Source organism: Blautia sp. St.27G3 (assembly GCF_059728505.1).
Window position 1 is genome coordinate 115,343 of the sequence record NZ_BAAGFO010000001.1, and the last position, 57,671, is coordinate 173,013.

53 protein-coding genes, 1 tRNA gene, 1 other RNA gene and 1 riboswitch (2 of these 56 running past the window's edge) are annotated in these 57,671 nt (G+C 47.2%); of the genes, 42 read left to right on the forward strand and 13 right to left on the reverse strand.

Going from position 1 to position 57,671, the window contains the following annotated elements; all coding sequences use genetic code 11:
* Together AC6I2O_RS00440 and AC6I2O_RS00445 are read left to right on the forward strand one after the other, a co-directional pair.
* A protein-coding gene (locus tag AC6I2O_RS00440) for a M23 family metallopeptidase (RefSeq protein WP_147412315.1) crosses the window boundary here: on the forward strand, nucleotides 1–216 show its final stretch. Its footprint begins 741 nt before the window's first position; 216 of the gene's 957 nt are visible here — the last part of the coding sequence; its start codon lies off the left edge, out of view; its stop codon occupies nucleotides 214–216.
* A 356-nt stretch (nucleotides 217–572) separates the two neighbouring features.
* Entirely contained in the window at nucleotides 573–821 is a 249-nt protein-coding gene (locus tag AC6I2O_RS00445; RefSeq protein ID WP_120393253.1) for a GIY-YIG nuclease family protein, read from the forward strand.
* 67 nt (nucleotides 822–888) lie between these two features.
* On the opposite strand, the gene AC6I2O_RS00450 is transcribed toward AC6I2O_RS00445, so the two are convergent.
* Nucleotides 889–1,866, reverse strand: a complete 978-nt coding sequence (locus AC6I2O_RS00450; RefSeq protein WP_497741502.1) for a helix-turn-helix domain-containing protein — start codon at nucleotides 1,864–1,866, stop codon at nucleotides 889–891.
* 124 nt (nucleotides 1,867–1,990) lie between these two features.
* Here AC6I2O_RS00450 and AC6I2O_RS00455 point away from each other — a divergent pair, with 124 nt between their 5' ends.
* Nucleotides 1,991–2,113 carry a hypothetical protein gene (locus AC6I2O_RS00455; RefSeq protein ID WP_497741503.1) on the forward strand — a complete coding sequence of 41 codons (123 nt, stop codon included), beginning with the start codon at nucleotides 1,991–1,993 and terminating at the stop codon, nucleotides 2,111–2,113.
* A gap of 118 nt (nucleotides 2,114–2,231) precedes the next feature.
* Here the strand turns inward: AC6I2O_RS00455 and AC6I2O_RS00460 are convergent, their stop codons facing one another.
* Nucleotides 2,232–2,774: an NADH peroxidase gene (locus tag AC6I2O_RS00460; protein WP_120393220.1), complete on the reverse strand. Its 543-nt coding sequence runs from the start codon at nucleotides 2,772–2,774 to the stop codon at nucleotides 2,232–2,234.
* A 143-nt stretch (nucleotides 2,775–2,917) separates the two neighbouring features.
* Nucleotides 2,918–3,328: a Fur family transcriptional regulator gene (locus AC6I2O_RS00465; protein ID WP_120393219.1), complete on the reverse strand. Its 411-nt coding sequence runs from the start codon at nucleotides 3,326–3,328 to the stop codon at nucleotides 2,918–2,920.
* A 127-nt stretch (nucleotides 3,329–3,455) separates the two neighbouring features.
* Here AC6I2O_RS00465 and trxB point away from each other — a divergent pair, with 127 nt between their 5' ends.
* From trxB to AC6I2O_RS00500, 7 genes are all read left to right on the forward strand, one after another.
* Complete coding sequence (gene trxB / locus AC6I2O_RS00470; RefSeq protein ID WP_120393218.1) at nucleotides 3,456–4,376, forward strand: thioredoxin-disulfide reductase; 921 nt, start codon at nucleotides 3,456–3,458, stop codon at nucleotides 4,374–4,376.
* A gap of 161 nt (nucleotides 4,377–4,537) precedes the next feature.
* Entirely contained in the window at nucleotides 4,538–6,145 is a 1,608-nt protein-coding gene (locus AC6I2O_RS00475; protein WP_120393217.1) for a C40 family peptidase, read from the forward strand.
* Between the two features lie 135 nt (nucleotides 6,146–6,280).
* Entirely contained in the window at nucleotides 6,281–7,705 is a 1,425-nt protein-coding gene (locus tag AC6I2O_RS00480; RefSeq protein WP_120393216.1) for a 5-bromo-4-chloroindolyl phosphate hydrolysis family protein, read from the forward strand.
* Nucleotides 7,698–8,864, forward strand: a complete 1,167-nt coding sequence (locus AC6I2O_RS00485) for a toxic anion resistance protein (RefSeq protein ID WP_497741504.1) — start codon at nucleotides 7,698–7,700, stop codon at nucleotides 8,862–8,864. Before AC6I2O_RS00480 ends, AC6I2O_RS00485 begins: the two co-directional genes overlap by 8 nt.
* Before the next feature lie 209 nt (nucleotides 8,865–9,073).
* Nucleotides 9,074–9,970, forward strand: a complete 897-nt coding sequence (locus AC6I2O_RS00490) for a putative ABC transporter permease (RefSeq protein WP_497741505.1) — start codon at nucleotides 9,074–9,076, stop codon at nucleotides 9,968–9,970.
* A gap of 42 nt (nucleotides 9,971–10,012) precedes the next feature.
* A complete protein-coding gene (locus tag AC6I2O_RS00495; protein WP_497741506.1) occupies nucleotides 10,013–10,180 on the forward strand; it encodes a ubiquinone biosynthesis protein UbiE in 168 nt (55 codons plus the stop codon).
* A complete protein-coding gene (locus AC6I2O_RS00500) occupies nucleotides 10,177–10,605 on the forward strand; it encodes a metallopeptidase family protein (protein ID WP_497741507.1) in 429 nt (142 codons plus the stop codon). Before AC6I2O_RS00495 ends, AC6I2O_RS00500 begins: the two co-directional genes overlap by 4 nt.
* 172 nt (nucleotides 10,606–10,777) lie before the next feature.
* Here AC6I2O_RS00500 and AC6I2O_RS00505 read toward each other — a convergent pair whose 3' ends face one another.
* Nucleotides 10,778–12,112, reverse strand: coding sequence for an IS110 family RNA-guided transposase (locus AC6I2O_RS00505; protein ID WP_120393879.1), 1,335 nt, complete (start codon nucleotides 12,110–12,112; stop codon nucleotides 10,778–10,780).
* A 371-nt stretch (nucleotides 12,113–12,483) separates the two neighbouring features.
* On the opposite strand from AC6I2O_RS00505, the gene AC6I2O_RS00510 reads away from it, so the two are divergent.
* The 18 genes from AC6I2O_RS00510 to AC6I2O_RS00595 all read left to right on the forward strand — a co-directional run bounded on the left by AC6I2O_RS00510 (nucleotide 12,484) and on the right by AC6I2O_RS00595 (nucleotide 33,866).
* A complete protein-coding gene (locus AC6I2O_RS00510; RefSeq protein WP_120393211.1) occupies nucleotides 12,484–13,767 on the forward strand; it encodes an aspartate aminotransferase type Ic in 1,284 nt (427 codons plus the stop codon).
* Between the two features lie 101 nt (nucleotides 13,768–13,868).
* Nucleotides 13,869–15,419: a hypothetical protein gene (locus tag AC6I2O_RS00515; protein WP_497741508.1), complete on the forward strand. Its 1,551-nt coding sequence runs from the start codon at nucleotides 13,869–13,871 to the stop codon at nucleotides 15,417–15,419.
* A gap of 237 nt (nucleotides 15,420–15,656) precedes the next feature.
* Complete coding sequence (locus AC6I2O_RS00520; RefSeq protein WP_497742483.1) at nucleotides 15,657–16,406, forward strand: amino acid ABC transporter substrate-binding protein; 750 nt, start codon at nucleotides 15,657–15,659, stop codon at nucleotides 16,404–16,406.
* Between the two features lie 139 nt (nucleotides 16,407–16,545).
* Complete coding sequence (locus tag AC6I2O_RS00525; RefSeq protein WP_120393208.1) at nucleotides 16,546–17,193, forward strand: amino acid ABC transporter permease; 648 nt, start codon at nucleotides 16,546–16,548, stop codon at nucleotides 17,191–17,193.
* 11 nt (nucleotides 17,194–17,204) lie between these two features.
* Nucleotides 17,205–17,960 carry an amino acid ABC transporter ATP-binding protein gene (locus tag AC6I2O_RS00530; protein ID WP_120393207.1) on the forward strand — a complete coding sequence of 252 codons (756 nt, stop codon included), beginning with the start codon at nucleotides 17,205–17,207 and terminating at the stop codon, nucleotides 17,958–17,960.
* Nucleotides 17,961–18,052: 92 nt separating this feature from the next.
* A complete protein-coding gene (locus tag AC6I2O_RS00535; protein ID WP_497741509.1) occupies nucleotides 18,053–18,238 on the forward strand; it encodes a hypothetical protein in 186 nt (61 codons plus the stop codon).
* Nucleotides 18,239–18,458: 220 nt separating this feature from the next.
* Nucleotides 18,459–19,814 (forward strand): alpha/beta hydrolase, encoded by a 1,356-nt coding sequence (locus AC6I2O_RS00540; protein ID WP_497741510.1) that lies wholly within the window; start codon nucleotides 18,459–18,461, stop codon nucleotides 19,812–19,814.
* Nucleotides 19,815–20,011: 197 nt separating this feature from the next.
* Entirely contained in the window at nucleotides 20,012–20,995 is a 984-nt protein-coding gene (locus AC6I2O_RS00545) for a sugar ABC transporter substrate-binding protein (RefSeq protein WP_497741511.1), read from the forward strand.
* Nucleotides 20,980–22,536 (forward strand): sensor histidine kinase, encoded by a 1,557-nt coding sequence (locus AC6I2O_RS00550; RefSeq protein ID WP_497741512.1) that lies wholly within the window; start codon nucleotides 20,980–20,982, stop codon nucleotides 22,534–22,536. Before AC6I2O_RS00545 ends, AC6I2O_RS00550 begins: the two co-directional genes overlap by 16 nt.
* On the forward strand, nucleotides 22,511–23,563 hold the full coding sequence (locus AC6I2O_RS00555; RefSeq protein ID WP_497741513.1) for a response regulator: 1,053 nt from the start codon (nucleotides 22,511–22,513) through the stop codon (nucleotides 23,561–23,563). Before AC6I2O_RS00550 ends, AC6I2O_RS00555 begins: the two co-directional genes overlap by 26 nt.
* The gene (locus AC6I2O_RS00560; protein ID WP_497741514.1) at nucleotides 23,508–24,047 is read left to right on the forward strand and encodes a helix-turn-helix transcriptional regulator; all 540 of its coding nucleotides are present in this window, start codon (nucleotides 23,508–23,510) and stop codon (nucleotides 24,045–24,047) included. Before AC6I2O_RS00555 ends, AC6I2O_RS00560 begins: the two co-directional genes overlap by 56 nt.
* A 352-nt stretch (nucleotides 24,048–24,399) precedes the next feature.
* Nucleotides 24,400–25,311: an AraC family transcriptional regulator gene (locus AC6I2O_RS00565; protein ID WP_497741515.1), complete on the forward strand. Its 912-nt coding sequence runs from the start codon at nucleotides 24,400–24,402 to the stop codon at nucleotides 25,309–25,311.
* Nucleotides 25,308–26,519: an MFS transporter gene (locus AC6I2O_RS00570; protein WP_497741516.1), complete on the forward strand. Its 1,212-nt coding sequence runs from the start codon at nucleotides 25,308–25,310 to the stop codon at nucleotides 26,517–26,519. The genes AC6I2O_RS00565 and AC6I2O_RS00570 overlap by 4 nt, the downstream gene beginning before the upstream one ends.
* A 75-nt stretch (nucleotides 26,520–26,594) precedes the next feature.
* A complete protein-coding gene (locus AC6I2O_RS00575) occupies nucleotides 26,595–27,950 on the forward strand; it encodes an MATE family efflux transporter (protein WP_120393199.1) in 1,356 nt (451 codons plus the stop codon).
* Nucleotides 27,951–28,201: 251 nt separating this feature from the next.
* Nucleotides 28,202–29,299, forward strand: a complete 1,098-nt coding sequence (locus AC6I2O_RS00580; protein WP_497741517.1) for a CobW family GTP-binding protein — start codon at nucleotides 28,202–28,204, stop codon at nucleotides 29,297–29,299.
* Between the two features lie 40 nt (nucleotides 29,300–29,339).
* Nucleotides 29,340–30,284, forward strand: coding sequence for a TIGR03943 family putative permease subunit (locus AC6I2O_RS00585; protein ID WP_497741518.1), 945 nt, complete (start codon nucleotides 29,340–29,342; stop codon nucleotides 30,282–30,284).
* Nucleotides 30,285–30,439: 155 nt separating this feature from the next.
* Nucleotides 30,440–32,890: an HD domain-containing phosphohydrolase gene (locus AC6I2O_RS00590; RefSeq protein ID WP_497741519.1), complete on the forward strand. Its 2,451-nt coding sequence runs from the start codon at nucleotides 30,440–30,442 to the stop codon at nucleotides 32,888–32,890.
* A gap of 88 nt (nucleotides 32,891–32,978) precedes the next feature.
* Nucleotides 32,979–33,866: an MBL fold metallo-hydrolase gene (locus tag AC6I2O_RS00595; RefSeq protein ID WP_120393195.1), complete on the forward strand. Its 888-nt coding sequence runs from the start codon at nucleotides 32,979–32,981 to the stop codon at nucleotides 33,864–33,866.
* Between the two features lie 96 nt (nucleotides 33,867–33,962).
* Here AC6I2O_RS00595 and rbr read toward each other — a convergent pair whose 3' ends face one another.
* The 5 genes from rbr to ffs form a co-directional block, all read right to left on the reverse strand.
* Nucleotides 33,963–34,511 (reverse strand): rubrerythrin, encoded by a 549-nt coding sequence (rbr, locus tag AC6I2O_RS00600; protein WP_120393194.1) that lies wholly within the window; start codon nucleotides 34,509–34,511, stop codon nucleotides 33,963–33,965.
* 16 nt (nucleotides 34,512–34,527) lie between these two features.
* On the reverse strand, nucleotides 34,528–34,902 hold the full coding sequence (locus tag AC6I2O_RS00605; RefSeq protein WP_497741520.1) for a Fur family transcriptional regulator: 375 nt from the start codon (nucleotides 34,900–34,902) through the stop codon (nucleotides 34,528–34,530).
* A gap of 197 nt (nucleotides 34,903–35,099) precedes the next feature.
* Nucleotides 35,100–35,188: transfer RNA gene (locus AC6I2O_RS00610), tRNA-Ser, on the reverse strand.
* A gap of 39 nt (nucleotides 35,189–35,227) precedes the next feature.
* Entirely contained in the window at nucleotides 35,228–35,728 is a 501-nt protein-coding gene (tadA, locus tag AC6I2O_RS00615; protein WP_120393252.1) for a tRNA adenosine(34) deaminase TadA, read from the reverse strand.
* A gap of 33 nt (nucleotides 35,729–35,761) precedes the next feature.
* Nucleotides 35,762–36,023: signal recognition particle sRNA large type (ffs, locus tag AC6I2O_RS00620), an RNA gene on the reverse strand.
* A 275-nt stretch (nucleotides 36,024–36,298) separates the two neighbouring features.
* Here ffs and AC6I2O_RS00625 point away from each other — a divergent pair.
* The 5 genes from AC6I2O_RS00625 (at nucleotide 36,299) to AC6I2O_RS00645 (ending at nucleotide 43,234) form a co-directional block, all read left to right on the forward strand.
* Nucleotides 36,299–36,757 carry a MarR family winged helix-turn-helix transcriptional regulator gene (locus AC6I2O_RS00625; RefSeq protein WP_120393192.1) on the forward strand — a complete coding sequence of 153 codons (459 nt, stop codon included), beginning with the start codon at nucleotides 36,299–36,301 and terminating at the stop codon, nucleotides 36,755–36,757.
* Between the two features lie 9 nt (nucleotides 36,758–36,766).
* The gene (locus AC6I2O_RS00630) at nucleotides 36,767–38,992 is read left to right on the forward strand and encodes an ABC transporter ATP-binding protein (RefSeq protein ID WP_497741521.1); all 2,226 of its coding nucleotides are present in this window, start codon (nucleotides 36,767–36,769) and stop codon (nucleotides 38,990–38,992) included.
* Nucleotides 38,989–40,839, forward strand: a complete 1,851-nt coding sequence (locus tag AC6I2O_RS00635) for an ABC transporter ATP-binding protein (protein ID WP_120393190.1) — start codon at nucleotides 38,989–38,991, stop codon at nucleotides 40,837–40,839. The genes AC6I2O_RS00630 and AC6I2O_RS00635 overlap by 4 nt, the downstream gene beginning before the upstream one ends.
* Before the next feature lie 20 nt (nucleotides 40,840–40,859).
* Nucleotides 40,860–41,465 (forward strand): cytidylate kinase-like family protein, encoded by a 606-nt coding sequence (locus tag AC6I2O_RS00640; RefSeq protein ID WP_497741522.1) that lies wholly within the window; start codon nucleotides 40,860–40,862, stop codon nucleotides 41,463–41,465.
* 101 nt (nucleotides 41,466–41,566) lie between these two features.
* Nucleotides 41,567–43,234: a hypothetical protein gene (locus tag AC6I2O_RS00645; protein WP_497741523.1), complete on the forward strand. Its 1,668-nt coding sequence runs from the start codon at nucleotides 41,567–41,569 to the stop codon at nucleotides 43,232–43,234.
* Nucleotides 43,235–43,428: 194 nt separating this feature from the next.
* On the opposite strand, the gene AC6I2O_RS00650 is transcribed toward AC6I2O_RS00645, so the two are convergent.
* A complete protein-coding gene (locus AC6I2O_RS00650; protein WP_120393187.1) occupies nucleotides 43,429–46,182 on the reverse strand; it encodes a transglycosylase domain-containing protein in 2,754 nt (917 codons plus the stop codon).
* 200 nt (nucleotides 46,183–46,382) lie between these two features.
* A complete protein-coding gene (gene deoC, locus AC6I2O_RS00655) occupies nucleotides 46,383–47,018 on the reverse strand; it encodes a deoxyribose-phosphate aldolase (RefSeq protein WP_120393185.1) in 636 nt (211 codons plus the stop codon).
* Between the two features lie 204 nt (nucleotides 47,019–47,222).
* On the opposite strand from deoC, the gene AC6I2O_RS00660 reads away from it, so the two are divergent.
* The 3 genes from AC6I2O_RS00660 to AC6I2O_RS00670 all read left to right on the forward strand — a co-directional run bounded on the left by AC6I2O_RS00660 (nucleotide 47,223) and on the right by AC6I2O_RS00670 (nucleotide 49,220).
* Entirely contained in the window at nucleotides 47,223–47,867 is a 645-nt protein-coding gene (locus AC6I2O_RS00660; RefSeq protein ID WP_120393184.1) for a YigZ family protein, read from the forward strand.
* A gap of 61 nt (nucleotides 47,868–47,928) precedes the next feature.
* Complete coding sequence (gene murI / locus AC6I2O_RS00665) at nucleotides 47,929–48,765, forward strand: glutamate racemase (protein WP_120393183.1); 837 nt, start codon at nucleotides 47,929–47,931, stop codon at nucleotides 48,763–48,765.
* A 5-nt stretch (nucleotides 48,766–48,770) separates the two neighbouring features.
* Entirely contained in the window at nucleotides 48,771–49,220 is a 450-nt protein-coding gene (locus AC6I2O_RS00670) for a YwiB family protein (protein ID WP_120393182.1), read from the forward strand.
* A gap of 79 nt (nucleotides 49,221–49,299) precedes the next feature.
* On the opposite strand, the gene AC6I2O_RS00675 is transcribed toward AC6I2O_RS00670, so the two are convergent.
* Nucleotides 49,300–49,752: a hypothetical protein gene (locus tag AC6I2O_RS00675; RefSeq protein WP_120393181.1), complete on the reverse strand. Its 453-nt coding sequence runs from the start codon at nucleotides 49,750–49,752 to the stop codon at nucleotides 49,300–49,302.
* 193 nt (nucleotides 49,753–49,945) lie between these two features.
* Here AC6I2O_RS00675 and tig point away from each other — a divergent pair, with 193 nt between their 5' ends.
* Together tig and AC6I2O_RS00685 are read left to right on the forward strand one after the other, a co-directional pair.
* Entirely contained in the window at nucleotides 49,946–51,292 is a 1,347-nt protein-coding gene (tig, locus tag AC6I2O_RS00680; RefSeq protein ID WP_497741524.1) for a trigger factor, read from the forward strand.
* 34 nt (nucleotides 51,293–51,326) lie between these two features.
* Nucleotides 51,327–52,217, forward strand: a complete 891-nt coding sequence (locus AC6I2O_RS00685; protein ID WP_120393179.1) for a patatin-like phospholipase family protein — start codon at nucleotides 51,327–51,329, stop codon at nucleotides 52,215–52,217.
* A gap of 138 nt (nucleotides 52,218–52,355) precedes the next feature.
* Here AC6I2O_RS00685 and AC6I2O_RS00690 read toward each other — a convergent pair whose 3' ends face one another.
* Nucleotides 52,356–53,732, reverse strand: a complete 1,377-nt coding sequence (locus AC6I2O_RS00690; RefSeq protein ID WP_120393178.1) for an MATE family efflux transporter — start codon at nucleotides 53,730–53,732, stop codon at nucleotides 52,356–52,358.
* Between the two features lie 279 nt (nucleotides 53,733–54,011).
* Nucleotides 54,012–54,118, forward strand: a riboswitch (TPP riboswitch).
* A 179-nt stretch (nucleotides 54,119–54,297) separates the two neighbouring features.
* On the opposite strand from AC6I2O_RS00690, the gene AC6I2O_RS00695 reads away from it, so the two are divergent.
* From AC6I2O_RS00695 to lon, 4 genes are all read left to right on the forward strand, one after another.
* Entirely contained in the window at nucleotides 54,298–55,074 is a 777-nt protein-coding gene (locus tag AC6I2O_RS00695; protein ID WP_497741525.1) for an ABC transporter permease, read from the forward strand.
* A 25-nt stretch (nucleotides 55,075–55,099) separates the two neighbouring features.
* Nucleotides 55,100–56,101 (forward strand): ABC transporter substrate-binding protein, encoded by a 1,002-nt coding sequence (locus tag AC6I2O_RS00700; protein ID WP_120393176.1) that lies wholly within the window; start codon nucleotides 55,100–55,102, stop codon nucleotides 56,099–56,101.
* 115 nt (nucleotides 56,102–56,216) lie between these two features.
* Nucleotides 56,217–56,945 carry an ABC transporter ATP-binding protein gene (locus tag AC6I2O_RS00705; protein WP_497741526.1) on the forward strand — a complete coding sequence of 243 codons (729 nt, stop codon included), beginning with the start codon at nucleotides 56,217–56,219 and terminating at the stop codon, nucleotides 56,943–56,945.
* Nucleotides 56,946–57,088: 143 nt separating this feature from the next.
* On the forward strand, nucleotides 57,089–57,671 hold the start of the coding sequence (gene lon, locus AC6I2O_RS00710) for an endopeptidase La (protein ID WP_120393174.1). The gene runs 1,712 nt beyond the window's last position; 583 of the gene's 2,295 nt are visible here — the first part of the coding sequence; its start codon is at nucleotides 57,089–57,091; its stop codon lies beyond the right edge, outside the window.

Consider the following 57,671-nt stretch of genomic DNA (forward strand, 5'->3'; position numbering starts at 1 on the left):
GGAAATACACTGGTTTTGAATATTGGAGGCGGATATAAGCTTACTTACGGTCAGCTGAAAGAGATGGCGGTCGCACAGGGAGATGTTGTGGCAGAGGGAGCTCTGCTTGGATATGTCAGCGAACCGACCAAGTACTACAGTCAGGAAGGAAGCAACCTCTATTTTGCAATGACACAGAACGATGTTCCGGTAGATCCGGTTTTATACCTGGAATAAGATACCGGACAGAAACAGGAATGCTTTCGGCTGCCAGAAGAAGGACAGCAAATCCGGAAAATTATCTGCACGGATTTGCGCGCAGGGAGTATAATATATTGTATAGAATCTGCAGCCGGATTTTTACAGGCAGTATTTTGCACCGGCGGTGGCCATTCTGGAAAGGATGTGGCGCCGCCGGTTTTGGGCGAGATACACCAGATGGTGCTGATGCCTGTTTCATTGAAACAGGGAAAAGTGACGATCAGCAGCGTTTTTGCATTGCGCCGGCTGCTTCAGATACAAGGGGTGGTTTGCGGTTGCTGTATGGCTTCTGCTGGCCATTCCGCTACATAGAGCAGGGGAAGGGACATGTTATGAATTATACATATGTAGTAAAATGTAGTGATGGGACGTATTATACGGGGTGGACAAACAATCTGGAAAAACGGATTCGGGTGCATAATGAGGGGAAGGGAGCGAAGTATACGAGGAGCAGAGGGCCTGTGGAGCTGGTTTATTATGAGGAGTTTGAATCAAAAGAGGAGGCGATGAGCCGGGAGGCGCGCATTAAGCGGCTTACGCGGAAGGAGAAGGAACAGCTGATAGGGAGATGTTTAATATAATAACAGGCAGCCGCATTTTTTATATGATACATGCAGCAGCCTGCTATTTTGTTACTTGGATGCTTTTTTAGTCCTCCTTTTTTAAGACAGCAGCTATGGCTGCATAAAGGAGGCCGCCTACGACCCAGACGATCCAGGTGGTGCGCCACTGGCGTTCGCGCAGTGTCCATACGAGATAGACGGCAGTGATGATTGGCCAGTAAAAACGGCTGAATATTTTAATACGGCGGTCTTTGGCACGCTCTTTTGGGGAGAATTTTCCTTCTTCAAGAAGCAGGTCATAGCTATCCTGTATGCAGCCGGAAACTGAAAAAATAAAAACAGCTGTTGCAATGAAAATCAGCAGAAGAATAACGGTAAAGCTGCCAGCTGCATCGGGCGCATCCACAAAGCCGGCAATCAGAATCGGAACAGCAGACATAACGCACAGGGAGATACCGATCACCTGCATGCGGGTATACGTTTCGCGAAAAGATTCCCTCTTTTCCTCTGCAATTCCGGCAACGCCGTATTCAAGCTCAAAATCAAAATTTTTGAGATAATGAAAACGTTTCATGCGGGATTCGTCAAAAACAGAAACTGCGATTCCGGCTGATACGAGCAAAAGAAGCAAAATGACACCAAGTCCTGCGCTGAGCTCATCCGATAAAGGAAAAGAAGGCAGTTCCGAAAATCCCATAAGGGCCAGAAGCGGAGACGGACAGAGAATGAAAAGGGCAGCAGCAAGGCCCATCGATTTTCCGCTTCTTTTTTTACAGGTAAAATATTCATTTGCTTCCTGCACGGAGACCCTGGGGCCGCGGGAAGTTTCATGGATTTCCGAATCCGGGGCGTACTGCATTTCCTCCATGTCATCTTTTAACAGGAAGTCAGTGGTTACATCAAAAATCTGTGCCAGCTCCAGGATTTTTCCGATATCCGGAATGCTGGCAGCGATCTCCCATTTCGAGACGGACTGCCTTGTTACATTTAATTTTTCAGCCAGTTCTTCCTGAGACCAGCCGTTCTTTTTTCGAAGGGTAAGTATTTTTTCTGATAAAATCATAAAAGCCTCCATAGTTATAATTGTTCAGACGTCTGTTTTCAGGGGTTATCATAGCACTTTTTGCGGTTGCGTGCTACCAATCAGAGCAGGAAAATGCGCAACTGACGGTTGCAAAGGGGGTAAAATGCGGCGTTTCATATTTGTCTGTCTTTTAAGCTGGGGCTACAGTGCTTATGCGATGGAGGAAGCGCCAAATCAGGCAGAGCGTGTGGAAGGCTTTCAGACCGGGCTTCGTTCGCATCCCTGACAGAGGGAGTTTGGATATTGAAAGTTTGCTTGCAACAGGAAAACATGCATGGTAAAAAGAAACGCCCAGGGAACAAGTTCCCCAGGCGTTATTTTTATGATTATGCATGGCCTGCAACTTAGCCGAAGTATCTCTCCAGAAGCCCCTTGAATGCTTTGCCATGACGAGCCTCGTCGCGTGCCATCTCATGAACGGTGTCATGGATTGCGTCCAGGTTTGCAGCTTTTGCACGCTTAGCCAGGTCGAATTTGCCAGCAGTAGCGCCGTTTTCTGCTTCTACACGCATTTCAAGGTTTTTCTTTGTGCTGTCTGTAACAACTTCACCGAGAAGCTCTGCAAATTTAGCAGCATGTTCTGCCTCTTCGTAAGCAGCTTTCTCCCAGTACAAACCGATTTCCGGATAACCTTCTCTGTGAGCAACTCTTGCCATAGCGAGGTACATACCAACTTCAGAACACTCGCCTTCAAAGTTTGCGCGAAGGTCAGCAAGGATATCATCTGATACGCCCTTAGCTACGCCAACAACATGTTCTGCTGCCCATGTCATATCACCTGTCATCTCAGTGAATTTCTCAGCCGGTGCCTTACATACCGGACACTGTGCCGGAGCTGCATCTCCTTCATAAACATAGCCACAAACATTACATACAAATTTTGCCATAATTGTGATCTCCTTTTCTTTATCATAACCCTATATTAAAATCAGTAATGATTACTGTTTTAATATAGCATTTGATTTTTAGATTGTCAAGTGTATTTTAATATTATTATTACAAAAAATTCCAGTTTCTATTCTTACATATTTTATGGATTGTGCTCCAAAGTAATAGGTTCTTTCTGGCATTCGTGGCATACCCCATAGAAATTAGCATGAAACGCTTCTATTTTACCGGGCACATTTTCAACGGCTTTGCCAAGAAGGGAATGGATCTCCGGAATCCGGACATCATATACCTTGTGACAATGCGAACAGATAAAATGCTGGTGGGGGTCCATGTTGCCGTCGTAATGTTCCGCACTGTCTCCGGTGGAAATCCTGGATATTTCCCCGAGCTGTTCTAAAAGTGAGAGATTGCGGTAAACGGTGCCAAGACTGATATTCGGATACGCCTCCCGCAGACAGGTATAAACGGTGTCTGCGGTCGGGTGGTCTGTACGATTTTTTAAAAATGTTTTGATTGCTTCGCGTTGCCTGCTGTATTTTAAAGTACTCATAATCCTCTCCAAAACAGTAATAGTTATCAATATTTAATATAGCAGAAAGAAAATACCGTGTCAATTCTTTTCAAGTGGAGTATTTTGGGGTATGATAGAGGAGGCAGTAAATAAAAGGAGGGCAAATATGATATATGATGTAATTATCATCGGCTCCGGTCCGGCCGGTCTGGCAGCGGCTATTTATGCACAGAGAGCCAGATTGTCTGCGGTTGTTCTGGAAAAGGAATATGTGAGTGGCGGACAGGTTTTGAATACGTATGAGGTGGACAACTATCCGGGACTTCCGGGTATTGGAGGTTATGAACTTGGGATGAAGCTGCGGGAGCACGCAGAGAAGCTTGGCGCGCAGTTTATTAATATAGAAGCAAAGCATATCGCTCTGGAAGATCAAGGAAAAATAAAGGCGGTATATACGGAGCAAGAAGAATTCCGTGCACGTACGATCGTTCTGGCAATGGGGGCCAGATACCGCCATCTGGAAGTGCCGGGCGAGCAGGAGCTGACAGGAATGGGTGTTTCTTACTGCGCGACTTGTGACGGTGCATTTTTTAAAGGCCGAACTGTTGCAGTTGTCGGCGGCGGCGATGTGGCTGTCGAGGATGCGTTGTTTTTGGCCAGGGGCTGTGAGAAGGTATATCTCATCCATCGGAGAAATGAACTGCGGGCTGCGGCGATGTTGCAGGAGCAGCTTGAAAAATGTAATAATATAGAATTTCTCTGGGACACGGAAGTCGTATCCATTCCGGGTGAAGATCACGTAGAGGGATTGAGAATACGCAATAAAAAAGATCAATCCGAACGTGTTTTGGAAGTTGACGGTGTGTTCATTGCCGTCGGAACCATACCAAATACCGGAATCATTACAAAATTATTACATCTTGATAATAACGGGTGTATCGTTGCCGCAGAAGATGGAAAGACGGAAATTCCCGGAATATTTGCGGCAGGCGACATCCGAACGAAACAATTACGTCAAATTGTGACGGCTGTAGCGGATGGAGCGAATGTAATTACGTCAGTTCAGGGCTATCTAAACACACTATAAATCCAATTATTACCATATTGTTACTTATTTCTTTTGAAAAAATTAAAAAAATATTTAAAATGCTTGACATAAGAGCGCGTGTTTGTTATGATAAGCGTGTAATAAATGTAATAAATTCGTAACAAATACGAAGCATTTGTTTTGGGAGGAAGGGATAAGTAATGAAAAGAGGAGTATTACAGTTCACAGCGTGTTGTCTGGCAGCTGGGATGACGTTTACAGGAATGACCACTGTGGCGTTTGCAGCGAAGGACGTGACACTGGCAGGATTTTCCGGCATATCGACAGTGACTGTTGAAAATAGAGTGGCGCAGACAGAGACTTTTGAAACAGAGGCTTTCCAAACAGAATCTGTACAGACAGAGCCGCCGGTAGCAGAGACCGCAGCTGAGTCACAGACAGATGTGTCGTATGACGCACCAGCACAGACAGAAGTGCAGACAGAAGCACCGGAGACAGAGCCGGTTGTTGATACAAGCATGAGCGGGGAGATTGCTTTTGCACAGTGTGAAGAATATATTAATGTAAGAAGCAGCGCCAGCGCAGACAGCGAGGTTGTTGGAAAAGTATATAATAATGGTTCTGTTACCATTCTGAGTCAGGTAGGAGACTGGTACGAAGTACAGTCCGGAAATGCTACCGGATACGTAAAGGCAGAGTTCTTTGTGATCGGTGAACATGCACAGTCGATTGCCGATGAGGTTGCTTACAATGTTGCCACGGTTCACCCGGAAGCACTTGTGGTTCGCAGCCAGCCAAGCGAGGATTCCGAGCAGATCGGTATGGCATACAGCTCTGACCAGCTTGAGGTTGTTCAGTATGAAGGCGACTGGATGAAGGTTGCGCTTGGTGGCGATGTATATGGTTATGTAAATGCATATTATGTAGATTACGATACGTATTACCCCACAGCTGAGACGCTGGAGGAGGAGCAGGCAAGGCTTGATCAGGAATGGCTCAATTATCTGGCAGATCAGGAAGCAGAGCGTGCAGCAGCAGAGCAGGCTTACCTGGATGCAATCGCAGAGCAGGAAGCAGCAGAGCAGCAGGCGGCATGGGATGCAGAGTGGCAGGCCCAGCAGTCCAGCCAGACATCTCAGGACGCACAGGCATCCGCTGATGCAGCATATCAGGAGTACTTGGATGCACAGGCAGAGGCAGACGCAGCGACACAGCAGGCAGATGAGCAGGCAGTGATTGATGCTGCGAATGAGGCTCAGGCAGCATATCAGGCATATTTGGAACAGCAGGCAGCAGCAGATGCAGCAGCTCAGGAAGAGCAACAGCAGACTGAGCCGGTATATACCGAGCCAGAGCAGCCGAGCCAGCCGGATTACACGGAACCTGATTATTCAGAGCCAGACTATTCCGAACCAGATTATTCTGAACCGGAGCCGCCATCTTCAGGCTATACGCTTGGTCAGCAGATTGTTGATTTTGCAGTGCAGTATGTTGGTTGTCCATATGTATGGGGCGGTACAAGCCTGACAAACGGAGCAGACTGTTCCGGATTTACACAGTCAGTTATGGCAAACTTTGGCATTTACATTCCGCGTGTGGCAGCGGATCAGGCATACGGCGGCACACCGGTCAGCCTGAGCGAAATTCAGGCAGGCGATCTGCTCTTCTATGAAGGCGGCGGTGGAATCGGACATGTAACCATCTACATGGGCAACGGCCAGGTGGTACATGCCAGCACTTCAGATACAGGTATTATCATTTCTGATTACAGTTACCGAACACCGGTCAGTGCGAGAAGATACTGGTAAGTACATATTAAAAAGATAAAACGGGAGTCCACTGGTAACAGTGGGCTCCCTTCCTTACTCCGCGCTGAATTTTTCTTGCGTGATAAATGTGATGGTGGTATACTTGGCTCAAACAGGTTTCAGGAGACAAGGCTTATGAAGAAAAATGACTGGTACGATGCCGGAGACCAGATTAAAAAGCTGGTACAGGATGCTGTGGACAGTAAGGATTTTTCAGAATTGAGTGCGACGATTGCCAATGTGGTGAACGATACCGTAAACAGTGTGCAGTCCGCGATCAGGGAAAATCTTTCTCATAGATCTGCGAGTACAGAGAAGTCCGGGCGAAAAGAGGAAGCCCGTGATGTGTATCAGTATACAAACCGCCGGGCCGCGGAGCAGATTCGCCGCAACGTGCAGGAAAGGCGCCGCCGGGCTGCGCAAATGGAGGAAAAGAAAGCGAAGTTCCGGGGGTATGCTTCTTCCGGGGACGTGACGCATAAAGAACAACAAAAAGACCGTACACACGCCGTAAAAACAGTGAAGCTGCGGGTTCCGGGCGAGATTTCAGGACAGGTGATGAAATGGACCGGTTACAGTATTGGCAGTATGTGCGGATTTTCTCTTGCTATTCTTGCGATTGTCGCTTATGGGACAGGCATGAGCATTGTAGTTCCAGGTGGGATTCTGGCGGTTTGCTTCAGTGCATTTATGGCATTTGGAAACCTGGGCAGTGTAAGAGTAAGGCTGGCCAACCGTTTCCGCAGGTACAGAGCGGTGCTTGGGAATCGGACGTATTGTCTGGTCGAGGAGCTGGCGGCAGCCATCGGGAAAAGTGACAAATTTGTTCAGAAGGATCTGAAAAAAATGATTGGCCGCGGCTTTTTTAAAGATGGATATCTGGCCAGGCAGGAATCACTTCTGATAACAGATGGTACCACGTATCAACAGTACCTTGATACGCAGACGGAATACGAACGCCGTCAGATGGAACGGAGTGTCGGCCATGCAGATAAGATGATGCAGGAAGTGCTTTCAGAGAAAGAGCAGCAAAGCAGACAGGAGAAGCAGGAAAAACACGAACAGCAAAACGGTCACGGAAAGAGTGCCGGGCATCTTTCACCGGAATGCCGGGAGCTTATGGAAGAGGGAAAGAAATACATTCGTCATATTCATGAGTGCAATGAAAAGATATCAGGCAAGGTGATTTCTGCGAAGCTTGACCGTCTGGAGCTTGTGATTACAAGGATTTTCCGCGAAGTGGAAAAGGATCCCGGTTCGGTCTCTGATATGAAGAAGATGATGAGCTATTATCTTCCGACGACATCCAAGCTATTGAATGCATATTGTGAGCTGGATTCACAGCCGATCACAGGACAGAACATCGAAAATACAAAAAAAGAAATAGAAAAGGCGCTGGATACCATCAACACAGCGTTTGAAAATTTCCTGGACAGTTTTTATGAAGAGAAGGCATGGGATATTTCTTCTGATATTTCTGTGCTGAATACCATGCTGGCACAGGAAGGGCTTACAGGAACAGATTTTGGCAGAGCTACAGGAGGGATAAAGAATGAGTGATGAATTTAAAGAGTTTCAGGAGGCTCCGGCGCCCGTTTTGGCATTTGGTACTCCGGAACTTCAGAAGGAAGAGCCGCTGGCTGTAAAAGAGCAGGAAAAAGAGGCCGAGAAAAAAGCGGAGCCGCAGCTTACGGAAGATATTTTGACGGACGCGGAAAAGAAGATGGTAGAGGATTTCAGCCGTCAGATTAATCTGCATGATTCAAACGGTATTTTGCAGTATGGCGTCGGAACGCAGAAAAAGATGGCAGATTTTTCTGAGAATGCGCTTAAAAATGTAAGAACCAAAGATCTTGGCGAGGTCGGAGATATGATTTCCTCTCTGGTGACGGAGTTGAAGAGCTTCGATGCGGATGAGGAAGAAAAAGGTTTTCTGGGACTGTTCAAGAAGACAGGTAACAAAATTACCGCGATGAAAGCAAAGTATGAAAAAGCCGAAGTAAATGTCGAGAAGATTTGTGAAGTTCTGGAAAATCATCAGATGCAGCTGATGAAGGATGTGGCTGTTCTGGATAAGATGTATGGACTGAACCTTGCCTATTTTAAAGAGCTTTCTATGTATATTCTTGCAGGGAAAAAGCGGTTGCAGGAAGTTCGTGCGACAGAGCTTGCCCAGTTGATTGAAAAAGCAAACCGCAGCAATCTTCCGGAAGATGCGCAGGCAGCCAAAGACCTGGAATCACTTTGCGATCGTTTTGAGAAGAAGCTTCATGATCTGGAGCTGACAAGAATGATCGCGATTCAGACAGCGCCGCAGATTCGTCTGGTGCAGTCGAGCGATTCCTTGATGATTGAGAAGATTCAATCTACAGTGGTTAATACAATTCCTCTGTGGAAGAGCCAGATGGTGATTGCGCTGGGCGTTGAGCACGCAAACCAGGCAGCCAGGGCACAGAGAGAAGTTACAGATATGACAAATGAGCTTTTGCGCAAAAATGCGGATGCCCTGAAGGTGGCCACAGTAGAGAGTGCGAAGGCATCAGAGCGCGGAATCGTTGATCTTGAGACTTTGAAGGCAACAAATGCCTCTCTGATCTCTACGTTTGATGAAGTAATCCGGATTCAGGAGGATGGGCGTCAGAAGCGCCGTGTAGCTGAGGAAGAGCTGAACCGAATGGAGCTTGAGTTGAAGAACAAGCTTCTTGAGATCCACCGATAGGTGCAGGCAACCGTATATGCCATGTAGAGGTGTGTAAAAGTATAGAATAAATAGCAGGACAGAGTTGAAAGGAGCAGGATATGGGAGTTTTTCTTACCGTTTTAATACTTTTTGTTGTAATTGTTGCAGTGATTGTTTCTGTGAGCACGATCAGTATGGTGTCTGGTGTGATTGCGGAAGAAGAGGATGAGGATTAAAGGAAATCATATATGGAAATGTATACTGTTTCACAGTGGGTCATGTTTTTTTACATCTACTGCTTTCTGGGGTGGATCTGGGAGTGCTGTTATGTATCCGTTCATGAGAAAAAGCTGGTAAACAGAGGCTTTTTAAAAGGGCCATTTCTTCCGATTTACGGGAGTGGCGCGCTCTGTATTCTGATTGTGACGATTCCGCTGCGGGATCATATGGTGCTGATGTTTTTGGCAGGTATGGTTGCGCCCACGCTTCTCGAGTATGTCACAGGGGCTGTGATGGAATGCCTGTTTCGGGTACGGTACTGGGATTATTCAGATAAGTTTCTGAATGTCAACGGATATATTTGCCTCGGCTCAACGGTATGTTGGGGATTTATGACAGTGGTTCTTGTAAAATTCGGACACCAATATGTAGAACAGCTTGTCTTTGCCGTTGATGAAAAATACGTGAAGCTGGCAGTGATGGTGATGACGCCTTTTATTCTGGCAGATCTTATAACCTCCTTCCATGCTGCAGTTCATCTGCGCGATATTCTTGTACAGAATGAGTTGATTCGTGAAGAGTTGCGGAAGCTTTCTGAGAAGTTGCATGAGCTAGAACAGTTTGCACAGGATACGGGAGAGAGGGCAAAAGAGCAGGTTGCTTTTGTGAAAGAACAGGCGCTTCTTGCAAAGGAACAGGTAGGGTTTGTAAAAGAGCAAGCGCTGAATGCAAAAGACCAGGTTGTTTCGGAAATGCAGGAGCTGGCAGCTAAAATGGGCGAACTGAAAGGGCGTCTTGCCAATACGTATGGCAGGTCGGTTCGTGGGCTTTTAAAGAGGAATCCGGGAGCGGTTTCCAGATGGCATAAGGAGACGTTTACAGAACTGAAGCAGAGTCTCATGGAAAAGATTTCCCGAAAACGATAGCTTCCGTTTATCATTGAGAAAAGTGGTGATAGTGGTATGGTCATGGAAGAATTTATAACTGGTTTCTGTAAACTGCAGAATCAGACGCGAATCGTGATCTGTGAAGTGGAAAAACGGGCAGATGGAAGTCAGGAGTTGATTTCTTCTGACTGTTGTTATGGAAAGTGTGAACATAGTAAAGATTGTCTTTTGATGGGGCAGATAAAATGATGACATTTGAGGTATTTGAAGAGACTGCTTTGGAAATTGCAGAAACGTTCCCGGAAGATCTTTTCCGGGAACTGAATGGAGGGATCATGGTTCGAAGACACAGGCGTTTACACCCTGCGGCGCAGGACCATGATCTTTTTGTTTTGGGCGAGTATCATGTGGATCGTTTTCTGGGGCGCTTTATTGTGCTGTATTATGGTTCTTTTGAACTATGTTTCAGATACAGCAGTGAGGAGGAGCTGCGGGAGAGAATTCGCAAAGTATTATTACATGAATTTCGCCATCATCTGGAGTCGCTGGCCGGCGAATACGATCTGGAAATTGAGGATGCGGTGGAGATATCGCAGTATCGGTACCAGAAACAAATACAAAAAGACTTGACGGAATCCATATCAGGCGGTAGAATAGACACCGCAGACTTTTGATACGGACAAATGTTTGCGATACAAAGACATCTTAATACAAGTCCAGCTAAGAAATGTCAATAGGTAAATTGAAAAATGTTTAAAAATTTTTTTTCGAGCAGTTGATCTAAAAAAGGGTAACTTTAATAAACCCAATTGTTATGGGATTTTTTAAAGTTGATTCCGACTTCTATCATGCAGCGGCGTTCATAGTTCCTGAGTGTTCTGCTGCGTACCGTTTGCAGTGTTCCTCTGGTGTAATGAGTTCAAAAGGCTTATTATCCCGGAGCATGGCAAAAATGGTGTTACAGATTTTGTGCATGACAGCCCCAACGGCAACGATCTTTTTCTTGCCGGCACATTTGCGGATGTAATAGTCATAAATGACAGGGTTCACGGGCGCATTTGCTGCTTTATCTACTTTCAGGTTGTTGATGGCGGCCATATGCAGGATACGCCTGGCAAGGCTGGAGCCCCGCTTGGACATATGGACCCTGTCCCCGTGGAACTTGCCGGAATCATTTACACCGGGATCCATCCCAAAGTAAGCATAAAGTTTTTTGGGTGAGGAAAACAGGTCAAAGGAGCCCATTTCCGCGATCAGGACGACCGCACTCAGGAAACCGACACCCGGCAGGGTCTGGAGGAGGGAGATACGGCCACGGACCGGCGTTCCTTCCAGCCTTTCGACAGCTTTATGCAGTTCTTCGAGCATGCTGTCCAGATGCTCCTGGTATTCCCGGTAGAGTTTTATATATAGCCGGATCCGGAGGGCGTTGCTTTGAAGGGCACGCCCGAAAACAGCTGCATCCTCTGCGGCGTCATGCAGGGCGTCATATTTTGCCAGGGCGTACTTTTCCCCGAAGCGTGCTGTGGAACGGATCATTTCCACCACCGTCTCCTTTGGTGCGGCGAGAAGCTCCTGTGCAAGGGGATACGCATCCAGAAGTTTTAAAGAAGTCTGGGTGGTGACCTTACTGAACACCTTTCGGTATGCGGGGAAAGATACTTTCAGTTCCGCCGTGAGCTTCAGGATGACAGCGGACTGCAGGTCCTTGAAGTAATAATAGTCCCGTACCAGGTTGCGCAGGTCAATGACCTCATCATCCGGAATGACGGAAGTCTTCAGGGAAGCATCCAGCCCTACTTTGGCAGCTTTTTTAGAATCAAATTTATCATTATGCAGTTTTCTTACGTTCATGTTTGTGCTATTCTTAGTAATGATAGGATTAATGACCGAGCAGTCAAAACCCTTATCGCGAAGGAAGCACAGGAGCGGGATGTGGTAGATCCCGGTGGACTCAAGGAAGCAGCGGCTTTCAAGAGAATACGCCTTTTGTGCTTCCTTTATTTTTGTGACGGCAAGCTCCCGGGACTGGGGATCGGAATGAACGATCTTGAAAGGTTTCCCGGTAAGCGTGCTATTAGGGAGCATGATGGACATCCAGGTGAAGTCTGCCCCGACATCAAGCCCGACTGAGAGATAGGGAGTGTTTTCAAGCATCTTAAGTACTTTTTGGTATTGCATGTTTTTATCCTTTCCGGCAGGCATCCAATTCCAAAAGGCGGATACACAACCTAGCGGCTTATACAGGTATAGCCTGAGGCCTCCCAACCAGCCAAAACATAAATCACCACCGAATGGACTGACAGACTTATCTTAAGGTTTCGCCAGCAGAGGCTCTGCTGGTTCCCAAGGAGGAAACGTCAATGATCCTGCCTCGGTGATTATACCTCTATATTTTGTCTGGTGCATTAAGGAAACCTCAGACACGGTAAATGTTTATAACTTCTGATGGAGAGGGAATTCTCCTTCTGTTATTCATCAGATATGACCTTGTAACTTATTAACTCTATAGCTCTTGTAGCTATATCATTATTATACTAGGAGGAGACATGATGAAAGCATACAAAGAAATGACCCGGGAAGAACTCCAAAGAGAACATGACGAGCTGGAACAGAAGTTTCAGGAAATAAAGGGAGTTGGCCTGAAGCTTGACATGTCCAGGGGAAAACCTTCAAAAGAACAGCTGAATCTGACAAATGGAATGCTGGATGTGCTGAAAGGTGACTCGGATATGAATTGTGAGTCAGGAATTGATTGCAGGAATTACGGGATTATGGACGGCATTCCGGAGGCGCGCAGACTGTTTGCTGAGATGTCAGAAGTACCGGAAGAGAATATTCTGGTTTACGGAAACTCCAGCCTGAATGTGATGTTTGATACGATTGCGCGTGCAATGTATATGGGGATATGTGGACATACGCCTTGGGGAAAGCTGGAAAAGGTGAAGTTTCTCTGTCCGGTGCCAGGGTATGACAGACATTTTGGGATTACAGAATTTTTCGGTATTGAGATGATTCCGGTTCCGCTTCTTGCGACCGGACCGGATATGGATTTGGTGGAACAGCTTGTATCTGAGGATGCGTCGGTCAAGGGAATCTGGTGTGTCCCGAAATATTCGAATCCTACCGGAATTTCTTATTCCGATGAGACGGTTCGTCGGTTTGCACAGCTAAAACCGGCTGCTCCGGATTTTCGGATTTTCTGGGATAATGCGTATACCATTCACCATCTGTATGACAATGATCAGGATGAAATTCTTCCGATCTTTTCAGAATGCCAGAAGGCAGGCAATGAGGATCTGGTGTATCAGTTTATTTCGACTTCGAAGGTTAGCTTCCCTGGATCGGGAATCGCAGTTATGGCGGCATCGAAGGCAAATCTGGCGGATGCCAAAAAGGCGATGTCTTACCAGACAATAGGTCATGATAAACTGAACCAGCTTCGGCATGTCCGTTTTTTCAGAGATATGGATGGCGTACGTGAACATATGAAAAAACATGCAGCGATTCTTCGCCCCAAGTTTGAGACTGTGCTGTCCGTACTGGAAACAGAGCTTGGCGGTCTGGAAATCGCAAGCTGGGTGAAACCGAAAGGCGGTTATTTTATTTCCTTTGACGCGCTGGACGGTTGTGCCAAAAAGATTGTGGCAAGAACAAAGGATGCAGGCGTGATAATGACAGGAGCAGGGGCTACTTTCCCATATGGAAAAGATCCGAAAGACAGCAATATCCGTATTGCACCTTCCTTTCCAACGCCGGAGGAATTGGAGCAGGCCGCAAAGATTTTTGTCCTGAGTGTAAAGCTTGTCAGCCTGGAAAAACTTCTGGAGCAGTAAAAAGCAGGGGGTTGCCCTCATTCCCATAATAAGGTATAATGTCCGAAAAGGGCAGAGAACCACAGACATTGTGGAAAAAAGCAGGAGGAACAGATAAAAAAATGAAGCGATGTATGGTATGTGGAAATGAGGGAGACGACAATGCTGCGGCGTGCACCGTATGCGGCAGTCCCTATACAGATAGATATACAGAGGAATCCGCGGAGACAGAAGCGCCTGTGCAGGCAGAAGTTCGCAGGGGAAGAGAGACCGGCAGCCGGAGACCGGCACAGCCTGGACGTGTGGGTCCTTCGTCACGCAGAATGAAAAGCCAGCCGCAGATTTATGGGCAGAGCGATTTGACTCCAGGAGGAGCGGCGTACGATCAGCAGGGGGCGATCCGTAAAAATGTGCAGGGAAGACCTTCGGGTGGACCGCAGAGTACGGGATATACAGCGCCGTCAGGCCCACGTAAACCAATGGGAGCAGCTGGGGCACAGAGGCGACCGGCAGATCAGAGACCGGGCCAGGCAATTCCGGGAGCCGATACGCAGAGAAGGCCGGGAGACCAGGCGCCTCCGGCAGATCGGGGAGCAGGGTCCAAGAGGCGAGCGGCTGATCAAATGGCAAGTCAGAACCGTCCAGGAAATTCGGAGGCAGGACAGTCAAGGCGGCCATTTGAGCAGATGGCGGGTCAGGGCCGTCCGATGAATCCGGGAGCAGGTCCTCAAAGAAGGCCGACAGATCAGATGGCAGGTCAGAATCGCCCGATCAATCCGGCGCCGGGGCAGACGGGCCGTCCGGTTGTGGTGAATCGACCGTTTGGCCAGAATCCGAATCCGGCAGGGCGTCCAATGCAGGGAATGCGTCCGGATGCACAGTCCGGCGGTTATCAGTCGCGTCAGCTTATGGATCAGGCCAGGGAGATGCTGCAATCTCCGATTTTTCTGGTTCTTGCAATTTTGCATACCGTATTTCTGGCAGGCTCTGTTGCAGCCGTTTTCATGAATCAGCTGAATTATTCTCAGGCAGTTCGCCTGATTAAAGGCATGGCGTTGCCTGGTCAGGTGTCAGGGTATGTTCAGACACTGGTTTCGCTTTTGTCCAAACTGGATTCCGGAGCGATTGTTGCCAACCTTGTCCTTCACATTCCGGATTTGCTGTTCTGCATCGGTCTGTGGCTGATTTTTGTCATGGCGATGACGGCAAAGGATGAGATGTCGGGTATTGGCTTTGGATTTTTAAAGGCAACTGTTCTCATTAATATGGCAATTTCTTGTGTTGTAATGCTGGCCGTTTTGATTGTTTCTGTGGCAGTTGTGATTGCTGCGTGGGTATCAAAAAGCATTTCGATGATGGTGATATCTGGCGTTGTGCTGGTATTGTTGATTGCAGTGGTCATGTTTGTGATTATGTACTATTTCTGTTATCTTGCGACACTGAAGACCTGCCGTCTGAACAGTAAGGCAGGCGAGGAGTATGGAAGTGTGTCTGTTTATGTGGCAGTGGTTCATATCCTTCTGGCGCTTATGGCTGTCATCAATCTGCTTTCCGGTATCGTGAATTCTGAGATTGCCAATATCATCAGCGGAGCAGGAAGTATTGGATGGATGCTTCTGTTTGCTTTGTGGATTTTCCTTTACAAAGGAAAAATGCGTGAATACGAGGCGTGATCTCATAAGTATACAAAATAGAATCGTATAGATTAGGCTGCGGTCCTTCAAACAATGGGACAGCAGCTTTTTTTACTTGACAGTAGCTACGTTGTCTGGTAAGATAAACGTGCAGTTTAGCGTAGTAGAGTGCTACTACAGCAGAGAGTAGGCGGCTTGCGCTGCCGGAAGTGGAGGATATATATTATGAAAAAAAGCGTATTTTGTACAATGACAGCGGTTGCATTAACTGCATCTATGATGATTGGCACTGTTTGTATGGCAGGCGAGAGAACGTCTCTGACCGTAGGGTTTGATGCGGAATATCCGCCGTATGGATATATGGATGACAACGGGGAATATACCGGTTTCGATCTGGAGCTGGCACAGGCAGTCTGTGAAATGGAAGGCTGGGAGCTTGTCAAGAAACCGATCAACTGGGATTCCAAGGATATGGAGCTGAATTCCGGAGCCATTGACTGCATCTGGAACGGTTTTACTATGAATGGCCGTGAGGATGATTACACGTTTTCTGTTCCATATGTGGACAACAGCCAGGTGATTGTTGTGGCAGAGGATGCCGGCATTGATGATCTGGAAGGACTGGCAGGAAAGATTGTCGGCGTGCAGGCTGCTTCCGCAGCAGAAGAGCTGTTAAACAGTGAGGAAGAAGGCGGACAGAAGGCGTTGGCAGATACCTTTGGAGAACTGAGACCGTTTGCGGATTACAATACCGCATTTACTGAGCTTCAGGCAGGTGCGCTGGATGCTTTGGCGATTGACATCGGTGTTGCAAAATATCAGCTGAATTCCAGAGGAGAAGGATTCAAAATACTGGATCAGACTCTGAACAAAGAGCAGTATGCGATTGGCTTTAAAAAGGGCGATCAGGAGCTTTGTGATATCGTCAATGCAGATCTTCAGAAGCTCACGAATGATGGTACGGTTCAGGAGCTTGCCGAAAAATATGAGATTGCAGATATGGTATCTCTGAAGGCAGAAGAATAAAGAAGAACAAAAAGCGTCACGACGATAAGGGACTGCTGTGAGAGCCGAAGGGGTGTTGCCGGTAAAAGTTATTTCATCTGGCACAGACACATTCTTGGGCGCACGGCAGTCCCCGTGCTTGTTTCCGGGAGGAGAATGGATGAGTTTAAACGTAATGCTGAGACAACTTACAATGGGATTCGGGCAGAGCTGCCTGATTTTTGCGCTGACACTGCTGTTTTCGCTGCCGCTTGGAATGGTAGTGTATTTTGGCAGAGTGAGCCGCATCAAGCCGGTGAGCTGGCTGGTGAAAATTTATATTTCGATTATGCGCGGAACACCGCTCATGCTGCAGCTTCTGATCTGGTATTTTGGTCCGTTTTATCTGTGGAAAATGAATATCGGCGGTTACAAATTTACAGCCATTATTTTGGGATGTTCGTTGAATTACGCCGCATATTTTGCTGAAATATATCGTTCCGGTATTGAGTCGATTCCGAAAGGGCAGTATGAGGCAGCGCAGCTTCTCGGATACGGAAAAAGCCAGACGTTCCTTAAGATTATTCTTCCGCAGGTGATCAAGATCGTGCTGCCGTCCGTGACAAATGAAGTCATTACATTGGTAAAAGATACGTCTCTCGTATATTCAGTATCTTATATTGAAATGTTTGCTGTTGCAAAGCAGATTGCGGCGGCACAGACAACGGTTCTTCCTTTTGTGATTGCAGGAGGCTTTTATTACATATTCAATTTCGTGGTAGCATGGGTGATGGAACTGTTTGAGAAGAAGCTGAATTATTATCATTAGGAGGAAGCGCAATGAATCTATTGGAGATGAAGCATATACGGAAAAGTTTTGACGGGCTTGAAGTGCTGAAGGATATTTCCATATCAGTAAAAGAGGGGGAGATTCTCTCTGTCATAGGCCCCTCCGGTTCAGGAAAATCGACGCTTCTTCGGTGTGCAACGATGCTGGAACACATTGACGGCGGGGAGATTTCGTATCTGGGTGAGATAGCAGCCAGTGTGAAAGATGGAAAAGAGCTGTATGTAAAAGGTGAAAAGCGGAAACAGATCAGCAGTTATTTTGGCCTGGTTTTTCAGAATTTCAATCTCTTTCCGCATTATTCTGTTATGAGAAATATTACAGACGCGCCGATACACGTACAGAAACGGGCAAAGGCAGAGGTTTATGCAGAAGCGCGCGCGCTTCTGAAAAAAATGGGCTTGGAGGATAAGGAGGACGCATATCCCTGTCAGCTTTCGGGCGGGCAGTGCCAGAGAGTGGCGATTGCCCGTGCCCTTGCACTGAATCCCAAGATTTTGTTTTTTGACGAGCCGACTTCAGCCCTTGATCCGGAGCTGACCGGCGAGGTGCTGCGTGTGATTAAATCTTTGGCTGATCTGAAAATAACGATGGTTATCGTTACGCACGAGATGGCATTTGCCCGCGATATTTCCGACCGGATTATTTTTATGGATAAAGGTCTGGTTGCTCTGGAAGGTACACCGGAAGAGGTCTTTGATGCGGGACATGCAAGAATGCAGGAATTTTTAGGAAAATTCAACGTGTAAAAGCAATAGATATAATGGAAAATACCGTTACACATTTGCCCCAAGGTGTGCAGAAGTGCCGGAATGTACACTGGAAGACGGTGCGGATTTTTTTGAACACACGTGGGGAAAACCGGGAAGAAGTATCAGAGGAGCTGATTCATTTGCTGCATTATCTTGAGCATACAACAGATGCAGTAGCTGACGGATCACAGAGTGAACGGATATGCCGTATCCATGAGCGGGTATGTAAGGTGAGATCCAGTGAAGAGATTGGAGCGAAATATATGCAGGCATGATGCAGATAAATAAAATGTCTGGAACAAATAAAACAGAACAAGAAAGGATACCACAGCAAAATATGATACATCCGGTGCAAGGATTGATATCGCATTTGCAGATAAGTTGAGATTACAGACAGATAGCTTCTTGTTACAATCAGTGTATACGAAGGGGATACAGTCGGCATGTCTAGCTGATGTGTACTTTCGTGGGAAGAAAAAACAGGAGGAAGCATGTATGAAGAAAAATCTTGTAAGAAAAACAGTAATAACAGGCAGTGCCTCGCTGGCGCTTCTGGCAGCTATGGGAATGGGTGTTATGGCCGGGGAAGCGATACCAGAAGACGCGGGGGTTTTTGTTGAGGAAAACGAAAATTCCAAAACGGGTTATACGGCAACCTTCAAATATTATAATGAGGACGCCGCAAAGGTACAGATCAAGGGCGGTTTCCAGTTTTATTATGATGAAGACGAAAAAGTATACTGCGGCGGAATTAACCTGGAAGAGGGAGATGCGGTAGAGAATTATCTTGTGAATCCGGAAGACTGGGAAAAGGGCAAGGGGCTTGTCCATGGCGGAGATGAAGGCTACATCGCAGATATGGTAAAGGATGAGAAGAGCGGTGCATGGACATACTCCGTAGATCTCCCGGGCGGATATTATCTGTATGTATATCAGGTATTTGAGGATGCGGAGAATAAGGAAAATTATGAGGTAGTTACGGATCCGGTAAACCTTCCGGCATGCAATGAGCTGGGTGCAAAGCAGGTAAGAAGCCAGTTCTATGTACCGTACGACAGCGAGAAACAGGATTTGGCGGACGACTGGTCATGGTGCCAGCCGGCAGAAAAAGAAGAGGACAGAGGAAGCCTGGAGGGATTTACCTACGCTGGTGTTGACGGAGATCAAAATGCAGAGATTTATCTTCCGGCAGGCTATGATGCAGACCGTAAGGAGCCGTATAAGGTTCTGTACCTGTCACATGGCGGCGGTGGAGACGAGGGCGACTGGTTTTATCAGGGCCATGCAGGAAAGATTGTGGACCGTCTGACTGCAGAAGGCGCATGTGAGCCGTTTATTATGGTAACAATGAATAATGCAGTATATCCGTCAGGCGGATGGTGGATTGAATGGGATGCTGAGAAATACACAGATAATATTATGAACCATCTGATCCCATATGTAGAAGAGAATTACAACGTATCCAAAGACGCAAAGGACCGAGCTTTTGCAGGCCTGTCTTCCGGAGCAGTTGTTACAGGTAATCTGCTGGTAAGTAATCCTTCAGATTTCGCATATTTCGGACTGTTCAGCTGTTCCGCAACGTATGCATGGCCGGAGCTTGAAGATTACAGTATGTATGACGATGTAAATATCTATCTGTCCGGCGGCTGGGCAGATTACTGCGTAAACGATAGGGAAAACTATGGGTCAGACGAAGATGTTATGGTCGTAAGCTTTGCAGAGAAGCTTGATGCATGCAGCGTTACGTACAATGGCGGAAAGGGTACGAAGATTGTTCCGGGTATGCACGACTGGTTTAACTGGCCGCAGGTAATCAGAGATTATGTAACAACGACATTGTGGAAATAAAAAGCAGGAATAAATAGGAAAGTAAAGAGGGGCTTGTTGTGCGATGTGTCTGAAAGGGCAGTAGGTGTGCAGCAGCCCCTTTGTTGTTGCAGACCAGATATGGTATGATGAAGAAAAAAATTTTTACCTGCGCGGCTGTCTGATTCAGGCGTATTCAGGAAAGAGAATGTCTGCTTCCATGCAGAAGGAGGTGCAAAGTGGATAAAAGGAAGATACTGGCGTGCGCGGTGGTTGCCGTTCTGGCGGGCGGTTTTTTGGAAGCTTTTCAGATACAGGAAGCGTATTATTCAGAGCGGGAAAAGAGGATTACTTTTATCGCGCCCAATGGAGATCCCGGATATTGGACGAGAATTGCAGAGGAGATTGTAAAGGCTGCGGAAACGGACGGAATGGATGTAAAGTGCGTCTCTTTTCGGGAACCGGAGCCCGTAAAACAGGTGGAGGCAGTTGAGAGCGCCATCTGGTCTGGCGTGGACGGGATTATTACAGCAGGAATTAAGGATACACCGGATGTAAAGCGTGTTATTGCACAGGCAGAGGAGGCAGGCATTCCGGTTGTGCTGGTGGATACCGATATGGAGAGCAGCAGGCGGAGCTGTTATGTGGGGGCGGATAACTATGCGGCGGGAAAGCAGGCCGGACGGGATATGACGGCCGCATGTAAAGCAAGCGGAAACATATTGGTTATTGTTTCAAATATGGATAACTGCAACCAGATTCAGCGGGTAAAAGGATTTCAGGAGATTATGGAAGAAAATGCAGGAATGGAAATTGCAGATATTCTGGAGGGAAATTCAAATGAAATTTATATTCGCGATGAAGTGGTCCGAATCCTGGAGGAACATCCGGAGATCAACGGAATTTTCTGCGCAGAGGGATATGGGACGCTGTGCATGGGCAGGCTGAAGAGCGAGGCGGCTAAGAAGTATGACACAGTGAAGCTTGTCGGGTTTGATGGAGATATTTATGTACAGGAGTTTCTGAAAAACGGGCTGATTGATGTAAACATACAACAGGATACAGAGGGGCTGGGCAGACAGGCTGCACAAATGCTAAAACAAGCTATGGAGGAGCAAAGGAAGTATGAAGACTGTTATGTGGAAATTGAGTGCCTGCAGCCGGAGAATTACGAAGAGATGAGCCGTTATGGGGATGGAGAAGCAATATGGCATATTTATTGAGAAGTATCAGGCAGAATACGATACGGAAAAACATGTACCGTTATCTGTTTATGGTAATCGGGGCAGCAGTTTTTCTGGATTTGTTTTCTGTGGCTTTCCACAGGCTGAATGTGGGTCAGTACGAGATGGCGATGGCACAGGTACAGAGCCTGAATCAGTTTTATGTCAGTCTGGAGGAAGCCAACCATAATCTGAGCACCTATGTGCGCAGCGGGGAAGACGAGTTGTTTCAGGGGTTTTGCATAGCAGTGGAAGAGGCAAAACAGTGCCTGGAAGGACTTGGGGAACATGCGGTGAGCCAGGTATTTGTGCGTGATGTGCAGGATGTGCGGGAAATGCTTTATTCCTACGCGGAGATTTCCGCAGGGATTAAGGATCAGTATATTGAGAATCGAAAAGAGGAATTCATATCAAAGCTTTTGGCGCAGATGCTTCAGTCCTATGAGCAGTCGCAGGAAATTTTTGAACAGATTGATCAGGAGTTTAAAAATCTTCATGTGAGCCTGCTGGGCTTTGCGAGTGAGCGGATGCGAGTTTTGAGACAGAAAAAGCTGCGGTATCAGATCGAATTTGCGGCTGCGATTCTGCTTCTGACCGTGCTCAGCATTGCAAAGGGACGCAGGCTTGCAGACAAAATTGCGGATCCGATTCAGAAGCTGACAGAAGCGGCGGCTGAAATCCGGGATGGAGATATGGCGCAGTATACTGCAGTGGACATTCCGGAGGCCGACAGTCAGGAGCTTAGCGTATTGATTGCGGTATTTAATAAAATGCTGGATAAAATTCAGGAACAGTTTCGGGCCACGACAGAGGCCGCGGAGGCGAAGGCAGAGCTTCATGTGAAGGAACTGGAGAATCTGAAAATTACAAACCAGCTCAGATCGAGCGAACTGAAGGTGCTTCAGATGCAGATGAACCCGCATTTCCTCTTTAATACGCTGAATATGATTGCAAAAACAGCGTATCTCGGAGATGTGCAGGAGACTGTTTTTCTGCTGCAGAAGACAGCGGAGCTTCTGCGGTACAGCCTGGATTACATGGGGAAATCCGTTACGCTTGCACGAGAACTGGAAATTCTGGACTGCTATATCTGTTTGCAGGAAAAAAGGTTTGGGGATCGGATTGAATTTGAGTTTGATCTGGATGAGCGCTTCCATCATATACAGATTCCCTGTCTGATTCTGCAGCCTCTGGTGGAAAATGCGGTCAGCCATGGCGTGGGGATGTATCAGAGCGGCGGAAGAATTTTGATTCGCACGCGGTATCAGGAATCAGAAGGGATGGGCATATTATCTGTGATTGACAATGGTGTGGGGCTGGAATCGGAAAAACTGGAACAAGAGAGGAAAAGGCTTGGCGAGGGCTGGAATGCAGAAGAGGGAATCGGCCTTGGCAATGTGTATATGCGGCTTGAGAATGTTTTCCATGATGAGATGAAAATAGAACTGTACAGCGAACCGGGGCAGGAGACGGAAGTACGTATCCTGCTTCCGGTAAAAGAAGAGGAGACGGAACATGTATCGGGTGATTATTGCAGATGACGAAGTAATTGAGTGCAGAGGGCTGGAACGGATGATACGGACCTTTTTTTCAAATGTCGAGCTTTTGCCAAGTGTGGCAAGCGGCGTGGATCTGATTCAAAGTGTGAGGGAACAGCAGCCGGATATTGCGATTGTGGATATTAATATGCCCGGCCTGAACGGTTTGGAAGCAGTCGAAATTCTGCGTATGAAATCAATGGATACAAAGGTGATAATAAATACAGCTTATCATGATTTCGATTATATAAAAAAAGCGCTTGTGCTGGGAGCGTCGGACTATCTTCAGAAACCGATGGATGAGCAGAAATTTAGAGAAGCGTTTGGACGTGTGCTGCAGACGATTGAAAAAGAAAGACAGAAAGACGCCAGAGCAGAAAATTCCTCCCAGAAGCTGAAACAGCTCCGCAAGGTTGCAGAAGCAGAGATTATGTCCTCCATTTTTCTGGGAAGCCCGAATGAGGAGGAATTTGCAGTCTTATTTGAGCATTTGAACGGCGACTATTTCGGCGGCGTGATGGTGGCGGCGGCTTCTGTCGGCGATGCAAAGTTTTGCCCGGCAGCGGCCCGGGAGGCGATTGAGCAGGCAGTCACACGCTACTGTACGTGCCTGGTGCGACCGAAAAAGGAAATTTTGTATCTGTTTCTGATTCCCGGGGCGACAGTTCATACGTCTCACTATCAGGAATGGGTGGGAGATCTGCTGAAAAAGACGGTGGAGGATGAGGCGGGATGCCATTGTGTGTTCGGTGTGAGCAGCTGGAAATATGAATTTGAAAAAATGTCGGAGGCGTTTTACGAGTGCCAAATTGCACTGCGGAATCAGGAAGGCAGTACCCTGCATTTTTTTGAGGCAGCGGGAAAAGAAAAGGAACTGGGCGTGCTTGAGGGCGCTCTGGAAGGGCTGGAACAGCTGGCGGCAGGCGGAGCGTGGAGCGAATTGGAAGCTGAGATACGCGGAAGAATCAGCCAATATGAGACAGAGCAGAACACTGCAGCTATGGATTTTCCGGCTGATCCTGCAATGTAAGCGGCGGCTGGATCCGGGTTATTTTGAGGGGACATCGGAGAGCCTTTTTGCAAAGAGAGTGTGGCGGCAGGTTGGGGAGTGCCGAACGCCGGATGCATTGTTTGAGGCAGTCCCGCATTTTTTAAAGGAAGAAAAAAAGGAAACAGACAGTCAGGATATCCGAAAGAGATACGTACAGGAAGCGCTGCTTTATATGGAAAGGAATTACATGGAGGATCTTTCCCTGGAGGATGTGGCAAAGATCGTGGGGGTCAGCCCGTTTTATCTGAGCCGTCTGCTGAAACATCAAACAATGGAAAGCTTTGTGGAAGTTCTGACCGATATTCGTGTCGAACATGCGATAGAGTTGATTATAAACGGGGATTTTACCGTAAAGGATATCGGCAGCCGCGTCGGATATCCGTCGCGGACGTACTTTTATAAGGTATTCAAAAAGAGTACGGGAATGACGGTGGGGGAGATGCGGGAGCTGCTACGCAAGTGAAATACCCCGCAGTAAGCTGGTGGGGCTTGAGATTAGTTTTATGCAGCAAAGATACAGGGTTTTGTCTACGTTTCCAATTTTTCAGCAAGCACCTGTTCGCCGTCCATGATCTGGGTCAGGCCAAGCGTCCAGTCCAGGCAGACAACGTCGTTGTAACCGAGAATGGGGCAGAAAAAGGATATTTCATGGCAGAAAAGAGATATACAAAACAAAAGGTATTGCGTATAATAATGCAGAAAAAAAGTAGTAAAAATCAGGAGAAAATCCGTTTTCAGCAGATAATCCTGAAAGGATTGGGATGGCGGAAAACAAATATATTCATTCGGAAACAAGAAGAGTGAGGAGGCAGCTAATGGATATTGTAGATCAGCTTTTGTACCAGGGCGGAACGCGGGAACAATATATGCCGGGCTTTACGAAGAAATTTCCATATTATGCAATCTGCTCCAAAATGGATAAAGGATTTCGGATGGAAGCACCGTGGCACTGGCACAGATCGGTGGAGTTGTTCTATATGGAAAAAGGTTCTGTTGAATATTTTACTCCGGGAGGAAAGTTTGTGATTGCGGAAGGCTGTTGTGGATTCCTGGGAGCCAGTGTACTACATAGAACTGCCCTGCCCGAAGCATGCCATCACAATCTTGCGCTGCTCCATCTGTTTGAGCCGGTTTTTTTGTCAGGCGGGGCAGGCAGTCTGATTGATCAGAAATACGTATCGCCGTTTCTGGATGCGGCAGGGCAGGGGGTGCTTATACTGCGTCCGGATGTGAAGGGGGAGGCAGAGGTTGTGGAGCTGCTTCGAAGATCTTTTGAATTACAGGCGTCTTCTTATGGGTATGAGTTTCATCTTCGGGCCGCTTTATCGGAAATCTGGCTTCGGTTTCTGGAAATCTGCCCGCCTAAGGCTCCAGAAAAGTTGGGCCAGACAGACGATGGGGCGATTAAAAATATACTGTCGTATATCTATGACCATTACAGTGAAAAGATTGATATCACGGATCTTGCAAAAGCGGGTCATTGCAGTGAGCGTGAGTGTTACCGAAGCTTTCAGGAGTATCTGCATATGACGCCGGTGCAGTATATCCGGAGCTGGCGACTTGAACGGGCGGCAGAACTGCTGGCATCGGGAGAGGATACCGTTGCGGACATTGCGCTGGCCTGTGGCTTTGGTAGTAGCAGTCGGTTCGGAAAAATGTTCCGCGAGGCATTTTCCGTTACGCCGCTTGCATATCGTTTGAAATTGAGGGAGGAACATTCAAAATGAAAAGAACGGGAAAGGGACTTACTCTTTGTTATTCGCTGATTATGGTCTTTTTCTGGATGAACTATGCGGGTATTGTGGGATTTTCCAGTGTTTATCTGCTGGAATGTGGACTGACGAGCGCGCAGATTGGAATGATTCTGGCAGTTGCGGGAATTGTGGCAGCAGCGGCACAGCCGTTTGTGGCAGACTATGCGGACCGTCCCTCTGCCATATCACTGAAAACAATAGTGAGCGCAGGATGTGTGGTGGCAGCAATACTAACTGTGCTGCTTCTGGCCTTTTCACAAAGATCTGTTATGTTGACCGGGTTATTTTATGGCGGATGTGTCGTTCTTCTGCAATTTTTGCTTCCGTTTGTGAACTCTCTCGGAACGGAAATGATCAGTCAGGGGAAAAAACTGAACTGGGGCTTGGCAAGGGGAATTGGTTCGGCTGCATACGCCGCAGTATCTTACATATTGGGCATTTTGGTGGCAAAAGCAGGAATTGTATCTATTCCGGTTTCGATTTTCGTGTGTTACGTGCTGCTGCTGGTTACGGTCATGATTTATCCGTTTCAGAAAAGCAGGAGGCCGGAACTGGAAGAACAGGGCGATCGCACAGAAAACGGTAGTACAGTACAGACCTCATTTCTGAAAAAGTATCCGCGTTTTACAGCCGTTCTGGCCGGTACAACGCTTTTGTATCTCAGCCACCATCTGATCAATACATTTTTGTATCAAATTATACAGTCCAAGGGCGGCGGGAGTGCTGAGAACGGGCTGGTCATGTCACTGTGTGCATGCATGGAGCTTCCGACTCTGTTTTTCTTTTCTTACATGCTGAAAAAAGCAGAGAGTGGCACTTGGTATAAGGTGTGCGGAGTTTTTATCACGCTGAAGGCTGCGGCAACGCTACTTGTGCCATCTCTGACGTTGTTTTACTTTATTCAAATTTTCCAGATGTTCGGATGGGGCCTGCTGGCTGTCGCACCGGTTTATTATGCGAATCAGACCGTACGAGAAGAGGATGCGATTAAAGGACAGGCTTATATGGCGATGACATGTACGCTGGGCAGTGTGTTTGCGTCTTTCCTGGGGGGCAGCCTGATTGACATGGCGGGTGTAAATGTGATGGTGGGAATCGCCACGGCAGCAGGTCTGCTCGGCGCTGCAATCATTGTTCTGTTTACCGAAAAGTCTGTCTCCATACCCAAACAAAAACGATAGATTGGGCTGGAAAACCGAGCAAAAATAAAAAAGTAAATATAAAAAATAAGATAGAGAAAAAAGGGCTGAAATTCTATGAAAAATGATATGACAAATGGAAGTCCGCTTCGGCTTATGATCTTGTTTACCATTCCGGTACTGATCGGCAATGTGTTTCAGAATGTTTACAACCTGGTGGATTCTGTGATTGTAGGTCAGTTTCTTGGTGTAAATGCACTGGCGGCGGTGGGGATGACCGGAACGCTGACCTTTCTTGTGTTTGGCTGGGTAAATGGGATGGCCAGTGGATTTGGGATTCTTCTGGCACAGAGTTTTGGAGCCTCCGATGAAAAAAGGCTGCGCCATTATACGGTGATGTCTGTTTATCTGTGCGCTGCAATGGCGCTCCTGCTCACGGCAGGGCTTCTGGCCGCAAATGGGTGGATTCTGCGGATGATGAATGCGCCGGATGAAATTTTTACAGACACGAAGCAATATATTGACATTATTTTCGCAGGGCTTCCGGTGACGATTGCCTACAATATGCTGTTCAGTATCAGCCGTGCGCTCGGAGACAGCCGGACGCCGCTGATTTTTCTTATGGTATCTTCTGTTTTGAATATTTTTCTGGATCTTCTGTTTGTAGCAGTGCTTCCGCTTGGTGTGGCGGGAGCCGCGTACGCCACGGTGGTGTCACAGAGTGTATCAGTAGCGTCGTGTTTTTTTTATGTATACAGAAAGTATCCGGTTTTGCGCGCACAGCGTGGGGAGAGGCGTTTTTCATGGCGCAGCGCAGGAAGGCTTCTGATGATGGGAATCCCGATGGGACTGCAGTTCTCCATTACGGCAATTGGAACGATGATGGTGCAGTCTGCGGTTAATCTGCTTGGACCAGCCTACATTGCGGCTTATTCGGCGTGTGGTAAAGTGGCAAATATTGTAACGCAGCTTTTTCCGTCGATCGGCATCACGCTTGCTACGTATGTTGGCCAGAATATGGGGGCCGGAAAATGGGACAGAATCCGGCAGGGTGTTCGCTATGCGACTGTAATCACAGTTGCAGGCAGTGTGATTTGCGGGCTTCTCATGTTCTTTTGCGGCGGTGCGGCCACTGGATTTTTTGTGAAAGATCCGACCGGGGAGATTCTGGAGATCAGTACAACCATGTTTCATCTGACAACGTGGTGCTATCCGCTGCTTGGACTGATCTTTGTTTACCGCAATACGCTTCAGGGGATGGGAGACGGCCTGTTTCCAATGCTTGGAGGCGTGTTTGAACTGATCGCCCGTGCAATCATGGTAACGCTTCTGGCAGGACCGTATGGCTTCGCAGGTATTTGCCTGTGCGATCCGGGCGCCTGGATTGCAGCTCTTGTTCCTCTGATTCCAGTGTATGTGATTCGGATGCGAAAGGCGCCGGGCGGCAAGAAATTTGCTGTGATATCAGAATAGTTGAAGGCGACCTTTAAAAAAGCAAATGCTTTCATCTACAAGGACTCTCCAATCCTGAAATTTGGCCTGAGTATGCCTGTTTGCTGTAATTGACTTGCAGGTGAAATTGTTGTACTATATTTTATTAGTAACAGAGGGTGTTTGTTGCAACATTTTGATACAGACAGCCTGGCAGCCGTTCGATGCGCACAGATAAATGTGTGCTGCATTGGGTATACTGAGATTAGGAATGGTAAGAAAGAAGGGGTATCATGACGAAGGTAGATATTATTTCGGGCTTTCTTGGCGCTGGAAAGACAACGCTGATCAAAAAGCTGATTCAGGAAGTCTTTGCAGGTCAGAAAATTGTACTGATTGAAAATGAATTTGGAGAGATTGGAATTGACGGAGGCTTTCTGAAGGATGCTGGGATTAACATTACGGAGATGAATTCGGGGTGCATCTGCTGCTCTCTTGTTGGAGATTTCAGCAAGGCGCTTCGGGAAGTGACACAGAAATTCTCACCGGATCGCATCATCATCGAGCCGTCCGGAGTGGGGAAACTTTCTGATGTGAAAAAAGCTGTGGAGGACGCGGCAGAGGAAGCCGGGCTGGTACTCAATGCTCTGACCACAGTGGCAGATGCATCTAAGATAAAAATGTATATGAAAAACTTTGGCGAGTTCTATAATGACCAGATAGAGAGTGCGGCAACCGTGATACTGAGCCGTACACAGAAGCTTTCTGAAGAAAAACAGCTGAAGGCCGCAGAAATGATCTGTGAAAAGAATCCGGCGGCAACGGTTGTGACAACGCCGTGGGACAAGTTGTCAGGGGAGCAGATCCTGCATGCGATGGAAGGCAGTGATGTGCTGGCGCAGATGCTGATGAAGGAGGCGCACGAGCATCACCATGATCACAACGGGGCTTGTGGCTGTGAACACGAGCACCACCATGACCATGACGAGGCTTGTGGCTGTGAACACGAGCATCACCATGACCACGATGAGGCCTGTGGTCATGCCCACCATCACGATCATGAGGAGCATTGTAGCTGCGACCATCATCACGACCATCACCACCACCATCATGCAGATGAGGTGTTTACTTCCTGGGGAAGAGAGACGCCGAGGCAGTATGACAAGGATGAAGTGGAACGTATTTTGAAAACACTGAGTGATTCAGAAGCTTATGGGATTGTGCTGCGGGCGAAAGGAATGGTTCCGTGTGAGGACGGAAGCTGGATTCATTTTGATATGGTTCCGGGGGAGTATGAAATCCGGACAGGGGCTCCCGATTATACGGGAAGACTTTGCGTGATTGGTTCTAAGTTGCAGGAGGAGGCCCTGACGGAACTGTTTGGCCTGTAAATTATTGCAAATTTATTGTGAATAGAAAGAGGGGAGAGCAATGCAGCAGATACCGATTTATCTGATTACAGGTTTTCTGGAAGGCGGTAAAACGACGTTTCTTTCGGATGTGCTCACAGGCGGAGATTTTGACGATGGACAGTGCGGGCTTTTGATTCTCTGCGAAGAGGGAGAGGAAGAGTACGATGAAAAAATGCTGGCGGAGATGAACATTTCTGTGATTACCGTGGAGGAAGAGGCAGAGTTTCATGTGGATTTTTTGAAAATGTGCCTGAAACATTACAGACCGAAGCGAATTTTTATTGAGATGAACGGCATGTGGGACTGTAAATGGCTGTTTGGGAATGAGATGCCGTACGAGCTTGACATTGCGCAGGTCATTACAGTCGTGGATGGCAGTACATTTTCTGTGTATCTGAATAACATGCGGAGCATTTTGAGCAATCTGTTTTTATACACAGAGATGGTTGTATTTAACCGGTGTACGGAAGAGATGGAGTTGCAGTCCTTCCGCCGGACTGTGCGCGGTCTGAATCCGCGGGCAATGGTGTATTTCGAGGATGAAGAAGGAGAACCGATTGATCCTGGTATGGACCAGCCGCCTTATGATCTGAATGCAGATGTAATCCAGATTGAGGATATTGATTATGGGCTTTGGTATCTGGATGCGTTTGAGGCGCAGGACCGCTATGCAGGAAAAAAGGTTCGCTTCCGCGCCAAGGTCATGAAAAACCGTCATTTTCCGGACGGTGTTTTTGTGCCTGGACGCAATGCCATGACGTGCTGTGCCGACGACATTCGTTTTGTCGGTTATATCTGTAAAAGTGCTTTTGCAGATCAGTTGAAATCGCGTCAGTGGATATGGCTGACAGCCACTGTGAAATATGAGTTTGTGAAGGATTACGGAGAGGTAGGACCTGTTTTGTATGGGGAAACGTATGAATTAACAGGGCCGCCGGATGAGGATCTTGTTTATTTTAATTAATACGGCTAAAAACGACAGAAAAAGGCGGAATGGGTTTAGAAATACTTGCATAAAAAGGTGAAATCAAGTATATTAAAATTTAGACAAATTATTAATCTGTGACCAGAAACGGGTTTTAGGAAAGAACAAGGGGGATACAAAGAGGTGCAGATTTTATGAGTAATCATAGAGCTAAATATAAGATATTGATTGCAGATGATACGGAGATGAACCGTGAGCTGCTTGCAGAAATGCTCGAGGATGAATTTGATATTATAGAAGTGGAGAATGGAGCACAGGTGATCTCTGTGCTGCAGGAGCATGCGGCAGAACTGTCCCTGGTACTTCTTGATATTGTGATGCCGGAGATGGACGGGTTTGAAGTACTTGCCTACATGAACCGTTATCACTGGATTGACGATGTGCCGGTTATCATGATATCCTCAGAGACCTCGCCGTCGTATATTGACCGGGCATACGAATTTGGCGCTACGGATTATATCAGCCGTCCTTTTGACGCAGCAGTCGTACATCGGCGTGTTTCAAATACGATCATGCTTTATGCAAAGCAGAGAAAACTGACCGATATGGTAGCGGAACAGATCCATGAGAAAGAAAAGAGTAACAATCTCATGGTTACGATTCTGAGCCATATTGTGGAATTTCGAAATGGCGAGAGCGGACTGCATGTGCTGCATATCAGTACGTTGACGGAGCTTTTGCTGAAGCATCTGGTACAGAAGACGGATCGCTATCATCTGAAGAAAAGTGATATTGCATTGATCGGTACAGCGTCAGCATTGCATGACATCGGTAAAATTTCGATTCCGGATGAGATTCTGAACAAACCGGGCAGATTGACCGCAGAAGAATTTGAAGTGATGAAGGGTCATTCTGTCATTGGAGCTTCAATGCTGGCTGAGCTTCCTTTTTATCAGAAGGAGCCTCTCGTTAAAACAGCATATGAGATTTGCCGCTGGCATCATGAACGATATGACGGAGGCGGATATCCGGATCATCTAAAGGGCGAAGAAATTCCGATTTCTGCGCAGATTGTAGCGCTGGCTGACGTTTATGATGCGCTTACAAGTGAGCGTTGTTATAAGAAAGCGTTTTCACATGACGTTGCATTGCAGATGATTCTGGATGGGCAGTGTGGCGCGTTCAGTCCATTGTTACTTGAGTGTTTAAGTGAGCTTGGAGAGGTGATTCGAAAGGAATTGCAGAATAATTCTCTGAGTCAGCGCACCAAGGAAGAAATGCAGACGATGACCAAGGAATTGCTGCAGCAGGAAGAATTAGTTGCTTCCGAACGTGTGCTTCGGCTTCTCGAATGTGAACGGACAAAATTTCAGTTCCTTGCAAATGCATGTGAGGAAATTGTTTTTACTTATATGAATACGCCGCCAATCCTTTCTATGACCGAATTTAGTGCAAGACAGCTCGGGCTTGCTGAGACAGTCATTGATCCGCTGAAAAATGTCCCTGAGCGAGGCGAGCTCCATGAGGAGATTGTGGATCGGCTCTTAACCCGTGTAAAACGGGCAACGCCGAAAGACCCTATGGTTCAGCTGGACTGCAAAATGATGATAGGAGGCAGCCTGAAGCTGTGCAGGTGCGTATGTCAGACCATGTGGACTGAGACAGAAGAGCCTGAATACATGGGTCTTATTGGACGGATTTTTGATATTCATGAGGAATACGAACGTGTGCAGGAAGGAAGAGAGGCCGCTGTTTCCTATGCTATGACGGCAAGCCTTTCGAAAGAGTACGAAAGAGGTTACTTTACGCTGAACAAAGCGGAGGTGAAAGAGCTTGTCCGGAACCTGAGTTTTGTGTTTGATATGGTACGATTTGTGGATGCCGAGATAAACGAGCAATATGTGGTTGATGATAATGGTGAACTGCATAAAGAACCATATCAATGCTATGCATTGTGGAAAAAGGTGAAGCATTGTGAGGACTGTATTTCCGCAAAGGTTTTTGCGAGAAAGAACAAAGTAACAAAGTTTGAATTTGTGGGCGAAGATATCTACCATGTGATTGCTATGTACGTGGAAATAGAGGGAAAACCGTTTTCTCTGGAAATGGTATCAAAGCTGACAGATGAGACGCTGATCAGTGCGTATGGAAAGAAAGATCTGGTGGAATCCATTTCGAGCCATAACAAAAAGCTGTACATAGATCCTGTGACAGGAATATACAACAGGCGTTATTATGAGGACCAGTTAAAAGGCCTTGCATGTGTGGATGCAGTGGCTATGCTGGATGTGGATCATTTTAAGTTGATCAATGATTCACATGGCCATCAGGTTGGTGATATCGCACTGCGGCTTATCACCAAGACAATTCTTTCCTGTGTGCGAAGTTCTGACGCCACTGTGCGTTTTGGCGGGGATGAGTTTATTGTTGCATTCCGGTCAATTCCGCGCGAAATTTTTGAAGCAAAGCTCGAACTGATACGGGAACGGGTAAGTAAGCTTGTAATGGAAGAGTATTCGGAACTCGGATTTTCCGTCAGCATCGGCGGAGCATACGGGCCTGCAGAGATGCCAACTATGGTAGAGCGGGCAGATGCACTGCTGTATGAGGCAAAAACTGTCCGGGACAGTGTAAGAATTGGATAAACGATAGATAAAAGCGGGCACTCTGTATGAAAATGCGGGCGCCCGTTTTGTAGTACAGATGCAGAAGGAATAACAGGAGGGTACATTTATGTATGAATTGGTACAGATCAGTGAACAGACTTTTTATATCAACTGTCCTGCAAAAATAGGAGTTTACGTTACAAATGTAAATCAGGTCTATCTGATTGACAGTGGGAATGACAAGGATGCCGGCAGGAAGGTACGGCAGATACTGGAAAAGAACGGCTGGCAGCTGAAAGGGATTCTGAATACACATTCCAATGCAGATCATATCGGCGGAAACCGTTATCTGCAAAGTCAGACTGGATGCAGGGTTTTTGGCAGCGGAATTGAAGCAGCTTTTACACAGTATCCGATTCTGGAACCGTCGTTTCTATACGGCGGCTATCCGTGCAAAGAGCTGCGTCACAAATTTTTACTGGCACAGAGCAGCGAAGTGCATGATTTTTCGGATGAAAATTTTCCGAAAGAACTCGAAGTCATTCCTTTGCCGGGGCACTTTTTTGATATGGTGGGATTTCGGACACCGGATGATACGGTATTTCTTGCAGATTGTATCAGCAGCAGAGCAACCCTGGATAAATATGCGATTTCTTTTATTTACGATGTGGAGGCTTACTTAAAAACACTGGATTTGGTGGAGAACATGAAGGCTTCGATGTTTGTTCCGGCGCATGCAGAAGCGTGTGCAGACGTCAGGGAGCTTGTACAGTATAACCGGGAAAAAGTACATGAAATCGCAGAACGTCTGATTAAAATTTGTCAGGAAGCATTGACGTTTGAGCAGATATTGCAGAAAATATTTGAGGCCTATGGGCTTAGCATGAATTTTGAACAGTATGTTCTGGTGGGAAGCACCATCCGTTCGTATCTTTCCTGGCTGAAGGACAGAGGGGACCTGGAAACAGTGTTTCAGAATCATCTGCTTTTATGGAAGGCAAAACCGGAAATTTGAAGGAACGAAAAAAAGCGGGGCCGTACAATTTGTAAACTGTACGGCCTCCTTTAATGTCACAGTAATGTGTGATGCATACGTTATTTAGAATAAGCTCTAGTAATTTTCTGCGTGAATTTCAAAATAACTCTGTGGGTGATTGCATACCGGACATACTTCAGGGGCATTGGTTCCCACAATAATGTGTCCGCAGTTTCTGCATTCCCATACTTTTACTTCACTCTTGGCAAATACAGCGGCGGTTTCCACATTTTTCAGAAGTGCACGGTATCTCTCCTCGTGGTGTTTCTCAACTTCACCGACCATGCGGAATTTTTTGGCCAGTTCCGGAAAACCTTCAGCATCTGCGGTCTTTGCAAAATCTTCGTACATATCTGTCCACTCGTAGTTTTCACCGTCTGCTGCTGCAGCAAGATTCTGTGCGGTGTCGCCGATTCCTTTGAGCTCTTTGAACCACAGTTTTGCATGTTCCTTTTCGTTGTCAGCAGTTTTGAGGAAAAGAGAGGCAATCTGCTCATAACCTTCTTTTTTTGCCACAGAGGCAAAATACGTATACTTGTTTCTGGCCTGAGATTCTCCTGCAAAAGCAGCCTCAAGATTCTTTTCCGTCTGTGTTCCGGCGTATTTGTTGTTTTTCTGTTCCATTTTTGTTCTCCCTTCGTTATGAAAAATTATGATTTTGATTCTGGCATTCGCTGCACAGATAATTGATTTTCAGGTCATAGGACAATATGGAAATGCGGGTCTGCTCCTGGATCTTTTTTGTGAGATCGTCCAGTGTAATATCGGACAGTTTTCCGCATTTCTGACATACAAGATGATCATGCCGTTTTATTTTATCGTAGCGGTCCGAATAGCCTGGAACAGAAATCTTTCTGATAAGCCCCTGTGCATATAAAGAAGATAAATTATTGTACACAGTGGCAAGAACTGTTTTTTTATTCTGTTCTTTTAATTGGAGATAAATCTGTTCCGCTGTCAGATGATCTGTGGAAGCATTGATCATTTCCAAGATATATGCGGCGTTTTTCGTCATGATATTTTTCCTGCCTGTTTCAATGTTGATAGCTAAACAGTTGTCCTGTTAACCGCATAAACGTTTTAAATATAAGAATTAGAATAATTCTAAAAACAGAATAACATAAAAAAGAAATTTGTCAATAAGTATCTGATAGAAAATTTTTTCCACGAAAAATCACCGCAATCGTTGTATAGATTACGGTGATTCGTAAGCGGAGATGGAGGGATTTGAACCCTCGCACCGGGAGTGCCGGCCTACCGCATTTCGAGTGCGGACCCTTCAGCCACTTGGGTACATCTCCATATAAAATTTGCTGTATTTTATTATAGAACACGGTTTTTCACTCGTCAACTGCTTCTTTTAAGAGTTTTTTCTGTTCTCGCAGCTCACGGAAAAAGCCGGAAAGCAGCGTACTGCACGGTTCTTTTAAAACACCGCGTTCCACAAATACCTGATGATTAAATTCAGCCATTTCAAGGAGATTGAGAACAGAACCGGCACAGCCCGCCTTGGGATTCATGCTGCCGATGACGGCGCGTGTAATCCGGGACTGGACAATCGCACCGGCACACATCTGACACGGTTCCAGCGTAATATAGATCGTGCAGCCTTCCAGACGCCAGTCGCCCAGCTTTTTGCTGGCCCGGCGAATTGCGTTGATCTCAGCATGAGAGGTGGTATTTTTGTCCGTATTGCGGCGGTTGTAGCCGCGGGCGATAATCTCGTTCTCGTATACGATCACGCATCCGATTGGAACTTCCTTCAGTGCATATGCTTTTTTGGCCTGGCGGAGCGCCTCTTTCATAAAACGTTCATCTGCGCTTGCAGATATCTCCGGCATGGGGACCATCTCAAACATCCTTTCATGATAAATCCGTGCGCCTCCCTTCGAACGCATGCCATAGACGTTACCCTGACAGTTAACTCGATCCAGGCTGCCTTGCGGCACACAGGAGATTCCGCTTAGTGCTGCTTCGTTCCCGACCTGACACGGTTCACGGATTCCTGTTGCGCAAGACCCAGATGTCAACATCACTTATCAGGGGCAGCTCTACAACAGAACGCCCTCAGTTCGGCATCACCCCTGCTGTAGCGGATTGCAGGTTCAGGGCACCGCTAACTCCCCGGCTGCACGGACTATCTAACTATACAGGTTTTTAAAGGTTTTGTCAAGCATTCTGGTTAATAAAGTTACATACTTAAAAGATGCAAACTTATAAGTTTGCAAAAGATAAATAAAGGTAAAATGTGATTTAGAACAATTAAATTTTTATAAATTGCACAAAATCACCTTGCAATTTTTGTGAAAAAGCATATACTACCCATTAGCTAATTAATAATTAGCTGGCTAACTAAGTGTTTGCTTTGGAAAAAGTTGCGCAGTTTTGTGACAGGATTGTGAGGTGAGAACATGAAAGAAGACTTCAGGGAAGACACCGTAAATTTCTGGTTGGTTCGTATGATCCATGGTTACTCTTCCCTCAGTTTTAAAAAATTTATGGAATTGGGAGTGCACCCCGGTCAGCTTCCGGTTTTAAAAAGCGTGTATGAGGAAGAGGGAATCAGTCTGCGGGAACTGGCAAAAAAGATTCATGTCCGACCACCGACGGTGACTGTGACGGTGCAGCGTTTGGAAAAGGCAGGGCTGGTATATAAAAAAACGGACCCCACAGATTTGAGAGTCAACCACATTTATCTGACAGACAAAGGAAAAGATATCCAGGCCAAAATCCGGGCATTACTGGATGAAAATGAGTGTACAATGACAGCGGGATTTTCGAAAGAGGAGCTGACGACCTTATGCAGTTATTTTCAGCGTATTGTGGGAAATCTGGTGGATGCAGGAGCGGATATTCAGACAGAACAGTAGGAGGTAATTATGGCAAAACTTGCAAAATATCTGAAAAAATCAACAGGATTCCTGATATTAATCGTAGGCCTGTTATTTCTTCAGGCGTACTGTGATCTGGCTCTGCCGGATTACACATCAAGAATTGTAAATGAAGGAATTCAGCAAAAAGGAATTGAGGATGGCGTACCGGAAAAACTCCGCGCAGAGACGGTAGAGAATCTGAAGCTTTTTCTGGATGAAGCACAGCAGAGGACCCTGGATGAAAGCTACGAGCGTAACGGGGATGAATATGTGCTGAAAAAGTTGTCCGGCGATGAACGGGAGGCATTAGAGCAGGCTCTGACAAAAGCAGAAATTATTGTTTTGATGCTGACACAGAACGATGATATGCCCATGCTCTCGGATTCGTCAAAAGGCAGCGGTCCTGTGCCGGAAGAGGGGAACAACGGTCAAGGGCTTGCGGGAATGCAGGGCATGGAGCTTCCGGAAGGCGTTTCAGCTCTGGATGCGATAAAATCCCTGCCGGAAATTGTGCGCACGCAGATTGTTACAGGGATTGGTGAGAAGGTGGACACCATTCCGGAAATGATGACCGGGCAGTATGCGATAAAATTTGTTTCCAGTGAATACGAAGCAATGGGGGTTGATCTGGACCGCCAGCAGATTGGATATATCATGAGGACAGGAGGCAGCATGATTTTGCTTGCACTGCTTGCCATGGCGGCATCGGTGCTTGTGACGTTCTGCAGTGCACGTGTGGCAGCAGCTGTGGCGCATGATCTGAGAAATGATGTGTACCGGAAAGTCATCGGATTTACCAGTGAAGAATTCAATCATTTTTCCACGGCGTCGCTGATTACAAGAAGTACAAACGATATTCAGCAGATACAGATACTGCTGGCAATGGGCTTCCGGCTTATTCTCTACTCACCGATTCTCGGAATCGGCGGTGTGCTCAAGGTACTTCAGTCTGACGCATCCATGAGCTGGATTATTGCGCTGGCAGTAGCGTTGATTTTGCTGGTAATTCTGGTGCTTTTCAAGGTTGCTATGCCGCGTTTTACAAAGCTTCAGTCGCTGATTGACCGGGTAAATCTGGTTATGCGGGAGATTCTGAGCGGTATTATGGTTACGAGGGCTTTCAGCGCTGAGAAGCATGAGGAGGAGCGCTTTGAGAAAGCAAACTGCGATCTGATGAAGACGAATCTGTTTGTAAACCGCTGTATGACATTTATGATGCCGATTATGATGCTGATTATGAACGGCGTATCCGTTCTGATTATTTATAAGGGATCGTATGCAGTGGACAGCGGCAGCCTTCAGGTCGGTGATATGATGGCATTTATCCAGTATGCGATGCAGATTATCATGTCTTTCCTGATGATTACAATGATGTCCATTATGATTCCGAGGGCAAATGTTGCAGGAAAGCGAATTGCGGAGGTGCTTGGCACGCAGTCTATGATACATGATCCGCAGCAGCCAGAAACTCCGGATACGAATAGGAAAGGAATCGTGGAATTTGACCATGTATCTTTTGCATATCCGGATGCAGATGAGAAGGTACTCGAGGATATTTCCTTTAAAGCAGAGAAAGGGCAGACGGTTGCTTTTATCGGAAGTACCGGAAGTGGTAAAAGCACACTGATTAATCTTATTCCACGCTTTTTCGATGTAACAGAGGGCAGCGTGCGTGTGGACGGTGTGGATGTGCGAAATATGACCAAGAAGGATTTGTGCAGCCGCCTGGGATATGTGCCGCAGAAGAGTATTCTTTTCTCAGGAACGATTGATTCGAATATCCGATACGGAAAAGCCGACGCAACGCAGCAGGAGATAGAGGAAGCCGCAGTGATTGCACAGGCAGCGGAATTTATTGAAACAAAAGAAGAGGGATATAATGCTCCGATTGCGCAGGGCGGAACGAATGTATCTGGAGGGCAGAAGCAAAGGCTTTCCATCGCGCGTGCGATTGCAAAGCAGCCGGAGATTTTGATTTTTGACGACAGCTTTTCGGCACTGGATTATAAAACGGATGTTGCGCTTCGCCGCGCGTTAAAAGAGGCGACGGCAGATACCACAACGCTGATCGTAGCACAGCGTATCAGCACAATTCTCCATGCAGATCAGATCATTGTACTGGATGAGGGCAAAATTGCTGGAAAGGGAACACATGAGGAGCTTATGAAGAGCTGCGAGGTTTACCGCCAGATTGCCACATCTCAGTTGTCAGAGGAGGAATTAGCAGGATGAGTGAGACGAGAAGACCGAGACGGGGGCCAATGGGTCATGGGATGATTGGCGGCGAGAAGGCGAAGGATTTTTCGGGCAGTATGAAGAAAATTCTGCGCTATATGGGAAAATATAAGGTGCGTCTGGCGCTGGTGGCAGTGACGGCGATGGCCGGAACCATTTTTAATATTGTAGGTCCAAAGATCCTTGGAAAAGCGACGACTGAGCTGTTTAACGGCCTGGTTGCAAAGCTTGGGGGAACCGGCGGCATTGATTTTGGGAAGATTGGCCAGATTTTGCTGTTTGTAATGGGACTGTATTTTTGCAGCGCGGCGTTTTCCTTTCTTCAGGGTTTTATCATGAGCGGTATTTCGAATGACGTCACATACAGTCTGCGGCGTGATATTTCGCAGAAAACAAACCGTCTGCCGCTCAAATATTTCGAGAGCAAGACGACAGGAGAGGTGCTTTCGAGAGTGACGAACGATGTAGATACGCTACAGACGAGCCTGAATCAGAGTTTGACGCAGCTGATCACTTCGACGACCACGCTTGTCGGCGTATTTATTATGATGCTCAGCATCAATGTATGGATGACGCTGGCAGCGCTTGTGATTCTGCCAATTTCCGTGTTAATTATCGGCGTTGTGATGAAGCGATCCCAGAAATTTTTCCAGGGACAGCAGAAGTACCTCGGAGAGGTGAATGGCCAGATTGAGGAGATCTACGGCGGTCATGATGTAGTGCGCGTTTTTAATAAGGAAGAAGACGTTGTATCAGAATTTGAGAAAGTCAACCAGAAGTTGTACAATACGGCGTGGAAATCTCAGTTTTTCTCCGGAATCATGATGCCAGTGATGCAGTTTATCGGTAATCTGGGCTATGTCATGGTAGCGATTCTCGGTGGATTTATGGTAATTAAAAATGCAATTGAGGTCGGTGATATTCAGTCGTTTTTCCAGTATATCCGGAATTTCACACAACCGATTCAGCAGATTGCGCAGGTGACGAACATGTTGCAGTCTACGGCAGCGGCTTCTGAGCGGATTTTTGAATATCTGGAAGAAACGGAAGAGGACCAGACGGTTGCGGAGCCGGCAGATACGGAGCATCTGCGCGGAAATGTGGAATTCAGCCATGTAAAATTCGGCTATGATCCCGAGCATGTAATTATCCACGATTTTTCAGCAAAGGTAAAGGATGGTCAGAAAATTGCGATTGTCGGGCCGACTGGAGCCGGCAAGACAACGATGGTGAAGCTGTTAATGCGTTTTTATGATGTGAATTCCGGCAGTATCTGTGTGGATGGTCATGACGTAAAGGATTTTAACCGCAGTGAGCTTCGGGAGATGTTCGGGATGGTTCTTCAGGATACGTGGCTGTTTTCCGGGACAATTATGGAAAATATCCGTTACGGGCGGCTGGATGCTACGGATGAGGAGGTTATTGAGGCGGCAAAGGCGGCGCATGTGCACAAATTTATCATGCAGCAGCCGGGCGGCTATCAGATGGTACTGAATGAGGAGACAAATAATGTTTCACAGGGACAGAAGCAGCTTCTGACCATTGCCCGTGCAATCCTGGCCGACAACCGGATTCTGATTCTGGATGAGGCGACGTCATCCGTCGATACGCGTACGGAGACGCGGATTCAGAAGGCAATGGATGCACTGATGAAGGGACGAACCAGCTTTGTCATTGCCCACCGCCTGTCGACGATCCGCGATGCAGATCTGATTCTTGTCATGAAGGACGGGGATATCATTGAACAGGGAAACCACGAGGAACTGATGCGAGACGGCGGATTTTATGCGGGATTGTATAACAGTCAGTTTGAGCGTGTGAAAGAAGCAGCGGCAGAGGCATGATCATACAGGAGGGGATGAACATGATGTATAACATAATTGCGATTGAACGAGAGTATGCATCCGGGGGGAATGAAATCGGTGAGAGAGTAGCGCGGTGGCTTGGTATTCCGTGTTATGGACAGGAGGTATTGCGGCGTGCGGCAGAACGGATGCAAACGTCGCAGGATCGTCTTTTACATTTGGAAGAGACGACTTCCAATAGTCTGTTGTATTCGCTTGGCATGGCAATGAAGGTGATGACCGGAGAGCGCGACGGCCTTTCAGAAGAAGGGGCGTTGTATGTGACGGAGGAACGTGTGATCAAGGACATGGCGTTGCAGGGCCCGTGTGTGATTGTGGGGCGTTGCGCGGGATGGATTTTGCGGGAACGTACGGATGTGCTTCGTGTTTTTATTCATGCAAACCGTGAATACCGGAAGAAGCGGGCGGTGGAGGAGTACGGGATTGCTCCGGAGAATGCGGAGAATACGCTGAAAAAATACGACTGGCGGCGTTCTAATTTTTATCATGCCAATACCGGTATGGCCTGGGATGACAAAAGGGGCTATCACCTGGTGCTCGACAGCTCGGCAATGGGTATTTCTCCTTGTGTCAAAGCAATATGCGGGACAGCAGAAGGAAAATAAAAGCACATTCCTTATCTTTTCTTTAAATCACAGTTTCGTTGGTTGTAAATAAAAATTTTGTATGATATATTGAAGTTAAATAATTCAGATGGAGGTGCTTTATGCGTAAATTCAAAATACTTACTGGCAGGACCATGGCTGTTGCCCTGTCAGCGGCGATGATGTTTCAGGGGACGGCCCTGGCAGGTCCGCTTGATGAGCTGAATGAGATTATAGAAAAACAGATGGAGGATGCCGGGGACAATCTTCTGGAGCAGACAATAGGCTTTTCTGATCTGGCAGAGCAGATGGAAGAGGAGGGCCTGAATTTTCAGATGACGGCGAGACTTCTCCCGGAGACATTGGAGCTGTTGGATTTGACAGGTGAAGAATTTGCCGATGAGTCTGTTCGGTTCGGTTTCCAGCTAGATCCGGAACTTGAAAAATGGGTGCTTACAGGAAGTTTTGGAGAGACCCCAATTCTGGATGCAGCGCTGTACGGATCACACGAACAGCTTGCGCTTGCATTGCCGCAGTTTTATGCAGGTACGGTTGCACTGAATGCCGGCAATCTCAAAGAGCAGATTATGAATTCCGATCTTGCTGCTATTTTGGGAATGACTCCGGAAAACATAGCAGAAATACCGGACATTGAAATGGACTTTTATTCGGACGACGATGGTACGGATGGGTTCGAGGACTACAGCGAACGCATGGAAGCGGAGCTTGAGGAAAGTGCGGCTGTAGAGGCTTCGGAAGCAGATGGTGTCACGACATACAGCGTTACGTTTAGCCGTGACAAACTGATGGATTTATACAAAGACCTGTTTCAGGAATACATGAAAGTATTTACAGGTGCAGGGATAGTCTTTGACACAGGATCAGACCCGGAGCAGACAGTCGACGAGATGGTTGATCAGATGGTATCTGTGATGTCTGCCTGCATCCTTGAGGATTTGACTGTGAACTACGAGGTGCGGAATCATCTCGTAGAGAAAATGTATTTTGAGATGCCGATTGATACAGCGAAGATTGTGGAGGCACAGAATCAGCTTTCCAGCGGACAGCAGCAGATCGCAGAGGAAGTGATTACTTCTGTCACTGTGGAACCGCTTGCCCCTGCTGGAAAGGCTTCTGATGCAGTGGCAGATGTGGAGACGGTTCCTTCTGCAGAGGTATCACAGCCGGTGGTAGAGGTAGAAAACGAGTTCAAGGGAACTATTTTCTGCGATATCGTTTATTCCAACCCGGCACAACCGCAGGAAGGCTTTACAGTGAATGTTGAGATGGCCGACGATGCCGGTACAGATTCCATTTCTATGGACATGGATTTTGCGACAAAGCAGGACGGAACGGCACAGGTCACTACGATTACAATGAATCTGGAAGAAAATGGCGAGACCCTTTATTCCGGTCCGGTGTACACAGAGCGCTTTGATGCGGCTACCGGAGATCTGGATGCACAGATTCTGGTGGAGGATGAAGATACACGGATTGAACTGAACTTTGACGGTACATTCTCAAATGTCGAAAAAGGAAAGGGCTTCGTTCTGACCGTAGATGAGCTGTCTATGTCTGTGGATGGCGAAAAGCTTGGTGTATCGGGAGAGGTTAGCCTGAAGGCAGAGCCCGGTGATGTTGCAGCTCCTGCTGATGCAAGGGTAATTCTGGAACTGAAACAGGAAGATTTGGTTGCACTTGTAAGTGAAATGTCAGCAAATGCATATATTTGGGGCATGCAGTTCACACCGCAGATCGAGACACCCGAAAGTACGGTAGTTATACAGTAACGAGATAACATACCAAGATAAAGTTAATAAATTAAAGGAATCAAGCAAAAAACAATGACAGAGAGTCTCATGGGATTCGGGTCTTTTCAAAACCCGGAATCTCCACGAGACTCTCTATTTTACTGCGCGTATTTAAGGAAATGCTTCCTGTTTTTATTTCTGCAAATATGATGCGCCCTTTTCAGCCAGAAGATTTAGGGGAGGCTTCCAAGTCCTGTCAGACGGTTCATCAGATCCTCCAGGGAATTTGTTTCTGTCTGTCCTGTCTCACTTTCCGCAGGATGTCCCGTTTCTGTTTCCGAAGGGGGAGACACGGTCGGAGGGGTTTCCGGCAAAGTAGGCGGGGGAATGATATCCGCTGGCGGTGATTCCGTATCCGTTGGCGGAATCTCGGTGCTGTTCGTTGCTGTTTCTGTTTCCGCCTGAGTTTCGCTTTGCGTCTCAGTTTCCGGGAAAAGATCCGGGTAAATGGTGATCGGTTCTGTTTCCGGCGGCACTTCATGCAGCGGACAGTTCTTTTTGGGTACGGTAGCTTTGGCAAAGTATTCTTCATAGGTTTCCGGACAACCATTCGAAATGGCAGGTAAATGTGATTCTTTACACAGAGTCACCGATTTTACAGTTTCCGGTTTTGTGAAATCAGCGGCTGGAAGTCCGGTATGAAGCCGGTTCATAACGGCTGACCACAGAACCTTGTTGTAGGTGTGGTACGTGGAGGCCAGAGGCAGGTCGCGGTTGTTGTCATAGCCGCCCCACACGCAGCACGTATAATACGGCGTATATCCGACGAACCAGATATCTTTGTAATTCGAAGTGGTGCCTGTCTTTCCTGCCACCGGTTGCCCGGCTGCAAAGATGGATTGGTAGGCTGTTCCTTGCGGGGAAGCAACGACGTCCTTCATGGCTTCTGTCAGTAAAAATGCGGTTTCCGGCGAGATCACACGGGTGGAGCCTGAAAGATCTGTATCTGTTTCGGAGGAATTTTCAAGTTCTGAATAGTCAATCAGAATGTCGCCATGCCGGTCCAGAATTTTTGTAAAAAACTTCGGCTTGACGTGTACTCCTCCGTTGGCGATCGCCGCGTATGCACTGCAAAGCTCCAAATTTGAAACGCCCTGCGTGATACCGCCAAGTGCAAGCGGCTGTACAATATCAGAGGAAAGATTACCGCCTGACTCATAAGATTCATACAGAGTGGAGATTCCGAAGTTACGGGCATAATCAAAACCGGCACGCGGCGTAATTGCAGTAATGCATTTCACAGCAATTACGTTGATGGAACGGGTGATCGCTTCCCGGATGGTAACGGTTCCTGAATAATCGGTGATATCCCAGTTGCTGACCGGAGTACCATTTTCATAGTTGTATGGCTCATTTTCATAAGTGGTGGCAAGTGTCTGTCCGAAAGAATCAAGCGCCGGTGCATATGCGGCCAGAATTTTGAAGGTGGAGCCGGGCTGACGGTACGTTTCCGTAGCTCGGTTCAGGACGAGACTTGCCGTCTTTTCTCCGCGGCCTCCTACGATTGCCCGGACAAAGCCCGTTTTCTGATCAATGAGAACAAGAGAAGCCTGTGGCTGTGCGGAGAGGGACAGCCGTTCTCCGACAACTTTGAGTGCTTGGTCGCTGTCGCCGTTTTCTGAATCATCTTCAGGTTCGTCATCCTTGTCATCCTCAGAGGTTTCACTTTCTAAAGTCTCATGAGTCTGACTATTTTGTGACAGAATGTGTTCCCGGAAGGCGTCCGCATATTGCTGCGCTTCTGCCTGTGAGTTACACAGCAGGTCAAAAGAAGGATTGATTTCCTGGCGAATGTAGCTGCGCAGAGATTCCGAACCATAATGGGTGACAAGCCCTGCTGAGTCGGAGACGCTCAGCGCGTAATCAATACCGAACTCAGTTCCTTCCGGAAAATTCGCGGGATTTTGGAATTCTTCATCGCATATCTGTTGCGCCTGTGCTTCCTGAGCGGAGAAAATACGCAGTCCGCCGGAAAATACTGCCCGGTATGCCTGGTCATACGTATATCCTTTTTCATTCATCAAAACGTTCAGAACCTGATCAATTAATGCGTCCTCATAATAGGAGTACGCTGTTTCATCGCCTTTCAGTTCGTTGAACTTACGGATTCGCCCATATACATCGTCCTGTAGAGCTTCTTCTTTTTCTTCTCTCGAAATGTAGCCCTGGTTTTCCATGTATTTCAGCACAGTTTTGCGGCGCTTGTCATTTTCTTCCGGGTTGGTGATGGGATTAAAACCGGAGGGATTCTGGGGAATGGCAGCCAGCACGGCAGCCTCCGACAGCGAAAGTTCCGAGACATTTTTGCCGAAATATCGCCGGGATGCCGCCTGTACCCCGTAACAACCAGCTCCGAGGTTGATGGTATTGAGATAATCTTCAAGAATTTCCTCTTTGGAAATCCGGTCTTCGAGCTGGAGGGCCAGATATTGTTCCTGTATTTTACGCCGGAAACGGTCAAGGAAGGAATTTTCCAGTGTCCATTCGGTGAAGACATTATTTTTAATGAGCTGCTGCGTGATCGTGCTGGCTCCCTCTGAAAAAGAACCGCTGGTCAGACCGGTCCACATTGCCCGGGCAATTCCTCGTATATCAATGCCGCCATGTTCATAAAAGCGTTCATCTTCAATTGCAATGATGGCTTTTTGCAGAGCGTCTGGAATTTCTGCAAGCGTAACAAGATCACGGTTTGAAGAAGCAAGCGTGAGCTTGCGCAGATAGTTTCCCTGTGCGTCGCAGATATAGGTGGCAGATTCGGTAGGGGATACGGTAATGGTGTCTATATCAGGCGCCGTCGCGATCAGATACCAGATACCGGCAAGAAACAGAACAAGAACAGCAGCAAGCGCTGCTGCTGCGTAGATTATGATCCGTTTCCATGGAATCGGGCGCGGCGTGTTTTTCCTGGAATCGGAATGAGTATTCATGGAAGACCACCTCCTGACTTTTGAATGGATATCATTGCTGAAACAGTGTGAAATCCTGGAAATTGTTTCGCAATTAACTTATTTGGAGGGTAGTATTCCGCGTAGAAATGAAAAATATACGGAAGATAGATCAGCGGAACATTTTATACAGGCGGATTTGAGAAAAACCGTGGGTATAAAATGTTCCGCCGCCATATTTTTTAGATGAGCGCCAGTCCGTTTCCGGCACCAATTCGGTCTGCGCCGGCTTCCAGCAGTTCTCTGGTGAATTCCGGCGTGCGGATGCCGCCGCTGGCTTTTACCTGCATACGGTCGCCTACTGTTTTTTTCATGAGACGGATATCGTCGAGTGTTGCGCCGCCGGTGGAAAAGCCGGTGGAGGTTTTGACAAAAGCGGCTCCAGCTTCTTCGGAGAGTTCGCAGGCTTTTGTTTTTTCTTCGTCTGTCAGCAGACAGGTTTCAATAATCACCTTGACGATGGCAGGCTTCGAAGCTTCGACAACTGCTTTGATATCGTTGCGAACGAAGTCCCAGTTCTGATCTTTGATTGCGCCGACGTTGATAACCATGTCGACTTCCTGTGCGCCAGCCTTTACAGCTTCAGAGGCTTCAAATGCCTTGGCAGAAGTCAGCATAGCGCCGAGTGGAAATCCGACAACGCAGCAGGTTTTTACGTCGCTGCCGTTTAATGCTTTTGCAACAAGCGGTACATGACAGGTATTGACGCAGACAGAGGCAAAGCCGTTTTCCAGGGCCTCCTGGCAGTAACGGCGGATCGTCTCAGACGTAGCGTCCGCTTTCAGCATAGTGTGGTCAATTTTTTTTGCAATATCCATGTGTATTCTCCTTTTTGATTCAGATCGTGATCTGCTCGTTTCAGAATAGCACAGATACCGGTAAAAATCCACGGGGAATTGATAAGCCAGTTTTTGCCGGAAAAATGCAGGGGTGTGGCTTTACAAAGAGGTATATTTTTGGTACTATCAAAAGGTATTTTAACAGGAATTTTGAAAAGTCTGATTTAAGGGCGGGAAGTGCAGATGAAGATTGTATACAAAGGCGGCGAGGGAGAGCTGATTGAAAAAAAATCCCGTTTTATTGCAACGGTAATTCCGGTGAACAGCGAGGATGAGGCACTGGAGTTTATTGCAGCAATGAAAAAAAAGTATTGGAACGCATCGCACAACTGTTTTGCCTTTGTCGTGGGAGAGAATTATGAGCTCCAGCGCTGCAGTGATGACGGAGAGCCACAGGGAACAGCCGGACGTCCGATGCTGGATGTATTGCTCGGTGAGCAGATTCACAACGCGGCCGTTGTGGTGACGAGATATTTCGGTGGAACGCTGCTAGGAACCGGGGGACTGGTACGGGCCTATTCGAAGGCAGTACAGGAAGGGCTTCACGGCAGTACGATCATTGAAAAAAGAAACGGTGCTCTGCTGCGCATGAAGACCGATTACAATGGAATTGGAAAAATCCAGTATCTGCTGGGACAAAGAGGGCTCACAATTACAGATTCCGAATATACTGATACTGTCACAGTGGAGACGCTGGTACCGCTTGAGCAGGTAAAAGAGCTCCGCGAGGCCGTGACGGAGGGAACGAACGGAAGGACACAATTTCTTGCAGAGGATGCGGTGTGTTTTGCGTTTGTGGATGGGGAGCCGCTGATTTTTGATGAATAATCATCAGAACGATATTTGACCGTACGGGCAGCCTGCGAAGCAGAAAGGAATATCAGAAGTTATGTGCAATACAGAAAATAAAAAAGGGAAGGCTCCTATCGGCGTATTTGATTCCGGTGTGGGCGGCCTTACCGTAGCAAGGGAGATTATGAGAAATCTTCCCAATGAGCGGATTGTTTATTTTGGCGATACGGCGAGGGTGCCATATGGAAGCAAATCAAAAGATACGGTGATTCGCTATTCGAGGCAGATTATCCGTTTCCTGCGGACGCAGGATGTCAAAGCGATTGTGATCGCCTGCAATACGGCCAGCGCACTTGCACTTGAGGAAGTGGAAAAGGAGCTGGATATTCCGATTATCGGCGTAGTAAAGCCCGGAGCGAAGGTTGCCGCGGCATCGACAAGAAATGGCCGGATTGGTGTGATCGGCACAGAAAGCACGGTCAACAGCCATATGTACAGTCAGCTTATTTGCAGTTATCAGAAGGATATCCAAGTGTATGGAAAAGCCTGCCCGCTGTTTGTGCCTCTTGTGGAGGAAGGGTGGCTTGGAGATCCGGTAACAGAGCAGGTGGCGAAGCGTTATCTGGATGAACTGCTTCCCAAGGGCATTGATACACTGATTCTTGGGTGTACCCATTACCCGCTTCTGCGGCCTTTGATTGAGCGGCTGGCAGGAGAGCGTGTGCGGCTTGTGGACCCTGCATATGAGACGGCCCATGAACTGGGACTGCTGCTGGAAGAAAAGGGGATAGCCAATCGTGGTGAAAAAGCGTCGGGAAAAGAGCCTTACCGCTTTTTTGTCAGCGATGCAGCGGATAAATTCAAGCATTTTGCAAATTCGATTCTCCCCTATGATATTGAAACCACCCGGAAAATCAACATTGAGGAGTACTGAACATCATGACAGAGGATATTTTGATCAGCGTAAAGGGGTTTCATACACTGGAAAATACAGAAGATGACCAGGAGATTGAGGTGTTTTCTGCGGGGAAGTATTACTTTAAAAACGGAAAACATTATATTCTGTATGAGGAACAGGCGGAGGACAGCGCTGAAATCATAAAAAGCCGGATTACGCTCAAAGACGGCTGCCTGGAGGTCCGAAAGACAGGGCCGGTTCATTCACAGATGACATTTGAACAGGACCGGAAAAATATGAGCTGGTACAATACACCGTTCGGAGATCTGATGGCAGGAATCCGGGTCACGGATATGCATGTGACAGAGGATGAGAATCTGCTTGCTATTCAGGTTAAGTATCAGCTGGAAGTAAATTATGAGCACATTGCGGACAGTAAAATCGAGATCCGTGTGATGGCAAAGGACAGCGGACTATTCCGGTTGGACTAGCCCGATCAGAATATTTTTTACAACAAAAAAGGAGCTGTTGTTTCGGTAGATGAACATCTATCGAAGCAACAGCTCCATGTTATTTTTGTCTGGAAAATTTCTCTTTTGTTTTTGCCCAGAAGCCTTTTTTCTTCTGAACCGTTTCGAGCGGTCCGCGGACCCCTCGAACTTCCATGATATAAATGCCGCTCACAACAGCCTTTACTTCTTTTTTCACGGGAATCAGGTCAAATACAGCAGCGTCACTGACAAGGGTCATGATTCTCGGTCCGACTTTTGCCTTCACAATGGGAAGCTTGGACCGGCGCATAAGCTTAGGCGTCTGATCAATGACCATCTGTGGCAGTCCCGATTCCTTGATGGGTAGTCGTTTTTTATCTATAATCAGCATGGAAACGGTCTGCTTGGCTGCTTCCATCTGCTCCTGCTGTACCGCCTGCTTCTTTTGCATTTTCCGTCCCACAAAGTACAGGACAACCAGTGCAATGACGAGTATCACTAATATGATAAGTAAAACATTTAAAAAGGACATATGTACCTCCTCCAGCTCAGATTTCGAGATACATTCTATCATCCTTTGGAAGAAATAGCAAGAATTATGGATATTTTCTTAAAATTATATTTTTTTGTGCCAAATGAGATTGGATATGCTATACTTTGTATCCATGAGAGTAATTTATGATCAGATTTATGATTACAATTAAAATTCAGAAAGGATAACGACTATGAGAAAAAGAAATTATATGGCAGCGCTGGCTTGTGCACTTTCTATGACAATGGTAACGGCATCTCCGGCAACTGTTATGGCAGGAGAGACAGAAGCGGTGACAGAAGCGGGAACAGAAGAAGCTGCCACGGAAGCAGGAACAGAAGAAACTGCCACGGGCAATGAAGATAATGAAGAAGCTGCCACAGAAGAAGCAGGCGCGGAAAAAGAGACCGAGCATGTGACAGAAAAAGAAGCTGAAGATGTGGAGCCCCTGGAAGTTCCGGAAAAAAGACCGGATTATAAGGCATCCGAATATGTGACTCTGGGTGAATACAAAGGGGTGACGGTTCAGCTTTCGCATATCACGGAAGACGACGTCGAGAAGCAGATTCAGGCTGCGATTCGTCAGGGTGATCTGATGGAAACGCTGACAGAGGGCAAGGTGCAGACCGGTGATATTGCGAATATTGATTATGAGGGAAAACTGAACGGAGAACCTTTTGACGGGGGAACTGCAAAAGGTTTTGATCTGAATATCGGCTCCGGGGAGTTTATCCCGGGATTTGAGGACGGGCTGATTGGGGTGGCAGTCGGCGAGACGGTTGACCTGAAACTTACATTTCCGGAGGGCTACAACAATGCGGAGCTGGCAGGCAAGGAGACAGTTTTTACTGTTACGGTAAATGAAATCAAGCGTATGCCGGAGCTGAACGACGAGCTGGTCAGCACTCTTTCCGAGGGAGCATACACGGATGTGGCTTCCTATCGTGCTTCTGTGAAGGAAGATCTGGAAAATGGTCTGAGCGAGATGCGGGAGTCTGAGATCAAATATAATCTTCTCGTGCGGGTTGCAGAGACTTCTGAGGTGAAGGGATATCCGCAGGAACTGGTGGATTATGGCGTTGCGCTCATGGAGAGTGCATACCGTGAAATGGCAGAAGCCTACAGCGTGGATTTTGCAGAGTTTTTATCTATGGCTTATAATAACATGACCGTGGAGCAGTTCCGCAAGCAGGCCGCGGTTGAGGTTCAGATGACCATGCAGCAGGAGCTCTTGCTGAAAGCGGTTGCGGAGGCAGAAGGAATCGAAATCAGTGACGAGGATTATGCTGCCGGCTGTGAAGAATATCGGAAAACGACAGGATTCGAGACTGTAGAAGAACTTATTGCGTATTATGGAGAGGACCAGATTCGCATCAGCGTTCTTCAGAATAAGGTTCTGGATTTCCTGATGGAACATGCAATCATAGAGGAAGAGACAGAACCGGAATCCGCGGCAGATGAAGCAGGAACAAAGAAAGACGGGACTGCGGCAGGCCAGGACGAAACAAAAGCAGGAGCAGAAGAAACGGAGACAGAATAGAGTTGTTGCAAACATTACCGGAAGGAGATGCGGCATGAAGAAAGCGGGAATGATTTTGGAGGGCGGCGGTCAGCGCGGTATTTTTACGAGTGGTGTGCTGGATTACCTGATGGAGAAAAAATTCATGGTTCCGTATGTGATTGGTGTTTCGGCGGGAGCATGTAATGCGGTGGATTACGTATCGGGGCAGATTCTTCGGACAAAGGAATGTATGCTGGATGCACAGCTGGATCACGAGCTGTACGGAGTCCGCACTATGCTGAAGACAAAGTATTTTATGAATATGGATCTGATCTTTGATCAGTTTCCGAACCATGATTATCCCTTTGATTTCAAAGCTTACGTAAAATCGCCGACGCGGTGTCTGCTGACAACGACAAACTGTCTGACCGGGCGTGCAGAATTCATTGAGGAATACAGAAATAAAGAACGGATGATGGCGGCCTGCCGGGCTTCCTCGAGTCTGCCGTTTGTTTCGCCGATGGTGCAGGTGGACGGTATTCCGATGCTGGATGGCGGCATTGCGGATTCTGTTCCAGTAAAACGGGCAATTGCGGACGGATACGATTACAATATTGTGATTCTGACGCGAAAAAAGGGGTACTATAAGAACGAGCGCAGTACGTCGATGATGCGGCTGGTGAAACTGTACTACAGAAAGTATCCGAAGCTTGCCTGGGCAATGTTACAGCGGAATCATGTGTATAATCAGGAGATGGATTTGATCACGCGCCTGGAAGCACAGGGAAAGGTGTTTGTGATTCGACCGGAAGTTTCCACGGTCGGTCGGACTGAGCGTGATCTGGAGAAGCTGGAGGACTTTTACTGGCATGGATATGAAATGGGCAAAAAGGTTTATCCACAGCTGCGGGAATGGATGTCCCACAGGGAGGAATGTGTAAGCCGCAAGCGCCTGCTGGTATAAAAGGAACACTTCGCAGACAAAATTAAAAGACAGAATCAAAAAAGATAGAAAAAGACTGCTGTAAAAGCGCAAAGATCCGTTTTGAGACGGTGTTCTGATGCATGTTACAGCAGTTTTGTTTTGTCCTGTTTTTCATCTTTAGGTTTTGTGTTTTTGCCATTTATTCCCGAAATACCGATGAACAAAGCAGATGCTTCGGAAGATCCAGTCAATTTCCATTGCAATCCAAACGCCGAATACACCGAGACCAAGATAGATACCAAGCAGATAACTGAATCCAATCCGGAAAATCCACATGGAAAGAATGGATAATAGCATCGTATGTTTTACGTCTGATGCAGCGCGCAGGGCATTGGGTAAGGTAAAGGCCAGAGGCCAGATCGTGACTGCGCCTGCTGAGTGCGCATAAATAATTTTTCTTGTATATTCAGCCGCTTCCGGTGAGAGGTGGTACAGACGGATCAGCATAGGCAGTGCCAGAAAAATAAGAACACTGCTTGCGGCGATGCAGGCGTAGGCGATGCAGAGAAGCTTTCTGGTGTAATAACGAACCTGTTCATAGTCGCCGGCTCCGACGCACTGCGAGACTACGGTCAGCATGGCAAACCCCATTGCCATACCGGGAAGAATCTGGAAGGATGCAAGGTTATTGCACACTGCATTTGCCGCAATAGAGGCGGTGCCAAAGCCGGAAACGATGGAGAGCACCATGATTTTCCCAAGTTGAAACATGCTGTTTTCAAGGCCGTTTGGAATACCGATGCCAAGAATTTTTTTGAGCAGCGCAATATCAAAGTGAAAGGAAAACGGCAGTGAAATATGTACGGTTTTGTTTTGGTTCAGAAGCAGACGCAGGATCACGAGCGCAGCAACCATACGTGAAAGAAGCGTCGGAATGGCGGCGCCTGCGACGCCCATATGAAAGCCAAAGATCAGGATAGCATTGCCGACAAGATTGATGCCGTTCATGACGAGCGACATATACATGGCGGTTTTGGAATCCCCCATGGAACGGAAAATGGCGGCCCCTGCATTGTACAGGGCGATAAACGGAATCGAGGCTGCGACAATGACAAGATAAGTATTGCAGCTTGTCATAACCTCCTGCGTGATCTTTCCGAAGACGACGTGTAGAATAAACGGCCGGAAAATATAGGTGAGTGCCATAATAACGACCGCAAAGCTTCCGGTAAAAAGCAGAAGCTGATTGGCGGCGCGGCATGCCACTTCCGGTTCCCGGCGGCCGATTTGCTGTCCGCAGATCACGGCGCCTCCGGTTCCGAGCGCCGCAAACAGGTTAATCAGTAGGATAAAAATACTGTCTGCAAGAGAAACGGCCGATACGGCGGACTCTCCGGCACTTGCAACCATCATGGAATCAGCCATACCGACTGTGATAGCCAGAACCTGTTCTAGAATCAAGGGAATAATCAGCTTTTTCAGGTCATTGTTGCTGAACAGATAGCCGGAAGCATTGTTGTTTGCTTTTTTAAGTCTGTTGAAATTTGGAGACATAACGAAGCCCTTTACTGTAGTGAATTTTTAAGTCATTGCAAAACGCTGTGAATGAGCTGCCTTTTGGGAGCCGGATTTCACAAATGTTTCGATGAACTTTACGGATGCCGCAGCAGTCGTGCCGCGGCATCCGTTACGTTATTATACCGCGTTGCAAAGGAAAAACAAGAGATAAATGTTGTTTTATGCGGAATTTATGATGAGCAGGAATGCAATACGGGCAGTAAAAAATGAAAAATATTTTTGCAGTTGCAGGAATCAAAAGATTGTAGTATACTGGTAATGAAAACGGGGAGGCCATGGCGGCCTGAGAGTAAACCGAGCGGTTTTGACCCTTAGAACCTGATACAGATAATGCTGGCGAAGGAAAATATGTTTTCAGATGTGCAGGAAGCTGCGCGTTCTGTCCTTATTTTTGGTGTCGGCATATTTGGCCGGCTTTTTTATTGCACAGAAAATTTTGTTGCCTGGAAAATCGCGCGAACTTCCTTTGCTATCAAATATTCTGTGTCTCTTTCAGACCAGTACCCTTGTTTTTAAAAGTAAAAGAAATGAGGAATCGAACATGAATAAGCTTTCCAAAGCAGCGCCGGTGGCGGTGATTCTGATTTTGATGGCAAGCTGGGAGGCTATTGTAAGAGCAGCCGGGATCCCGCTGTACGTACTTCCAGCTCCCAGTGATATGCTGAAAAGCTTTGCATCAGAGTTTCCGACGCTTATGGGACACGCCGGAATTACGGTGCTGGAAGCTGTGGCAGGAATGGCGATTTCCTTTGTAGTGGGAATCGTGATGGGTGTGCTGATTGATGCAATGCCGACCTTTAAAAAATGTATATATCCGATACTGGTCGTTACCCAGACGGTTCCGGTGATTGTTCTGGCCCCTATTTTCATTATTTACATGGGGTTTGGATACGCACCGAAAATTTTGACGGTTGTGCTGATGTGTTTTTTTCCGATCGTGGTCAGCTTCAGCGACGGATTGGGAGAGATGGATGAAGGTTATCTGAATCTGGTACGCACGTATGGAGGATCAAACTTTCAGCTATATCGCATTGTCAAGATTCCTTCGGCCATGATTTCACTGTTGTCGGGCCTTAAAGTAGCGGCAACGTACAGCATCAGCGGAGCTGTGGTAGGCGAGTGGATTGCTTCACAAAGCGGTCTTGGCTACTATCTGATCCGGGCGAAAAACGGATATATGCTCGACAAGGTGTTTGCATGTGTGTTGATGATCATTTTGCTGAGCCTGCTGATGAATGGAGTGATAAAGCTGTTCGGCTATGCAGTGCTGCCGTCAGCAAGACGCCGGAGAATAAGTACAAATAAAAGGATAAGATAGAAATTAAAACAGAAAGGCGAGGATCATGCATAGGAAGAACAGATGGAAAAAAGCAGCAGCTATTTTTATGGCAGCGGGAATGACCATGAATATGAGTGTATTTGCAAATGAAGGGGAAGCAGAAGGGCAAAAGGAAGTGACGGTAATCCTTGATTATGTGCCAAATACGAATCATACAGGCATGTATGTGGCACTGGATAAAGGGTATTATGAGGAAGAAGGGCTTGCTGTTACGATTATTGAGCCGACGGACGGGGCAACGGCGACGCTCGTGGCACAGCAGAAGGGGACGTTTGGTATTAGCTATCAGGAGGATGTGACAATCGCGCTGACCGCGCAGGACCCGCTTCCGATTAAAGCAGTCGCTGCACTGATTCAGCATAATACCTCCGGGTTTGTCAGCCTGGCGGACAGCGGGATTACGTCACCGGCGGATTTTGAAGGCAAGACGTACGCGGGCTGGGGAGGACCTGGCGAGTCCGCAGTGCTTGAGGCATGCATGACACAGACTGGCAGCGATTTTTCAAAGCTGAATATGGTGATTTCGGATGGCAGCGGTTTTGAGGCGCTTGGAAAAAACTGTGATCTGATGTGGTTTTTTGAGGGCTGGGATAACATCATGGCTGCAAGAAACGGTTGCGAGCTGAACTATATGGAGTGCCGACAGCTGGATGAACGCCTTGATTATTATACCCCGGTGATAATCGCGGCCAATGACGTTCTGGAGACAGATCCGGAGATGGTATCTGCATTTTTGCGGGCGACGGCAAAAGGATATGCCGATACGATTGCAGATCCGGATGGGGCGGCAGAGATTCTTTTTTCCTACGCGCCGGATTATGATCTGGAGATGCTGAGGCAGTCTCAGGAGTATCTGGCGGGGAAATTTATGGAGGATACGGATGTCTGGGGAAGTATGAAGGATGAAATATGGAATAATTACTCTGCTTTTTTGCAGGAGTATGGTGTAATTGAAGAGGTTCCTGCCCCAGAAGTATGCTATACCAACGAGTTTTTGCCGCAATAGGAAAATCGGAGAAAAGCCAGTTGTCATTTCAGCAGTGAGATACTACAGAAACAGTGTGAACCAGGACAGTCAGATGCACCATACGTCTGTGACGTAGCAGAAAGGAAGTGTGCGCATGGAGCTGAGCGTTACAAATTTGAATTTCTCATATACCGATAAACCCATCCTGAAAGAGTTGTCTTTTTCTGTCAGGGATGGAGAATTTGTCAGCATTCTAGGGCCTTCCGGTTGCGGCAAGTCCACGCTCTTAAATATCCTGGCCGGAATTTTGAAACCGCAAAGCGGTCAGATTTTGACAGATGGCCAGGAAATTCACGGAATCAGCGGACAGTTTGCGTATATGCCGCAGAATGATCTTCTATTTCCCTGGAGGACGATTCTGGATAATGTCTGTCTCTATGGAGAGCTTCATCAGAGGAAAGAAGAGATGAAAGAAAAGGCGGGCGCGCAGTTTGCACGGTTTGGGCTGGAGGGCTGTGAGGATAAATACCCGCATGAGCTTTCCGGGGGTATGCGCCAGAGAGCGGCGTTTCTTCGTACTGCTTTATGCGATGCCGGGATCTTTCTGCTGGATGAGCCGTTCGGGGCGCTGGATGTAATTACACGCGGGGATATGCAGGACTGGCTTTGTGAGCTGCGCACGAATTTGAAGCGCACAATTCTCCTGGTTACCCATGATACGGATGAGGCAATTTATCTGTCAGACCGTATTTTAATTCTCGGGCGTCCGGGCGAGGGGATTCGGGAGGAAATCTGCATCAGCGAGGAACACCGTACGCGTGACTGGTTGTATGAGCAGGGGCAGCTGCGGGCGCGGATTCACAGAATCATAAAATTTGTATAAAGCTATTGACTTCCAGGGATTTTGTAATAGAATAAATATAGAAAATAACAGCTTGAAATGAGGGCATGCAGAGTTTCAGGCTGTTTTTTTTACAAAGAAATTAGCACTCGACACATAAGAGTGCTGACAGAAGAGGGGATTTTATGATTACAGTACCAGTTTATGATATGATTTTACTGCCCGGCGTCCGTTTTTATCTGAAAAAAGAGGTATACGATCAGTGGGGACTGGAAAAGCTTGAACTAGGTGAAACAGCGCTGTTTCTACTGCAGAAGGAGCCGAAGGAACTTAAAACGTGCACTGCGCAGGATTTTTATCCCGTGGGATTTCTGGCAGAGCTGGTGGAAATTGACGCAGAAGGCATGGCGCAGATGAAGGTATGCGGCAGATCTGAAGTTTCGGATATTAGGAACGAAGATGGTATATTTTCTGCTACCGTAACGAACTGTCCGGAGATTTTGGATATCTCTGAGGCGGAGGAAAAGGATAAATTTGAAAGAATCCGGAATGCATATCTGCAATTTGTTCAGAATTATCAGTGGGGACTGTGGGCACGCAACATGATTCTGCGGTGGAACAGTCTGGAGGAGATGATTTGTGTCAGTGCAGGCTATCTGAATTTACCGTGGCCGGAAAAGTATGCGATCATGGCAGAGAGTTCCATGCAGAAAAGAAATGAGCTGATTGAGCGGGCTATTCTAGGCTTTATCGAAGAAGGTAAGGTGG

Coding starts and splice junctions, on each gene's coding strand:
- AC6I2O_RS00445 (WP_120393253.1), top strand. CDS start 573: ATGAATTATACATATGTAGTAAAATGTAGTGATGGGACGTATTATACG.
- AC6I2O_RS00450 (WP_497741502.1), bottom strand. CDS start 1,866: ATGATTTTATCAGAAAAAATACTTACCCTTCGAAAAAAGAACGGCTGG.
- AC6I2O_RS00455 (WP_497741503.1), top strand. CDS start 1,991: ATGCGGCGTTTCATATTTGTCTGTCTTTTAAGCTGGGGCTACAGTGCT.
- AC6I2O_RS00460 (WP_120393220.1), bottom strand. CDS start 2,774: ATGGCAAAATTTGTATGTAATGTTTGTGGCTATGTTTATGAAGGAGAT.
- AC6I2O_RS00465 (WP_120393219.1), bottom strand. CDS start 3,328: ATGAGTACTTTAAAATACAGCAGGCAACGCGAAGCAATCAAAACATTT.
- trxB (WP_120393218.1), top strand. CDS start 3,456: ATGATATATGATGTAATTATCATCGGCTCCGGTCCGGCCGGTCTGGCA.
- AC6I2O_RS00475 (WP_120393217.1), top strand. CDS start 4,538: ATGAAAAGAGGAGTATTACAGTTCACAGCGTGTTGTCTGGCAGCTGGG.
- AC6I2O_RS00480 (WP_120393216.1), top strand. CDS start 6,281: ATGAAGAAAAATGACTGGTACGATGCCGGAGACCAGATTAAAAAGCTG.
- AC6I2O_RS00485 (WP_497741504.1), top strand. CDS start 7,698: ATGAGTGATGAATTTAAAGAGTTTCAGGAGGCTCCGGCGCCCGTTTTG.
- AC6I2O_RS00490 (WP_497741505.1), top strand. CDS start 9,074: ATGGAAATGTATACTGTTTCACAGTGGGTCATGTTTTTTTACATCTAC.
- AC6I2O_RS00495 (WP_497741506.1), top strand. CDS start 10,013: ATGGAAGAATTTATAACTGGTTTCTGTAAACTGCAGAATCAGACGCGA.
- AC6I2O_RS00500 (WP_497741507.1), top strand. CDS start 10,177: ATGATGACATTTGAGGTATTTGAAGAGACTGCTTTGGAAATTGCAGAA.
- AC6I2O_RS00505 (WP_120393879.1), bottom strand. CDS start 12,112: ATGCAATACCAAAAAGTACTTAAGATGCTTGAAAACACTCCCTATCTC.
- AC6I2O_RS00510 (WP_120393211.1), top strand. CDS start 12,484: ATGAAAGCATACAAAGAAATGACCCGGGAAGAACTCCAAAGAGAACAT.
- AC6I2O_RS00515 (WP_497741508.1), top strand. CDS start 13,869: ATGAAGCGATGTATGGTATGTGGAAATGAGGGAGACGACAATGCTGCG.
- AC6I2O_RS00520 (WP_497742483.1), top strand. CDS start 15,657: ATGATGATTGGCACTGTTTGTATGGCAGGCGAGAGAACGTCTCTGACC.
- AC6I2O_RS00525 (WP_120393208.1), top strand. CDS start 16,546: ATGAGTTTAAACGTAATGCTGAGACAACTTACAATGGGATTCGGGCAG.
- AC6I2O_RS00530 (WP_120393207.1), top strand. CDS start 17,205: ATGAATCTATTGGAGATGAAGCATATACGGAAAAGTTTTGACGGGCTT.
- AC6I2O_RS00540 (WP_497741510.1), top strand. CDS start 18,459: ATGAAGAAAAATCTTGTAAGAAAAACAGTAATAACAGGCAGTGCCTCG.
- AC6I2O_RS00550 (WP_497741512.1), top strand. CDS start 20,980: ATGGCATATTTATTGAGAAGTATCAGGCAGAATACGATACGGAAAAAC.
- AC6I2O_RS00555 (WP_497741513.1), top strand. CDS start 22,511: ATGTATCGGGTGATTATTGCAGATGACGAAGTAATTGAGTGCAGAGGG.
- AC6I2O_RS00560 (WP_497741514.1), top strand. CDS start 23,508: ATGAGACAGAGCAGAACACTGCAGCTATGGATTTTCCGGCTGATCCTG.
- AC6I2O_RS00565 (WP_497741515.1), top strand. CDS start 24,400: ATGGATATTGTAGATCAGCTTTTGTACCAGGGCGGAACGCGGGAACAA.
- AC6I2O_RS00570 (WP_497741516.1), top strand. CDS start 25,308: ATGAAAAGAACGGGAAAGGGACTTACTCTTTGTTATTCGCTGATTATG.
- AC6I2O_RS00575 (WP_120393199.1), top strand. CDS start 26,595: ATGAAAAATGATATGACAAATGGAAGTCCGCTTCGGCTTATGATCTTG.
- AC6I2O_RS00580 (WP_497741517.1), top strand. CDS start 28,202: ATGACGAAGGTAGATATTATTTCGGGCTTTCTTGGCGCTGGAAAGACA.
- AC6I2O_RS00585 (WP_497741518.1), top strand. CDS start 29,340: ATGCAGCAGATACCGATTTATCTGATTACAGGTTTTCTGGAAGGCGGT.
- AC6I2O_RS00590 (WP_497741519.1), top strand. CDS start 30,440: ATGAGTAATCATAGAGCTAAATATAAGATATTGATTGCAGATGATACG.
- AC6I2O_RS00595 (WP_120393195.1), top strand. CDS start 32,979: ATGTATGAATTGGTACAGATCAGTGAACAGACTTTTTATATCAACTGT.
- rbr (WP_120393194.1), bottom strand. CDS start 34,511: ATGGAACAGAAAAACAACAAATACGCCGGAACACAGACGGAAAAGAAT.
- AC6I2O_RS00605 (WP_497741520.1), bottom strand. CDS start 34,902: ATGACGAAAAACGCCGCATATATCTTGGAAATGATCAATGCTTCCACA.
- tadA (WP_120393252.1), bottom strand. CDS start 35,728: ATGCCGGAGATATCTGCAAGCGCAGATGAACGTTTTATGAAAGAGGCG.
- AC6I2O_RS00625 (WP_120393192.1), top strand. CDS start 36,299: ATGAAAGAAGACTTCAGGGAAGACACCGTAAATTTCTGGTTGGTTCGT.
- AC6I2O_RS00630 (WP_497741521.1), top strand. CDS start 36,767: ATGGCAAAACTTGCAAAATATCTGAAAAAATCAACAGGATTCCTGATA.
- AC6I2O_RS00635 (WP_120393190.1), top strand. CDS start 38,989: ATGAGTGAGACGAGAAGACCGAGACGGGGGCCAATGGGTCATGGGATG.
- AC6I2O_RS00640 (WP_497741522.1), top strand. CDS start 40,860: ATGATGTATAACATAATTGCGATTGAACGAGAGTATGCATCCGGGGGG.
- AC6I2O_RS00645 (WP_497741523.1), top strand. CDS start 41,567: ATGCGTAAATTCAAAATACTTACTGGCAGGACCATGGCTGTTGCCCTG.
- AC6I2O_RS00650 (WP_120393187.1), bottom strand. CDS start 46,182: ATGAATACTCATTCCGATTCCAGGAAAAACACGCCGCGCCCGATTCCA.
- deoC (WP_120393185.1), bottom strand. CDS start 47,018: ATGGATATTGCAAAAAAAATTGACCACACTATGCTGAAAGCGGACGCT.
- AC6I2O_RS00660 (WP_120393184.1), top strand. CDS start 47,223: ATGAAGATTGTATACAAAGGCGGCGAGGGAGAGCTGATTGAAAAAAAA.
- murI (WP_120393183.1), top strand. CDS start 47,929: ATGTGCAATACAGAAAATAAAAAAGGGAAGGCTCCTATCGGCGTATTT.
- AC6I2O_RS00670 (WP_120393182.1), top strand. CDS start 48,771: ATGACAGAGGATATTTTGATCAGCGTAAAGGGGTTTCATACACTGGAA.
- AC6I2O_RS00675 (WP_120393181.1), bottom strand. CDS start 49,752: ATGTCCTTTTTAAATGTTTTACTTATCATATTAGTGATACTCGTCATT.
- tig (WP_497741524.1), top strand. CDS start 49,946: ATGAGAAAAAGAAATTATATGGCAGCGCTGGCTTGTGCACTTTCTATG.
- AC6I2O_RS00685 (WP_120393179.1), top strand. CDS start 51,327: ATGAAGAAAGCGGGAATGATTTTGGAGGGCGGCGGTCAGCGCGGTATT.
- AC6I2O_RS00690 (WP_120393178.1), bottom strand. CDS start 53,732: ATGTCTCCAAATTTCAACAGACTTAAAAAAGCAAACAACAATGCTTCC.
- AC6I2O_RS00695 (WP_497741525.1), top strand. CDS start 54,298: ATGAATAAGCTTTCCAAAGCAGCGCCGGTGGCGGTGATTCTGATTTTG.
- AC6I2O_RS00700 (WP_120393176.1), top strand. CDS start 55,100: ATGCATAGGAAGAACAGATGGAAAAAAGCAGCAGCTATTTTTATGGCA.
- AC6I2O_RS00705 (WP_497741526.1), top strand. CDS start 56,217: ATGGAGCTGAGCGTTACAAATTTGAATTTCTCATATACCGATAAACCC.